Raw genomic sequence first — 55,913 nt, 5'->3', positions numbered from 1 at the left:
GGTCCGATGGTCTCGACACGCAGCGCGACGGGCTGCACGGGCTCGGCGAGGTCGCGCCGCAGCGGGGTCCACGCCTCGCCCCGGCGCCAGCCGCGCGCTCCCAAGACGTCGTGGAGCACGGCATCCTGCGGGGCCTCGACCGCGGCGGTTCCCTCCGGAAGGATGCCGTCGAGGTCGTCGGCCAGCCGGCCGGCGAGGCGCGCGTCGGTGCGCAGCTCGGGGGCGGTGGTCAGCCGAACCAGGTCGGCGCCGTCGAGGAGTCCGACCGCGAGGATGCCGGCATCCCCCGACCACACGCGCAGCGCGGCGGCCGTCTCGGCCTCGCCGAACCGCACGTTCCACCCCACGTCGCCGGGGTGGAGCTGAATGGGCGAGGCCTCGGTCTGCCACACGCGCAGCGCCCCGATCACGTCGGTGAGGGCACGGGCGTCGGGGGTGGTCATCCGGATCGTCATCCTCCGATCAAACACCCGTGCACCGACGTTCATCCCGGTCGCATACCGTTGATACTGCGCGCGCTGCACCACCCGAACGTGCCCGGCGCCGCGAAAGGACCCGACGTGAAGATCAGAGCCTCCGACGACTGGCGCGGGACTCTCCCGTTCGAGACGCCGATCATCGCCGCCGAGGTGGTTCCGGGTGACCCGGCCCGCTGCTCGGCGTGCCCGGTCGGCACCGACCCGTACCCGCGCACCGAACTGTGGGCCGTGAAGCACCGGCATCCGAAGAACCACGACGGAGACGTGCGCTTCTACTGCGCCGCGCACGTGCCCGTGTTCGAGCAGCCGGCACCGGTCGTCGCGGCTCCCGCGAAGGCTGCCCGCACCCGTGCGGCGGCGCCGCGCGCGTCGCGGCCGGCCGCCGAGCGCGCCGAGCGGCGGCCCCCGGTGGTGGAGCGTCCGCGCGCGGTGTGCCCGAACTGCTTCGTCGAGATCCCTCCGACCGGGGTCTGCGGCATCTGCGGCGAGGCCGTCGCCGGCTGACCCGCGTCGCCCTCCGCCCTCCGATTTCGGAGAATCGGGCCGAATTCGGACCCGATCCCGGCATCCCTCCGACATCGTGCGGATTCTCCGAAATGACGGGGCGGATGTCGGGGGCCCGGCGTAGGGTGCCGGGCATGGTTGATGCTGACGTGCGCGACTGGCTGCTCGACTCGGATCCGGCGATCCGGTGGCAGGTCGAGCGCGATCTGATGCACGCCGAGCCGGCGGTCTGGCAGGCCACCCGCGACCGGGTCGCGACCGAAGGGTTCGGTGCGCGGCTCCTGTCGCTGCAGGATGCCGACGGACAGTGGGCCGGGGGCGCATTCTTCCCGGCCGGGTTCTTCGACAGCCCCGAGCAGGAACTCCCCGGTCAGCCCTGGGTCGCCACCACGTGGGCCCTGAAGGACCTCCGGGAGTGGGGCGTGCGGGCATCCGCCCTCGGCGACACCGCCGACCGCCTCGGCCGCAACAGCCGCTGGGAGTACGACGACCTCCCCTACTGGGGCGGCGAGATCGACGTCTGCATCAACTCGTTCACGCTCGCCTCCGGCGCGTGGCTGGGAGTCGACGTCTCCGCCCTGGCGGACTGGTTCACGACGCACCGTCTCGCCGACGGCGGCTGGAACTGCGAGGCCGAAGAGGGGAATTCGACCCGATCCTCGTTCCATTCGACGCTGAACGCCGTGCGCGGGCTGCTCGCGTACGAGCGGTTCACCGGCGACACGCGGGCATCCGCCGCGCGCCAGGCCGGCGAGGACTACCTGCTGAGGCGCCACCTGATGTTTCGCGAGTCCACCGGTGAGCCGGTCGGGGCGTTCGTCACGCGGTTCGTCGCCCCGAACCGCTGGCGCTACAGCGTGCTCGCCGCGCTCGATCACTTCCGGGATGCCGGCGAGCGCGACCCGCGCGATCCGCGATTCGCCGAGGCGATCGCCGCGGTCCGCGACGCGCGGCAGCCCGACGGTCGCTGGCTGCAGGACGCGCCGTTGGCCGGCCGTACCTGGTTCGATGTGGATGCCGGCGAGGGCCGGCCGTCGCGGTGGCTGACCCTGTTCGGAACACGCGTTCTCGAGTGGGCGGAACCGGACCCCGAGCCCGGTCGCTGACCACCTAGCCCTGCGGTGCCGCTCGCCCGCGACAGAGGCGGGCAGCGAGCCGATCGCCTTGAGAGATCACGCAGACGCCGGTGATGACCACGGCCCCGCCGATGAGTTCCGCCGCGACGGGGACCTCGCCCAGCCACGCCCAGGCGATCACGACCGCCACCGGCGGCACGAGGTACAGCAACGACGTCGAGACGGCGACCGGCAGGCGCCCGACGGCGTACCCCCAGAGCACGAAACCGAGCGCCGACGGCAGGAGCGCGAGGTAGGCGCCGGCCATCCAGCCGCCGGGGGATGCCGCGGCCAGTTGCGCCCACCCGAACGGGACGACCGGGACAGTCATGACCGTTCCGGCGATCATCGTGTAGGTCGCCACCTCGAACCCGGAGTATCTCTTCAGCAGCGGACGCTGCAGGGGATGGTAAACGCCCTGCACGACGCTCGCCGCGCCGACGATCCACACCGCCGCGGACAGCGACAATCCGGCGCGGGCCAAGCACACGACCGCCACACCGGCGAACGCGATGGCGCTGCCGACGGCCGTGAACCGCGTCACCGGCTCGTGGAACAGCACTCGTGCGACCGCGACCGAGACCAGGGGCGCCGCCGCGACGATGATGCTGGCGGTCCCGGCCGGCACGTGCAGCTCCCCCGCGTTGAGCAGCAGCTGGTAGGCGGTCATGCCGAAGAATCCGGCGGCGGCGATCCAGCCCAGGTCTCCGAGGCGCGGCATCCTCACCCTCTTGACGAGCGCGACTCCGACGAGCGCCGCTGTCGCCACGGCGAGGCGGACGAACGACAGCCCGACGACTCCCAGTTCCGGCACCGCGACCTGGATGGCCGGGAACGCACTCGCCCACAGCACCACGACGGTGAGGCCGGAGAGGATGCCCCGATCGATTCTCATAATCCGACTCTCGCGCTGCGGAATCCAAAACACCAGTGACTTTTTATTACCTAATAGTTAAGGTGAATTTATGATTGATGTCCGTAAGCTCCGGATGCTCGCAGAGCTCGACCGCCTCGGCACGATCACCGCCGTCGCCGAGCAGCTGCACCTCACCGCCCCGGGGGTTTCGATGCAGTTGGCCGCGCTCGAACGGGAACTGGGCGTCCCGCTGACCGAGCGCCAGGGGCGCCGTCTCGCACTCACCCCGGCCGGAAGGCTCCTGGCCGGGCACGGCCGCGATGTGCTCGATCGTCTCTCGCTGGCCGAGACCGAGGTCGACGCGCTGCGGCGCGGCGGGTCCGGAACCTACCGGCTCGCCGCCTTCCCGTCAGCGGCGCGCACCTTCGTCGCCGATGCCTGGGCACGGCTGAACGAGGAGGAGGCCGGCATCCGGCTCACCGTCACGACGCCCGAACCCGAGGATGCTCTCGCGGCGCTCCTCAGTGGCGAGGCCGACCTCGCCGTCGTCCACTCGTACTCGAACATCCCACGCCTCGTGCCGGACGGCGTCGAGACGGAGCACCTCGTCACGGAGCCGATCTGGGTGGCCATGCGGGTCGACGATCCGCTCGCGGCGGAGGTCGTGGAGCTCGCCGACTTCGCGCATCACGACTGGATCACCCCGCAGCGCGGTCTGACGTGCTTCGAGATGACCGACCGGGCGTGCGGGCTCGCCGGGTTCCGGCCGCGGATCGTCGCCGAGAGCGTGGACTTCGCCGCCCACCTCGCCTTCGTCGCGGCCTGCGGCGGGGTCGCACTGGTTCCCGATCTGACGGCGACCGATCTGCCGGCCGGCGTGCATCTTGCGCGCCCGGCGACGCCGCTGAACCGCATGACGATCGCCGCCCGGCGGACATCCCTGCGCGGCGATCCCGGACTGGATCGGATCACGGGGATCCTTCGGGCGACCGCCGAGGAGCGCGTGCACGCATCCCCGGTCGAGGTGGCCCAGTAGTCTCGGCCCGTGACCGATTACGACCCCCGAATCGTCGACCTCTACGACCTCGACAACCCCGACGGGCCCGATCACGACTTCTACCGTGCCCTCGCAGACGAAGCCGCTGCGGCATCCGTGCTCGATGTGGGGTGCGGCACCGGCATCCTGACGGTCACCTTAGCGCGCGCGGGGCGCAGGACCGTCGGGATCGACCCGTCGCCGGCGATGCTTGACCACGCGCGGCGGCGTGCGGGCGCGGATGCCGTCGAGTGGGTGCTCGGCGACAGCCGCAGCATCCCCGCGGGGCGATTCGACGCGGCGTTCCTCGCCGGAAACGTCGCCCAGCACATCCCCGATCCGCGCTGGGGGCGCACGCTCGCCGACCTGCGGGGGAGCATCGCACCGAGCGCGGTGCTGGCGTTCGAGAGCCGCAATCCGGCGGCCCGCGCGTGGGAGACCTGGTCGGGCGGCGATCGCACCAGCCGCGCGACCCCGCACGGCGAGCTCGTGGAATGGATGGAAGCCGCCGAGGTCTCTCCGGGCGTGGTGGAACTCGTTGCGCACAACCTGTTCGTCGCCACCGGCGAAGAGGTGACCGAGACGCAACTGCTGACCTTCCGCGACCGGGCGATGCTGGAGTACCAGCTGGATGCCGCCGGCTTCGCGGTGGAGGCCGTGTTCGGCGATTGGAACCGCACGCCGTTCCGCGGGCACGAGGCACTCATGGTCTTCGTGGCCCGGGCCGCCTGACTCTCCGCGGTCCGCTCAGCCGCTGAACGCCGGCCTCACTCCACGAGGCCGGGGGCGTCGACGACGCAGAAGCGGTTGCCCTCGGGGTCCTGCATGATCACGTAGTCGGCGTCGGCGGGGCGCCGGTCCCAGTGCACCTCGGTGGCCCCGAGCGCCGCCAGTCGCTGCACCTCGGCATCCTGATCCTCGGTGTACAGGTCGAGATGGATGCGGGGCGGCAGCACCCGCTCCGACGGGGACAGGTCGAGCGAGACGTTCGGCCCGCGCCCGTCCTTCGAGCGCAGGACGGCCCAGTCGTCACCGACCGGTTCGCGCGGGACGTAGTCGAGGGCCGCGGTCCAGAAGGCAAGCTGACGCTCCAGGTCACGCACCCGGATGACGACCGATCCGACGACGAGCATGCCCCGACCCTAGGGGCCGCGCCGGTCGAGCACAATGCACCGACCACGCGGCTCACTCGTCACGAAACGCACCCGCGGCGGCGCAACGTGACGAGCAAGCATCCGTCCGCGGTCCTCCGGCTCACTCGTCACGAAACGCACCCGCGGCGGCACAACGTGACGAGCCAGCATCCGTCCGCGGTCCTCCGGCTCACTCGTCACGACTGGCAGGGCCGGCCGCACAACGTGACGAGTGAGCCCCCGGGCCCGAACCCGGCGCGACTCCCGCTCACTCGTCACGAAACGCACCGGCATCCACACAACGTGACGAGCGAGACCCGGCCGCATGGCTCACTCGTCACGATCGGCGCCCGCAGCCGCATGACGTGACGAGCGAGCCTGTCCGGGCCCCAAGCCTGCAGCGCTCCCGCTCACTCGCCACGAAACGCACCCGCGGCCTCACAACGTGACGAGCGGGCGTCGGCGGCGCTGCACGTCAGCCGGTGGTGGAGGCGCGCACCACGAGCTCGGGGCGGTAGACGATGTGCTCCCGCTCCGCTCCGGGGTCGGATTCGAGGGCGAGAAGCAGCTCGACCGCGGTCGAGCCGATCAGCTGCGCGGGCTGGCGGACCGAGCTGAGCGGCACCACGGCGGCGCCCGCGAAGTCGATGTCGTCGTAGCCGATCAGGGCGATGTCGTCGGGCACGCGGATCTCACGGGACTGCAGCAGCCCCTGCAGCACACCGAGCGCGATCAGGTCGTTGGCGGCGAAGACGGCATCCGGCCGGCCGGATGCGTCTCGCGAGACGATCCGCTCGGCGGCCCGGCGCCCGTCGTCGACGGTGAGCGCCTCGGTGCCGACGAACTCCAGAGTCGCACCGGGAACGGCCGCAACCGCGCGCTGGGCGCCCTCGAGGCGATCGGACACCTGGCGCAGCGAGATGGGGCCGCCCGCGAACATGAGGCGCCGGCGCCCGAGCTGGAGGAGATGCTCGGCGGCCAGCCGACCGCCTTCGAGGTCGTCGACCGCGACCGAGGCGAAGGCGGCATCCTGCGACTCGCGGTCCACGAGCACCGCGGGGATGCCGTGCTCGTGCATCCGGCGCAGGCGCCGCATGTCTTCCCCGACGGGCGTCACCAGAACACCGAGGACGCGCTGCTCCTCGAAGAGGTCGAGGTGGGCGCCTTCGCGCGGGGCCTTCTCGTCGCTGTTGGCGACGAGGATGCTGAGCCCTTCACGCTCAGCTCGTTCCTCGGCGCCGCGCGCGACGTCGCTGAAGAACGGGTTGCGCAGGTCGAGCACCACGAGCCCGATGGTGCGGCTGCGCCCGGCGCGCAGCTGGCGGGCCGCATCATTCCGCACGAATCCGAGCCGGTCGATGGCATCCTGCACTCGCGTCGCGGTGGCCGAAGACACCTTGTCGGGGCGGTTGAGCACGTTCGAGACGGTCCCCACCGAGACGCCGGCGGCCTCCGCGACGTCCCGCACACTGGCTGCCATCCCCACATCCTCCCTCACGCGAGCCTATGACACGGTGCCGCCGCATCCGTCGTGTGACGTGCTGCCGCTCGCCGATCCTATGAATCGATTCAGACTTGACGGGCGAAATGCTATCCCGAGCGGACGTTCAGGGTCAACGGTTCGGGCATCGTTTCGCATCCGTCATCACTTCGCGCTTGACACCCCGGGAATCCGTCCCTAGTGTGAACAGCGTCTGAAACGATTCATTACTCAACGAGGAGAGACGATGACGGGCAGAACCGTCCTGGAGCTTCGCGACGTGCAAAAGGCGTTCGGCGCCGTGATCGCACTCCGCTCGGGCACCATCGCTGTCGACTCCGGCTCGATCCACGCCCTGGTCGGTGAGAACGGCGCCGGCAAATCCACCCTCGTGAAGATCGTCGCCGGGCTGTATCAGCGCGACGGCGGCACCTTCCGGTTCGAGGGCGAGGATGTCGACTTCAGCTCGACGGCGCAGTCGAAGAACGCGGGCATCGCGGTCATCTACCAGGAGCCGACACTGTTCCCGGATCTGTCGGTCACGGAGAACATCTTCATGGGCCGCCAGCCGACCTCGCGCTTCGGCCGCATCGATCGCAAAGCCATGCGCCACGAGGTCGAGCGCCTGTTCACGCGCCTCGGCGTCACGATCGACCCCGACCGTCCCGCGGAAGGTCTGTCCATCGCCGACCAGCAGGTCATCGAGATCGCCAAGGCGGTGTCGCTGGATGCCCGCCTCCTCATCATGGACGAGCCGACGGCCGCGCTGTCCGGCGTCGAGGTCGAACGGCTCTTCACCATCGCGCGGAGCCTGCGCGACGAGGGGCGGGCCCTGATCTTCATCTCGCACCGATTCGACGAGGTGTTCTCGCTGTGCGACACCGTCACCGTGATGCGAGACGGCGCGTACATCGCCACGAACAGCATCGCCGACACGAGCGTCGACGAGATCGTGCGACAGATGGTCGGTCGCGAGGTCACGGAGCTCTTCCCCAAGCAGGAGACGAAGATCGGCGGACCGCTGCTGGAGGTCGAGAGCCTCACCAGCCCCGGGGTCTTCCACGACATCTCGTTCACGGTCCACGCGGGCGAGATCGTGGGCCTTGCCGGTCTCGTGGGAGCGGGCCGAAGCGAGGTGGTGCGCGCGATCTTCGGCGTCGACCCCTACACCGAGGGCACCGTGCGGCTGCAGGGCAAGCGGATCCGCGCCGGGCGTCCCACCGAGGCGATGCGCGCGGGGCTCGCCCTCGTCCCCGAGGACCGCCGCAAGCAGGGTCTCGTGATCGAGTCGGGCGTCGGGCACAACATCACGCTCGCCATCCGCCGCGAGCTCGCCCGATTCGGGCTGCTCACGAATGCGATGGAGAACCGCGCCGCCAAGGAATGGGCCGGCCGCCTCGAGGTGAAGACCCACGCCCTGGACACCGTCGCCGCCACCCTCTCCGGCGGAAACCAGCAGAAGGTCGTCCTGGCCAAGTGGCTGGCCACCCAGCCCAAGGTGCTCATCATCGACGAGCCCACCCGCGGCATCGACGTCGGCACGAAGTCCGAGGTGCACCGCCTGCTCTCCGAACTCGCCGGCCAGGGCATGGGCGTGCTCATGATCTCGTCCGAGCTGCCCGAGGTGCTGGGCATGGCCGACCGCGTCCTCGTGATGCGCGAAGGCCGCATCACCGCAGAGATCCCCCGCGCCGAGGCCACCTCGGAGAACGTCATGTTCGCCGCGACGCACGCATCGGAGCAGCTCTCGTGACCCAGACCGTGAACATCAGCACCTCGAGCGTCACCAAGACGCTCGGAGCGATCGGGAAGGCCCGCGAGTTCGGCATCCTCATCGCCCTCGCCGTCGTGATCATCGTCACGACGATCATCAACCCGAGCTTCCTGTTCTCGACCGACGGGTGGCGCGACCTGCTGCTGACCCCGTCGATGCTCGTGCTCATCGCGGTCGGACAGGCCATCGTCATCATCACCCGCAACGTCGACCTGTCGGTCGGCTCGGTGGTCGGGCTCACGGCGTACCTCACCGGGCGCCTCTTCAGTGACGTGCAGGGCATCCCCATCGTCGTCGTCGTGGTCGCCGCCGTCGCGCTGGGCGCGGTCCTCGGCCTCATCAACGGAGCCCTGGTCGCGTTCGCCAAGGTGCCGGCCATGGTGATCACCCTCGGCACGCTGTACGCGTTCCGCGGCATCAACGTCGTCTGGGCCGGCAGCAACCGGGTCAACGCCTCCAACCTGCCGCCGCAGTTCCTCGCCCTCGGCACCGGCCAGTTCCTCACGATCCCGATCCTCGCGATCGTCGCGTTCGTCGTCCTGGCCATCGCGGCGTGGTACATGCGCAACACCCGCGGCGGCCGGGAGTACTACGCGATCGGGTCCGACCCGGCCGCCGCCGAGCTCTACGGCCTGCGCGTCACCCGTCGCATCCTCACCGCGTTCATCCTGTCCGGAGCGCTCGCGGGACTCGCCGGCGTCTTCTACGCCGCCCGCTACGGCACCGTGGACTCGCAGGCGGGCAGCGGCTGGGAGCTGCAGGCGGTCGGGGCGGCCGTCATCGGCGGCGTCGCGATCACCGGCGGCGTGGGATCCGTCTGGGGCGCGGCGATCGGCGCCGTGCTGCTGATGACGATCAACCGGGCCCTGCCCGTGGTCGGCATCCCGGACTTCTGGCAGAACGCCGTCGTCGGCGTGCTCATCATCGGCGCGATCGTGCTCGACCGCGTCCTGGCCGTCCGGCAGAAACGGCGGCTCATCGAGGCGAGGGACGCATCATGACCGACACCACCGCGACCACGGCCACCACGGCGAAGCGGAGCATCCGCGAGTACGGACGCCCGCTCTGGCAGCGCATCGTCGTCTCGCGCGAGTCCGCGATCGTGGGCCTGCTGATCATCGTCGCCGTCGTGGCGAGCGTGTCGGTGCACGGCTTCAGCCAGCCGATCACCCTCACGTTCCTGCTGATGGATGTCGCCCCGACGCTGCTCATCGCGCTGCCGATGACGCTCATCATGATCACCGGCGAGATCGACCTGTCGGTCGGCAGCATGGTCGGCCTGTCGAGCGTCACCGTCGGCGCCCTGGTGCAGGCGCACTGGCCCTTCGGTGCCGCGGCGATCGCCGCCCTGCTGGTCGGCGTCATCGGCGGCGCGGTCAACGGGTTCCTCGTCACCGTGGTCGGACTGCCGTCGCTCGCGGTCACCATCGGCACGCTCGCCCTCTTCCGGGGCATCGCGGTCGGCATCCTCGGCACCACCGCCGTGACGAGCTTCCCGAGCGAGTGGACCGCTCTGGCCCAGGCGACGATCCACGGCACGACGCTGCCGTACATCATGGTGCCGTTCGTCATCCTGCTGGTGATCTTCGTCGTGCTGCTGCACTTCACCCCGTTCGGCCGCGGGATCTACGCGGTCGGCCTCTCGAAGGATGCCGCGGCCTTCTCCGGCGTGCACGTGGCCCGCACCAAGCTGATCCTGTTCGTGCTGTCCGGGTTCATCGCCTCGTTCGCCGGCATCTTCTACACGCTGCGCTTCGGCACCGCCCGCGGCGACAACGCGACCGGCCTGGAACTGCAGGTCATCGCCGCCGTCGTGCTCGGCGGGGTGTCGGTGTTCGGCGGCCGGGGCAAGATCTACGGCGTCGTCGCGGCCGTGCTGCTGATCGGATCGCTCTCCAGCGCACTGCGCCTCGCGTACATCACGTCCGACGTCATCAACATCATCACCGGCGTGCTGCTCATCATCTCGGTGGTCGGCGCCAGCGTCCTCAACTGGGCGCAGAAGGCAAGGCGCCGCCCCTCCCAGCCCGTCAAGGCCCCACCCGTGGCGACTTCCACAGCAGCCTGACGAAGTCGCACCCCTGCCGTCGACGCAGTCCGCGGCGCCACCCTGAAAGGAAGAACAATGAAGTTTGCACGCACTCGCGTGACCGTGATCGCCGCTGCGGCGGTGGCCGCGGCGCTGACCCTCGCCGGATGCGCCGACACCGGCGGATCCACCGGCGGATCCACCGGCGGGTCGACCGGCGACTCGAAGAACCTCGCGATCACGTTCCTGCCCAAGAACCTCGGCAACCCGTACTTCGACACGTCCGACAAGGGCGGCGAGACGGCGATCAAGGAGTTCGGCGGCACCTACAACCAGGTCGGCCCCACCACGGCATCCCCCGACGGTCAGGTCAGCTACATCAACACCGCCACCCAGCAGGGCGTCGGCGCGATCGTGCTGTCCGCCAACGACCCGAAGGCGCTGTGCGACTCGCTCAACCAGGCCCGCAAGGCGAAGGTGAAGATCGTCACGTTCGACTCCGACACCGACCCGAGCTGCCGCGACCTGTTCATCAACCAGGCCACCGCGGACGGCATCGCCCAGGTGCAGGTCGACATGATCGCCAAGCAGATCGGCTCCGCCGGCGAGGTCGCGATCCTCTCCGCCGCCGCCAACGCGACCAACCAGAACGCCTGGATCGCGAAGATGAAGACCTACGCTGCGTCGAAGTACCCGAACATCAAGTTCGTCGCCACCGTCTACGGCAACGACGACGACCAGACCTCTTTCGACAAGACCGCGGCCCTGCTGCAGTCGCACCCGAACCTGAAGGGCATCATCTCGCCCACGACGGTCGGCATCGCCGCCGCGGCCCGGTATCTGTCCACCTCGACCTCCAAGGGCAAGGTGGCCCTGACCGGCCTCGGCACGCCGAACCAGATGCGCTCGTACGTCAAGGACGGCACCGTCAAGGAGTTCGCCCTGTGGAACCCCGAGGACCTCGGCTACCTCGCCGCCTACGCCGCGAAGGCCCTGATCACCGGTGAGATCACCGGCAAGGAGGGCGACTCGTTCAAGGCCGGCAAGCTGGGCGACTACAAGGTCGGCGCGGACGCCACCGTCCTGCTCGGCGACCCGTACGTGTTCAACAGCTCCAACATCGACAAGTTCAACTTCTGAGCTCGTCCCCACCGCGGAGCGCCTGGCCGACAGCCCCTGTCGGCCGGGCGCTCCCCGTTCCGGAGGTTCCGATCATGACCCGCATCTGCTTCGAACTCCAGGTGGCGCCCGAGCACCTGGAGGAGTACGTCGCCCGGCACCGGGCCGTGTGGCCGGAGATGCTGGCCGAGATCGAAGCGGCCGGCCGCCGCAACTACTCGCTCTTCCTCGCCGGTGAGGGCCGGCTCGTCGGCTACTACGAGACCGACGACGATGCCGCCGCCCGGGCGTACCTGGCGGCATCCCCCGTCGCCGCGCGCTGGGAGGCCGAGATGAGCCGGTTCTTCGTGGGCCTCGCCGGACGCGCCGACCAGGCCACCACCCCGCTGACCGAGGTCTTCAACCTCGAAGACCAGCTGCGAGAATCTCGCATATGACCGGATCGTTCCGCGGCGTGAGCGCCTTCCCCCTGACCCCGCTGCGCGACGACGCCCTCGATGAGGATGCCTACGGCGCCCTGATCCGGCGGCTCGCGGCATCCGGGGTGGACTCCATCACGGCGCTCGGCTCGACCGGCTCGTACGCGTACCTGTCCCGCGAGGAGCGCCGGGCGGCGGCGCGGATCGCCGTGGAGAACGCCGGCGGCGTGCCGGTGTTCGTCGGCATCGGCGCGCTGCGGACGAGTCAAGTGCGCACCCTCGCGGACGACGCGCAGGATGCCGGGGCCGCGGCAGTGCTGCTCGCGCCTCTGACCTACCAGGAGCACACGCCGGACGACGTCTTCGGACTCTACGCCGACGTCGCGGCGGGGCTGTCGGTGCCTCTCATCGTCTACGACAACCCGCGCACCACGCACTTCACGTTCACCGACGAGCTGTACGGACGCCTCGCGGAACTGCCCGCGGTGGCATCCATCAAGATCCCCGGCATCCCGGGCGGTGCCGCCGAGACCGCCGCACGCCTGGCCGCGATCCGCACGCATGTGCCGGAACGGGTGGCGATCGGAGTCTCCGGCGACGCCACCGCCGCGGCGGGACTCATCGGCGGGTGCGACGTCTGGTACTCGGTGATCGCCGGGCTTCTCCCGGCGCCCGCGCTGACGATCGCGCGCAGCGCGGAGCGCGGCGATGCGGATGCGGCCCTCGCCGAATCCGCGCGCCTCTCCCCGCTCTGGGCGCTGTTCGCGCGCTACGGCAGCATCCGTGTCGTCGCGGCGATCGCCGAGCACTGGGGTGTCGCGACGCGCTCGTCGCTGCCGCTGCCGATGCGCGGGCTCGACGACGACGCCCGCGCCGAGGCGGTGCGGGTCGTCGAGGAACTCGGGCTTCACCCGGCATCCTGACCCGCCGGCATCCTGACCCGCGAGACAGGGCGCACGCGACGACGCAGGAGGATGCCGACCCGCTCTCGACGGCGGGACCCTGTCTCGGCGACGCCAAGCCCCCCACCAGCGCGTGTTGAATCGATTCATAGCGTCGCTTGACAGGTGCAGTTCAGCGGCGTACGGTGATAGAGCGCTTGAATGAATCGATTCATTTTAGCTCCGCAGACCACGGCCCGCGACAGAGGAGTCCCGACATGACCGCCACCCTGACCCCCGACATCCTGTCGGCTCTCGAAGCGCAGGCGATCGAGCTGCCCTCCTGGGCATTCGGCAATTCGGGAACCCGCTTCAAGGTGTTCGGCACGCCGGGCACCCCGCGCGACCCGTACGAGAAGATCGCGGATGCCGCGCAGGTGCACGAGCACACGGCCCTCGCCCCGACCGTCGCGCTGCACATCCCGTGGGACAAGGTCGCGTCGTACGACGACCTCCGCGCACACGCGGAAGGCCTCGGCGTCGCGCTCGGCACGGTGAACTCCAACACGTTCCAGGACGACGACTACAAGTTCGGCGCCCTCACCCACGAAGACGATCGCATCCGTCGCAAGGCCATCGACCACCACCTCGAGTGCATCGACATCATGGATGCCACGGGCTCCCGCGACCTGAAGATCTGGCTCGCCGAGGGCTCCAACTACCCCGGGCAGAACGACCTGCGCGCCCGGCAGGACCGCCTGCAGGACTCGCTCCAGCAGATCTACGCCCGCATCGGCGAGAACCAGCGCCTGGTGCTGGAGTACAAGTTCTTCGAGCCGGCGTTCTACCACACCGACGTTCCCGACTGGGGAACCTCCTACGTGCAGGTGGCGGCCCTCGGCGAGCGCGCCATGGTGTGCCTCGACACCGGCCACCACGCCCCCGGCACGAACATCGAGTTCATCGTGATGCAGCTGCTGCGGCTCGGAAAGCTCGGCTCGTTCGACTTCAACTCGCGCTTCTACGCCGACGACGACCTGATCGTCGGGGCGGCGGATCCGTTCCAGCTCTTCCGGATCCTCGACCAGGTGATCCGCGGCGGCGGACTGAACAACCCCGACGTCGCGTTCATGCTCGACCAGTGCCACAACCTCGAGGCGAAGATCCCGGGGCAGATCCGGTCGGTGCTGAACGTGCAGGAGATGACCGCGCGCGCCCTGCTCATCGACCGCGAGGCGCTGGCGGCCGCGCAGTCCGCGAACGACGTGCTCGGCGCCAACGCGATCTACATGGACGCCTTCCAGACCGACGTGCGCCCGGCGCTTGCGGAGTGGCGCGAATCGCGGGGCCTTCCCGCCGATCCGATGGCGGCCTTCGCGGCATCCGGATACCTCGAGCGGATCGAAGCCGACCGCGTCGGCGGCGTCCAGGCCGGCTGGGGCGCCTGACCGGCATCCCCGGTCCCGGGCCTCCCCGCCCCGGCATCCCCGCCCCTTCCGTTCCGCTGTCCTGGATGGCGCGGCCGAATGCAATCCAGGACAGTCGAACACCGCGACCGAAGGAACCCACACCATGACGAACGACACCGTGCGCGAACTCATCGCGCGAAGCAACCGCCTGGGTGCCGACCCGCGCAACACCAACTACGCCGGCGGCAACACGTCCGGCAAGGGCACCGAGACCGACCCGGTCACGGGCGATCCGGTCGAGCTGCTCTGGGTGAAGGGCTCCGGCGGCGACCTCGGCACCCTGACGCCCGACGGGCTCGCGGTGCTGCGCCTGGACCGCGTGCGCGCCCTGCAGGATGTCTACCCCGGCGTCGACCGCGAAGACGAGATGGTCGCGGCGTTCGACTACTGCCTGCACGGCAAGGGGGGCGCGGCTCCGTCGATCGACACCGCGATGCACGCCCTGGTGGATGCCGCAGACGTCGATCACCTGCATCCCGACTCGGGCATCGCGATCGCGACCGCGGCCGACGGCGAAGCACTCACCGCCCGGATCTTCGGCGGCCGGGTCGCGTGGGTGCCGTGGCGGCGTCCCGGCTTCCAGCTGGGCCTCGACATCGCCGCCATCAAGGCGGACAACCCCGGGGTGATCGGCGCGATCCTCGGCGGACACGGCATCACCGCGTGGGGCGACACGTCCGACGAGGCCGAGGCGAACTCGCGCTGGATCATCACGACGGCGGCCGACCACATCGCCGCGCACGGCGCCGCCGAGCCGTTCGGCGCCGTACGCTCCGGCTTCGAGGCGCTGGCCGACGACGAACGCCGCGCCCGCGCCGCCGCCCTCGCCCCCACGATCCGCGGGATCGCGTCCACCGACAAGCCGATGATCGGGCACTTCACAGACTCCCCCGCCGTGCTGGAGTTCCTGGCATCCGCCAAGGCACCCGCCCTCGCCGCGCTCGGCACGAGCTGCCCGGACCACTTCCTGCGCACCAAGGTCAAGCCCATGCTGCTCGACCTGCCGGCATCCGCCACCGCCGAGCAGCAGATCACCCGCCTGCAGGAGTTGCACGCCGAGTACCGCGCCGACTACACCGCCTACTACGACGCGCACGCGACACCCGAGAGCCCCGCCATGCGCGGCGCGGACCCGCTCATCGTGCTCGTCCCCGGCGTCGGCATGTTCAGCTTCGGGGCGAACAAGCAGACCGCCCGCGTCGCCGGCGAGTTCTACGTGAACGCGATCAACGTGATGCGCGGCGCCGAGGCACTGTCGACCTACAGCCCCATCTCGGATGCGGAGAAGTTCCGGATCGAGTACTGGGCGCTCGAGGAGGCCAAGCTCCAGCGGATGCCGAAGCCGAAGACGCACCAGGGACGCATCGCGTTCGTCACCGGCGCGGCATCCGGAATCGGCAAGGCCATCGCGACGCGCCTCGCGAAGGAGGGCGCGTGCGTGGTCGTCGCCGACCTCGACCTCGAAAAGGCCCAGGCCGTCGCCGCCGAGCTCGGCAGCACCGACATCGCGATCGGCGTCGCCGCGAACGTGGCGGATGCCGCGGGGGTCCAGGCCGCGATCGACGCCACCGTGCTCGCCTTCGGCGGCATCGACCTCGTGGTCAACAACGCCGGGCTGTCCCTCTCGAAGCCGCTGCTGGAGACCACCGAGAAGGACTGGGACCTGCAGCACGACGTCATGGCGAAGGGCTCGTTCCTGGTGTCGAAGGCCGCGGCATCCGCCCTCATCGCGCAGAAGCTGGGCGGCGACATCATCTACATCTCGTCGAAGAACAGCGTGTTCGCCGGCCCGAACAACATCGCCTACTCGGCCACGAAGGCCGACCAGGCCCACCAGGTGCGACTGCTCGCCGTCGAGCTCGGCGAGCACGGCGTGCGGGTCAACGGCATCAACCCCGACGGGGTGGTGCGCGGGTCGGGCATCTTCGCGTCCGGCTGGGGCGCCAACCGGGCCGCCACCTACGGGGTGAACGAGGAGGACCTCGGCCAGTTCTACGCCAACCGCACGATCCTCAAGCGCGAGGTCGTGCCGGAGAACGTGGCGGATGCCGTGTTCGTGCTCACCGGCCCCGAGCTGAGCCGCACGACGGGTCTGCACATTCCGGTCGATTCCGGCGTCGCCGCCGCGTTCCTGCGATGAGCGGGCACACGATGCGTTTCGTCCCGGGCGCGCTCCGCGCGTCCTCGCGGGGCGACCGGGGGGCCGCGGACCCCTCGGACGCCCCGCGAGCGAAGCGAGACGAAACGCACGGAGCCCGGCAATGAGTGCCGGCGCCGTCGCGGCGATCGACCTCGGTGCGACGAGCGGCCGCGTCATCGTCGGACGCGTCGGCCCGGACACCCTCGCCGCCGAACAGGTCGCACGGTTCCCGAACACGCCCGTTCAGGTCGGGTCGGGGCTGCACTGGGACATCCTGTCGCTCTACGGCGCCGCGACCGCCGGACTTCGCGAGGCGTTCCGCACGCAACCGGCGATCGCGAGCATCGGTGTCGACTCGTGGGCCGTGGACTACGCGCTGCTGCGCGACGGCCGCCTGCTCGGAGACCCGTTCCACTACCGCGACGAGCGAACCGCCCGCGGCGTCGCCCGCGTGCACGAGCGGATGCCGCACGCGGAGCTGTTCGCACGCAACGGCCTGCAGTTCCTGCCGTTCAACACGCTGTACCAGTACGCGGCCGAGCCGGCCGATCTGCTCGCGTTCGCCGACACCTCGCTGCTGGTGCCGGACCTGATCGGGTTCTGGCTCACCGGCCGGGCCCGGGCCGAGGCCACCAACGCGTCGACGACCGGACTCCTCCGGGGCGGAGACTGGGACGACGAGCTCGTCGCCGCCCTCGGCATCCCCCGTGGCATCCTCCCCGAACTGATCCACCCCGGCGAGCAGCTCGGCGAGCTCACCGCCGGTGTGGCCGACCTCCTCGGCGCATCCCGCGTCCCGGTGATCGCGGTGGGGTCGCACGACACGGCCTCCGCGGTCGTCGCCGTGCCGATGCACCCCGAGTCCGCGGCGTACGTCTCGTGCGGCACGTGGGGCCTCGTCGGCGTCGAGGTGGAGCATCCCGTGCTCACCCCCGACGCGCTGGCTGCGAACTTCACCAACGAGGGCGGCGTCGACGGCCGCACCCGGCTGTTGCGCAACGTCATGGGGCTCTGGATCCTCAGCGAAACGGTGCGGTGGTGGGAGCGCGACGGCACCCGGATCGATCTTCCGGCGCTGCTGGATGCCGCCGAAGACGTCACCGGCGACGTGGTCGTGTTCGATGTCAACGACCCGCGGTTCCTGCCGCCGGGCGACATGCCCGCGCGGATCGCCGCCTGGTGCGACGAGCACGGGATGCCGGCCCCGCGCACCCGGGCGGAGTTCGCCCGCAGCATCGTCGAGTCCCTCGCGCAGGCGTTCGCGGATGCCGCCGCCACGGCCGGGCACCTCGGCGGTGTCGACGTGCGCAGCATCCACATCGTCGGCGGCGGCTCCCTCAACGAACTGCTCTGTCAGCGCACCGCGGATCGGTCGGGACTGCCCGTGCTCGCCGGTCCTGTCGAGGCCACCGCCCTCGGCAATATCCTCGTTCAAGGCCGTACCGAAGGGCTCGTCTCGGGTTCGCTCGAGGCGCTGCGCGACCTCGTCGCGCGCACCCATCGCCCCCGGCTCCACCGGCCCCGCACCTAGAAGGTCCTCCGCCATGGTCAAGCGTCAGATCCCCAACCCCGTCGAGCTGCTGGAGTACATGCAGTTCCAGAAGCCCGACCTGCACTTCAAGCGCCGCCGTCTCGAGAAGGCCCTCACGATCGAGGACCTGCGCCGGATCGCGAAGCGCCGCACCCCGACGGCGGCGTTCGACTACACCGACGGCGCGGCCGAGCAGGAGCTGTCGATCGCCCGGGCCCGGCAAGCGTTCGAGGACGTCGAGTTCCACCCCGACATCCTGCGTCCGGCGGCGTCGGTGGACACGTCGTGCGAGATCCTCGGCGGGCCGTCCGCGCTGCCGTTCGGGATCGCGCCGACCGGATTCACGCGGCTGATGCAGACCGAGGGTGAGATCGCGGGCGCGGGAGCCGCCGCGGCGGCCGGCATCCCGTTCTCGCTGTCCACGCTCGGAACGACCTCGATCGAGGACGTGAAGGCGACGAACCCGCACGGGCGGAACTGGTTTCAGCTGTACGTCATGCGCGACCGGGACATCTCGTACGGGCTCGTGGAGCGCGCCGCCAAGGCGGGATTCGACACGCTGCTGTTCACCGTGGACACCCCCGTCGCCGGGGCGCGGCTGCGCGACAAGCGCAACGGGTTCTCCATCCCGCCGCAGCTGACGCTCGGCACGGTGATCGACGCGCTACCACGGCCATGGTGGTGGTACGACTTCCTCACCACCCCGAAGCTGGAGTTCGCGTCGCTGGCGACCACCGGCGGCACCGTCGGCGAGCTGCTGGATGCCGCGATGGACCCCACCATCAGCTACGACGACCTGGCGATCATCCGGGAGATGTGGCCGGGCAAGATCGTGGTCAAGGGCGTGCAGAACGTGCCCGACTCGGTCAAGCTGGCCGGGCTGGGGGTGGACGGCATCGTGCTGTCCAACCACGGCGGCCGCCAGCTCGACCGCGCCCCCGTCCCGTTCCGGCTGCTGCCGGACGTCGTCCGCGAAGTCGGCGACGACACCGCGGTGATGGTCGACACCGGCATCATGCACGGGGCCGACATCGTGGCATCCGTCGCCCTCGGCGCGAGGTTCACGCTGATCGGCCGCGCCTACCTGTACGGGCTCATGGCCGGCGGACGGGAGGGCGTGGACCGCACCATCCAGATCCTGCGCACCGAGATCGAACGCACCATGAAACTCCTCGGCGTGTCGTCTCTCGCCGAACTCGAACCCCGCCACGTCACCCAGCTCACCCGCCTCACCCCGGTGCCGCGCACGGACGGCGCCGACCTCCCCGCCTGACCCGCTCGGCCGTGCGGCCCCGCCCGACCCGGCCGGACGCCGCACCGCCTGTGTTCCGCTGTCCTGTTTTGCGCGTCGCCGTGCGATTCAGGACGGCGGAACAAAGTCGACGTGAGCTCGGCTGTCCTGAATTGCACGATGGGCTGCGATTCAGGACAGCGGAACGCGGCGCGGCGAGGCAAGGAGCGCGGAACGGGCGCCGGCGGTCTCGGACTGTGCTGAACTGAGAGCATGAGCAGCCACGGCGATTGGAACCAGGGGGTCATCGACGAGTTCCGCAGCAACAACGGAACCGTCTCGCACGGATTCGGGAGGGCTCTGGTGCTCCTGCACCACGTCGGCGCGAAGTCCGGCGTCGAACGGGTGTCGCCGGTCATGGGCATCCGCGACGACGAGGACACCTGGTTCATCGCCGCGTCCAAGGGCGGCGCGCCGGACAACCCCGGCTGGTACCACAACCTCCTCGCCCATCCCGAGACGACGATCGAGACGCCTGACGACGGCGTCGTGCGGGTGCGTGCGGTCGAGCTCAAGGGCGCCGAGCGGGATGCCGCGTGGGCACGCTTCAAGGCGCGCAGCGACGGCTTCCGCCAGTACGAGGAGCGCACCGCCCGCGTCATCCCGGTGCTCGCCCTGCACCGGTCCTGATCGGCGCGGGCGGTTTCAGACCGGCAGCGTCTCGCGCTCCGGAGACACCTCGGGCGTGCCCGTGTCGCGCCCGGGCTGCGGCTTCTGGGTGAGGACCGAGACCGCGGAGGCCGCCGTCACCACGAGCATCGCGGCGACGTGGGGCCAGGTGAGGCCCTGGCCGAGGAGCAGGAATCCGGCGACCCCGGCGATCACCGGTTCGAGGCTGAGCAGCACCCCGAAGACCCGCGGGGTGAGGCGCTGCATGGCGGCGAACTCCAGCGAGTAGGGCACCAGCGACGACAGCACGGCCATGCCGAGCAGCGGCAGCAGCTTCACCGGGTCGGCCGCCAATGCGGGCAGCTGGCCGACGCCGAACGGCAGCACGATGAACGAGCCCACCAGCATCCCGATCGGCAGCGCGCCCTGCCCGGGAACCCGCTCGCCGACGTGCTTGCCGGCGAGGATGTAGGCGGCCCAGAATGCGGCCGCGATGAGGGCGAAGAGGATGCCGAGGGGGTCGAGTCCGGCTCCGGTGCTGACGCCGTCGAGGCCGAGGTACGCGATCGCGATCCCGGCGGCACCGACGCACACGAAATCGAGCGGCCGGCGCGACAGGACCGCGGCGAGCACGAGGGGGCCGGCGAACTCGATGGTCACGGCGATCCCCAGCGGGATGCGGGCGATCGACGCGTAGAAGAAGCCGTTCATCCCCGCCAGCGTCAGCCCGAAGACGACGACCGCGAACCACTGCCGGCGGGTCCAGGCGCGCACCCGCGGACGGTGGACGGCCAGCAGCAGGAGCCCTGCGAACAGGAGCCGCAGCCAGGTCACCAGGCCCGGACCGAAGTGGGCCATGAGGGGGGTCGCGATCGCCGCGCCGAACTGCAGCGACGTGCAGGATCCGATCACCATGAGAACGGCGATCGGAGAGCGGGACGACGAGGACATGGTTCTATGCTCGCGGATGAAGATCGGCCAGTCCAGCGAAGCCTTTCGATCTATATTGGTAAGCGGGGTTGATGGGTTGGGCTTCGACAGGCTCAGCCCGCACGAACACGCGCAACACGCGCCCTGAGCCTGTCGAAGGGCAGGACCCCCGCACGAACACGCGCCCTGAGCCTGTGGAAGGGCAGGACCACCGCACGAACACGCGCCCTGAGCCTGTCGAAGGGCAAGACCCCCGCACGAACACGCGCCCTGAGCCTGTCGAAGGGCAAGACCACCGCAGCTCAGCCCGCACGAACGGAAGGACGGCGATGCTGAACCTGCACCGCCTGGCCGTGCTGCTCGAGGTGGAGCAGCACGGAACCCTCGCCGCGGCCGCCCGCGCCCTCTCGTACAGCCCGTCCGCGGTGTCTCAGCAGCTCACCCAGCTCGAACGCGAGGTCGGCGTGGCCCTCACCGAGCCGGTGGGTCGGGGCATCCAGCTCACCGACGCGGCACGCGTGCTGATCGCCCACGCTCGCGGCGCGATCGCCCAGCTCGAACAGGCCGAGGCGGAACTCGCCGCGATGCGCGGCGAGCTCGCCGGACGCCTCCGCGTGGCGGCGTTCCAGACCGGCCTGCTGTCGCTGCTGCCGGGGGCCCTGGCCACGCTCGAGCGGGAACATCCGCAGCTGCGGATCGACGTGGCCCAGCGTGAAGCGGCGGATGCCACCTCGGGGCTGCTCGCCGGAGCGTTCGACATCGTGCTCGGCGAGGAGTACCCCGGAGGCGCACTGCGCCCCAACGACCGGCTCGACCGCGTCGATCTCGGCGACGACGACCTGTTCCTGGCGCTGCCGCGCACTGGTCCGTGGAGTTCCGCCCGCCGCGTCGAAGACCTCGCCGACGCGCTCTGGGCTCTCGATCCGGCGCTGACGCCCCCGGGACGCTGGGTGCGCGAGGTATGCCGCACCAAGGGTTTCGAACCCGACGTCAGCTTCGACGGCATCGACCTCCTGATGCAGGTGCACATGGTGCGCACCGGCCAGGCGGTCGCAGCGCTGCCGGGTCTGCTCGGCACCGAGCGGATGCAGGATGTCCGGCTCGTGCAGTTTCCCGGGTCGCCGCAGCGCACCCTGTTCACCCTCGCCCGCAGTGCCGCGGCGGGGCATCCCGCCGTCGTCGCCTTTCGCGCCGCGCTGGCCGACGCCTTCGCCGCGCACGACCGGCCGCAGCCGGAGTGAGACGCAGCCGCCTCTGAGCGTCAGCCGCCGGCGAGCAGCCGCTTCATCTCGGCGATCTCGGCCTTCTGCGCAGCGACGATCTGCCCGGCGAGGGCGAGTGCGGCCTTGTTGCGTCCGTTCTTCTGCTCGGCCTCGGCCATGGTGATGGCCCCCTGGTGGTGGGCGATCATCTGCGTCAGGTACAGGCGGGATGCCGCCTGGCCGTCGGCCTTGGCGAGCGCGGCCATGTCGGCGTCCGACATCGTGGCCTTCTTCGAGCCGTGATCCATGCCGGACATGCTCGAGGACGCGTCGACGCCCCACTCCTTCAACCAGCCGTTCATGCGCTGGATCTCCGGGGTCTGCGAGGCCTTCACGCGCTTGGCGAGGGCCGAGACCTCCGGGTCGACGCCGGACTTCGCGAGCAGGGTGTCGCTCATCTCGATCGCCTGCTCGTGGTGCGGAATCATCATCGTCGCGAACATCTCGTCGGCGGCGGTCACCGGCGCCGAGGCGGAGACGGTCACGGACGGCGTGGCGGCATCGGTCGTCGTGCATCCGGTGAGCAGCGCGACGGCGACGATCGGGGCTGCGACGAGCGTGAGCGTGCGGGTCTTGAGCATGGCGTCCTCCGGCTTGTCGGCGGCTCCGCGTCCCGTCGCTGGTCCCTTGCACCTCGTCCGGACGCGGAGCCGCTCGGACCAACGTGCCAGCTCGGTGGACCGCTCGAGGCGCATTTTCGCCTCTTTGAGTGCTCAGAAGCCCGTTTTGAGTGGTGTTCCGGGTTTTCTGTGCAACGGGGTTGCGGTGCCCCGTCACGCGGGGGCGATCACGCGGTGGAGTGCCGAACGGTTTCGCTGCCCATCTTCTTGGCGTCCTGCACGACGCGCGCGCCGGTCTCGGTGAGACGCTTCTGCGCGGTCTCGGGCGCCCAGATCACCGAGATGAGCCCGCCGAAGAACGAGACCGCGGCCAGGGCCAGCAGGACGGGTGCGAGGCCGAAGGCCGCGAAGCCGACCGGCACGAGGAACGTCGCGATCGCGGCGCCGATCCGGGAGACCCCGGACGCGAGGCCGAGACCCGACGTGCGCACCGAGGTGGGGAACACCTCGAGCGGGTACACGCCGCACAGGATGCTCATGATCCCGTAGAAGAACAGGTACCCGAAGAAGCAGATCACGTTCACGAACACGGGGAGGCCCAGCAGGTCGCCGAACGCGACCACGGTGAGCGCGATGCCGCACACGAACATGGGAACGATCAGCAGCGGCCGACGGCCGACCTTGTCGATGAGGTACCAGCCGAGGCCGGCACCGAGCAACGCGATCATGGTGCCCAGCAGCGCGCCGACCACGGCGTTCTCGATGCCGAGCGTGCTCAGCACCTCCGACTGGAAGAACGTCAGGGCGAAGTAGGGCATCACGATGCACACCCAGAACAGCGACGCGAAGGCGGTGCGCCCGATGTAGGCGCGGCTGAACAGCAGTCGCCACTGGGTCTTGGTCTCGGGTTCCTGGAGGTACCCCTCAGCCGCCGGGTCGACGCCGACCTCGGCGAACACCTTCCGGGCGTCCTCCACGCGTCCCTTGCCGAGCAGCCACCGCGGCGACTCCGGAAGCCCGTGACGCAGCAGCAGGATGACGCCGGCGGGGATCGCCGAGCTCGCCAGCACGAAGCGCCAGGCATCCGGAACGAGGCTCAGCACGACGAAGCCGACGAAGAACGCGACGACGTACCCGACGTTCCAGAGGATCTCCAGCACCGCCAGGTACCGCCCGCGGTTGTGCGCCGGCGCGAATTCGCCCAGGAGCGGCGACCCGATCGCGTAGTCGCCGCCGATCACGACGCCCAGCACCACCCCGAGCCCGATCATCTGCCACGCCTCGGTGACGAAGAGCATCGAGAGGGATGCCACGAGGAAGATGCACAGGTCGATGATGAACATCGGCTTGCGGCCCACCCGGTCGGTCAGATAGCCCAGCAGCGGCCCGCCGACCATGGTTCCGACGAGGGTGGATGCCGAGATGAGACCCAGCGTCTGCGGCGACAGTCCCAGCTCGCGGCTGAATGCGGTCCCCGCGATGACCGCGGCGATGGTGGCGAACACGAACCCGTCCAGGAACATCCCGCCGCCGGTGGCGACGGTCAGCCGCCTCAGGAAGGAGGGATTGGGCTCATTGTGAAGCCGCTCTCGGGGTTCGTTCTGCGTCATGTTCACACTCGTCTCGATGTCGTCCTCATGGTCCGCCGGGGTGTGGTCCGGGCGCGCCGTGACGGGCGCGCCGACACCGGCGGACCTTTCTACCCAACCCTGTGACCGGGCATTTTTCATCTTTGACGGGATGCAAGTCGAGGTGTATTCGTGCGCGCGCGTTGCTCCGCGGACTGAGAAGCAGGTGACCGGGCGCTACAGGCAGAGCTCAGGCGCCGCCAGCACGCGGTCGATCGTGGAGCGACCGAGGGCGCTCATTCCGGGGTTGCTGTCGGCGTAGTACCAGACCAGACCGAGCGCCTGCAGCAGTGCCCAGGCCGCTCCGCGCCGCCACTGCACATCACCGGCGCCGACGTGCGCGCGGAGGATGCCGCGCGGCCCGGCGTCCAGGGTGTGCCAGGCGACGACCAGATCGAGCGCCGGGTCGGCCGGCCCGAATCCGCCGGTGTCGAGGATGCCGGCGAGCCGGTCGCCGTGCAGCAGCAGGTTGCCCGGGATGAGGTCCCCGTGCGACATGACGTCAGGCTCGTCGCGGGCGGTGGTGCGCAGCTCCGCCCAGGCGCTGCGCAGCCGCTCGACGGGCAGCATCCCCGCGCTCTGCGCGAGGCAGTGCTCCATCCAGTCGTCATGGGCCGTCAGCTCGCCGCCGCGTCCCGTTCCGGAGAAGCGCCGGCCGCGCACGTCGGCCGCCCGCAGCCGCACGAGCAGCTCCGCGACATCCGCCGCGAAAGGCCAGGATCCCGCCACAGACGTGGGCCCGGCCACCTCGCCCTCGACCCAGGTCTGCACCGACCACGGCAGCGGGAAGCCGGGCCCGGGTTCGCCGACACCGGCCAGGAGCGGTGCCGGGACGGTGCTCAACGCGGCGAACTCCGCCATCGCAGCTCGCTCGGCGCGCAGGCGGCGTCGCACGGCTCCGGCATCCTCCTCGCGCATCGGAAAACGCGCGGTGTGGTGCGTGCCGATCCGGTAGACGTAGCTGGTGGTCGCCGCCGTCGCGAGCGGAACGACCGGCTCACCGGCCCACTTGGGGAACTGCTCGTGCACCAGCCGGCGCGCCACCGCGGGGTCGAGCGGGATCTGATCGGCGTGCATCCCTCCAGCAAACCAGCACGGGCATCCGTCGCGCGCCCTTGCTCGCCGAGACATGGTCGCGCCGCCGAGACGAGCCCCGCGCAGCCCTGTCTCGTCGGCGGGGCCATGGCTCGTGAAGATCCGGGTCGCATGGCACACCCGCCCTGCACGAAAAGCACCGAGGTACTACTCAAAAATCGCGATCGGCTACTCAAAACCGCCGAATCGGCCTCCGCCCAGGCCCGCCCCCGACGAGCCTGGGCTCGGACGGACGAGGCATCCTGCCTCGGCTCGTTGCCCCTCGAATGGAGTTCATCTTGAACGAAGCAACTCAGGCGCCGCAGGATGTCGCCGCAACCCTCGAAGCCTCGACGTGAGAAACCTCATGACCCGAGGGCGACATGCGCTGGTTACCACAGGCTCGTTGGCGGTCGCTGCGCTGGTGGTTTCGTTTGCTTCGCCCGCCATGGCGGCCGATACAAGCACGGACCTGCCGACGACTCCTGACCAGGTGGCAACACAGTCAGTGCAGGCTGCGCACGTGGCGGGAGCCGCTATCGATGCAGTAACCGTGACCAAGACCGCCAAGGGATTGACGGCTGAAACTGGTGAGGCAACAGCACCAACTTCGGTGAGTGGTGACATCTCGGTGCCCGGGCCAGGGGCAGCGACAAAGCCGTACACGTTCTCGCTGCCGGACGAGGTGACCGCAGGAAGCGCAGCGCAGGCGACGGATGACACGATCGTTTACGGGGCGTCGAAAGCAACGGACACGTCTCTTGCAGTTCGCCTGGGCAATGGAGTGCTTCAGCAGGTCATCACGATCAAGGACGCGGCGGCATCTCACGCCTACACGTTCCATGTGGATAGCCGGTTGACGCCTAGCCCGAGCACCGACGGCGACGTCATGCTGACCTCGAAGGGCGAGGCTGGAGCAGCTTCGGCTCTAAACGCTTCAGTCGCGAAGGCATGGGCTCTGGACGCGAATGCCAAGCCGGTGCCGACGCACTACGAAGTTCGGCAGGGCTCAATCGTTCAGGTGATCGACTTCACCGCCGATACCGCGTTTCCCGTCACTGCCGACCCAACATACTGGTACTGGTGGGGGGAACGGATCGTCTCCACGTGGTCTCAGACGAAGCAGATCAAAGCCTTCGCAGACGCCGGTAACTACGGCTACGCGCCTTGGTTCTGCGGCATTTTTGGGATTGCAGCTGGAGCTGCGTGCGGGCTTGTGATGACGGCTGGTATCAACGCGATATCGAACCAGGCAAGATATGGCGTAGCTCACGGCAAGTGTCTCTATGAGGACGTTCCGTTCGTCGGTGCACCGAGGGTGTACACCGGGACTTGCCCGGGCACCAGCGGAGGTGGGGGAGTCTGATGGAGAGAAGTAGGTGGGTGACCAGCGCTTTCCTGTGGGTTGTTGCCGGTGCGGTGCTGTACGGATTTCAGATCCTGCTAGAGGTACCACTGGCAACTGCCCTATTCGCGGCGTCCGGCTTCGCTGCCGTTGGGTTCCTCGTTGATGGTTGGCGCCGTTGGCGTCGGGAGCGCCATTCACATCACACTCGGTAGCGTCCTTCGCTTGGGGCTGCATGTTCGACGGGCTCAGCCCGCGCGACCGGGCACCTGGGCTTCGACAGGCTCAGCCCGCACGAACGCCCCGCACTCGCGACGCAATCCGGACGACCGGACGATTCACGGCTGAGCGGTGCGCAGTCATGAGGAAGCAGTCGAAGCGCGGGCCGTGGCTCGGCCCTTGGGATGGCCCACAGCATCACCGGCCGCCGGTCATGAGCACGAACGCGCCGCCGGTCACCTTCTGGATCGCGGTCGCGGTCATCGGGCTCAGTTCATCACTCGCCGTCACATACCTGCCGCGCCCCGCGAGCTGGATCGTGGCGCTAGCGGTCAGTGTCGCGATCGGATACGCGACCTCCTGCGTCATCCGCTTCCTTGAGAAGCGACGCGAAAGCAGAGCGCCCGCACCGCCTGGAGACGATTCGCGGGAATAGGCGATGTCGCTCGAACCTCGGATGCGGCCGGCGGCTGCGGCGGGCGCGGGCGACGTCCTGGGCTTCGACAGGCTCAGCCCGCGCGAACGTCGCGACGCAATCCGGACAACCGGACGTTTCTCGGCATCCCACTCTGTTCAAACTTGTTGACGTGGGTTTAGCATCGTCGTCGCGGCCGTCGGCGCCCGCCGAGACCGAAATCGAAGTCTGGAGATCCCGGATGCGCAAACCTGTCCTCGGTGTGTCGATCGCGGTCATCGCGACCGTCGCCGCCGCCCTCGGAGGGGCCGGCGCGGCCAACGCCGCCGCCCCCACGAAGTCGCCGATTCCCAACTCCTCCCCCGGATGGCTCGCCCACGGCGCGGGCGTCACGAAGGGCGCCGCCGCTGCCACCACCGGTGCAGTGAACGCCCGCGTGTACCTCGCCCCCAGCGGCGGACTCGCCGCGCTGCAGGCGTACGCCACCGCCGTGTCGACACCGGGCAGCGCCCAGTACCGGCACTTCCTGACCCCGGCCCAGTACCACGCGAAGTTCGACGCGACCGCCTCGACGGTCGGCGCCGTGACCAGCTGGCTGAAGGCCGCCGGGCTCAAGACGGCGGTCGAGGCAAACCACCGCTACGTGGACGTCACGGGCGGCGTGGGAGCGGCGAACAAGGCGTTCGGCGTCACCCTGACCAAGTACACGCACGACGGCATCAGCGTGCAGGCCCCCAGCGGACCCGCCTACACGCCGGCATCCCTCGCGGGCTCCGTGATCGCCATCACCGGCCTCGACACCACCCCGTCGACCGTGTCGCCGAAGACGCAGAAGCCGGCACCGCCGAGCGCGGGCTACCGCAACGCGCCCGTGTGCGGCCTGACCTACGGCGCGGCGACTCCGCAGAACCTGCCCGCTCCGGACGGCACGAACCTGCCGAAGTTCATGGGCAACGACCTCCCCTACACGCCGTGCGGCTACACCGGACCCCAGCTGCGCAACGCCTACGAGTCCGGAGTCACGGGAGGCCTCGACGGCAGCGGCGTGACCGTCGCGATCACCGACGCCTACGCGTCGCCGACGGTGCTGGCGGATGCCAACGCCTACGCGAAGCAGACCGGCGACCCGCAGTTCGCGAACGGCCAGTATTCGGAGAGCCTGCCGAACGCGTACGTGCACGTGAACGCCTCCAACGGCAAGCCGCAGTGCGACATGGCCGGCTGGTACGGCGAGGAGACGCTCGACGTCGAGGCCGTGCACGCCATGGCTCCGGGTGCGAACATCCGCTACTACGCGGGCAAGAGCTGCAACGACAAGGACCTGCTCGACACGTTCGCCCGCATCAACGACGAGAACCGTGCACAGATCGTCACGAACTCGTGGGGCGGGGCCGGCGACGTCGTCAAGCCCGCGCTGCTGCTCGAATACCAGACCCTGTTCCTGCAGGGCGCCACGCAGGGCATCAGCTACCTGTTCTCCAGCGGCGACGACGGGGACGAGAACGCGCGTCTCGGCTCCCCGCAGACCGACTACCCGGCATCCGACCCGTTCGTGACCGCCGTGGGCGGCACGTCCACCGCGATCACGGCGGACGGGATCATCGGCGAGACCGGCTGGCAGACCTCGAAGTACCTGCTCAAGGACGGCGCCTGGACGCTCAACACGAGCTTCCTGTACGGCGGCGGCGGCGGCTACTCGTCGAACATTCCCGAGCCGCAGTACCAGAAGGATGCCGGCATCCAGAGCCCGAACGGCGGACGCGCGGTGCCCGACGTCTCGATGGATGCCGACCCGACGACGGGCATGCTGATCGGGCAGACGCAGACGTTCAACGGCGTGGCCTCGTACGGCACGTTCCGCATCGGCGGCACGAGCCTCGCCTCACCGCTGTTCGCCGGCGTCACGGCCGTCAAGATCCAGGCCGGCGGCGGCCATGGGCTGGGCCTCCTCAACCCGGGCATCTACTCGACGAAGGGCGCCGGATTCCACGACGTGACCGGCGACATGCCCGACGCCGGCGCGATCCGCGTCGACTTCACCAATGGCCTGGACGCCTCGGGCGGGTACACCTACTCGGTGCGCACGTTCAACGGCGCCGAGACCACCCTCAAGGTGGGAACCGGCTGGGACCCCTCCACCGGCTGGGGCAGCGCCCGCGCCGGCTGGATCCAGTAACGAGCACTCCAGCGACGAGGGGGCCCGGCGCACGCCGGGCCCCCTCTGTCGTGTCCGGTCAGGGGGTTTCGATCTGCGCGAACGCCCCGTCGCGGGCGGCCTCGAGGAACACCGCGTAGTCGGTCTCGGCCTGGTTCGCGTACTGGTGGGCCCACTCGGTCACGGCACGGAGGAACGAGTCGCCGTTGCCCATGTAGCCGGCCGCGAAGCCCGCCTTGGGCGAGCGCGCGTGCGCCCGGGCGAGCACCGTCGCGCACGAGGCGACGTAGTCTTCGAACTGCGGCAGGTTCATGTCCGAGATCTCGAACGACGCGTTGCGGTTGCGGAACAGGCGCATGTAGAAGCTGAAGCCCTCGACGGCGAGGTAGCCGAGCATCTGGTCGGACACCGCCTGCAGGATTCGCTGGCATCCGACGACGCGGTACCCGTGCTGGCCGTCCGCGAGCGCCTGGTCGAGATAGCCCTGGGTGCCGCGGCGCCCGCCGAACTCCTGCAGGACGGATGCCGTGGCCTCCTTGAGCTGAAGGATGAGGATGTCGCCGCTGGCGTCGCCGAGCGCGATGATGAAGCAGCGCGTGCCGACGCTGCCGACGCCGACCACGCGGCGCGCGGCATCCAGAACCGTGTACTGCGACAGCCAGAGCGCGACGTGCGGGGGGAGGCTCGCCCGGTAGTCCTCGAACACCTGGCCGACGAACTGGCGCGCCTCCGGCTCGAGGCGGCTCAGCACAGGGGACCTCTCGATGAACTGCAGGGTGCCGTCGGGTCCGCGTTCGAGGGTGCGCTTGGCGACGCGTTCGCTGGTGCGCTTGGCGGACTCCTTGAGCACCGTCTTGATCATCAGCTCGGTGTCGGGGCTGAGCTTGCGTCGGTCGGTCACGCTCGTCACGGTCGTGAAACGGGCGTACAGCGAGCGCTGCAGCGCCTCGTCGAGGGCCTCCCGGTAGTGGGATGCCGCGAGCTGCGTCGCCCCGCGCACCTTGTCTGCCGGCATCCCGAGCGCACGGCCGGCCAGCACGGCGCTGGCGAGGAGGCGCTTGAGGTCCCACTCCCAGGGGCCGACGAACCCCTCGTCGAAGTCGTTGACGTCGAACACCATCGAGCCTTCGGGCGAGCGGTACATGCCGAAGTTCGCGATGTGCGCGTCACCGCAGAGCACGACGTCCGCGCCCGAGCTGACGCTCGCGGCGAGGTCTCCGGCTTGGATCGCCGCGGTTCCACGGTAGAACGCGAACGGGTCGGCGCTCATCCGCTCGACGCGCAGCGGAACCAGCCACGCGAGGCGCTGTTCGTGCTGGCGGCGCAGCACGCCGACCGGGTCGCGGTGTGCCGGGGCGGTGTACTCCGCCTGAGCCGAACGCGGCACCACGGACCGCGCGGCGCGGCCCTGTTCGTACAGCTCCCCCGCGATGCGGGCCGCGTCCCCGCCGAACGTCGTCTTCTTCGCCATGCCGGTCCTCCCCAGTGTGTCTGAGCCGATCTCACCAGAAGATCCACCCTGTGACAATCCTCTGTCGCCGCGAGTCGGGCCCGCGGCGCGGCCGCGGCCTACGCTCGAGGCATGAGCGGCTGGAGCATCCTGAAGCAGATCGACGATATTCCACCGGTGCCGTGGGCGAACGGCGCCGGCACCACCCGGGAGCTCATCGGGTACGCCGAGTCGGCGACCCTCGGCCTCGACGTGGCGCCGTGGCGGCTCAGCGTCGCACTGCTCGAACGACCGGGCGGGTTCTCACCGCTCCCGGGGATCGACCGGACGTTCCTCCTTGTCGGCGGGGATGCCGCCCTCTCGGTCGACGGCGCGCTGCACAGGCTCACGCACGGCGACGTGCTGCAGTTCACCGGCGACCAGGAGGTCGTCCTCGAGTCGGTGACTCGCGGCTGCCACGCGGTGAACCTGATGGTGGAGCGGGAGGGGGAGCCCCCGCGCCTGGTTCACGGCCCGGATCCGGATGCCCGATTCGCGGTGGCGCTGGCATCCACCCGGGAGATGGCGGTGTTCGATCTGCTCGTTCCGGCATCCGGACCCGGGATGCCCCTGCCACCGGATCTCGCCTCGATCGTTCCGTAGGGGAATACCCCAGGGGGGTATACGGTTGGGCACATCATGACCGATCCGCACGCACACCACCACGGGTCCGCCGGCGTCGACGAGCACACCGGAACGGACCACGCCGACCACACGATGCACGCCGAACACGGAGGGCACGGAGGGCACGGCGATCACGTCGCGCAGTTCCGGCGCCTGTTCTGGATCAACCTCGTCATCGCGATCCCGGTGGTCGTGCTGTCGCCGATGTTCGCGATGCTCCTCGGCTACCCGGTGCCGTCGTGGGCGACGTGGATCGCCCCCGTCCTCGGAACCGTCATGTACGTCTGGGGCGGCCGGCCGTTCCTGAGCGGCGCAGTCGGTGAACTGCGGGCGCGGCGACCCGGCATGATGCTGCTGATCGGACTGGCCATCACCGTCGCGTTCGTCGCGTCCTGGGGTGCGACGCTCGGCATCCTGCACCACGAACTCGAGTTCTGGTGGGAGCTGGCCCTGCTGATCGTGATCATGCTGCTCGGCCACTGGATCGAGATGCGCTCGCTCGCGCAGACCACGTCCGCGCTGGACTCGCTGGCCGCGCTGCTGCCGGACGAGGCGGAGCGGGTCGAGGGCGACCGGATCGTGTCCGTCTCTCCGGCCGACCTCCGCGTCGGCGACGTCGTCGTGGTGCGGCCCGGCGGCAGCGTGCCCGCCGACGGCCGGATCGTCGACGGGCGAGCGGACCTCGACGAGTCGATGGTCACGGGCGAATCCCGGCCGGTCTCGCGCGGGGTCGGCGACACCGTGACGGCCGGCACGGTCGCCACGGATTCCGGCCTGCGGATCGAAGTCACCGCCGCCGGCGACGACACCTCGCTCGCCGGCATCCAGCGGCTGGTCGCCGACGCGCAGAACTCCACGTCGCGCGCCCAGCGCATCGCCGACCGCGCCGCCGGGCTGCTGTTCTGGTTCGCGCTCGGTGCCGCCGTGATCACCGCCGTCGTGTGGACCGCGTTCGGGATGCCGGACGACGCCGTCGTGCGCACGATCACCGTTCTGGTGATCGCGTGCCCGCATGCGCTGGGCCTGGCGATCCCGCTGGTCGTCTCGATCGCGACCGAGCGCGCCGCGCGCGGCGGGGTCCTGGTCAAGGACCGCCTGGCGCTGGAGAGCATGCGCACCGTCGACGTCGTCGTCTTCGACAAGACAGGCACGCTCACCAAGGGTGAGCCCACCGTCATCGCGATCGAACCGGTCGGCGGCCGCACCGCCGACGAGGTGCTGGTCCTCGCCGCCGCCGCGGAGGGCGCCAGCGAGCACCCGCTCGCCGCCGCCATCGTGCGCGCCGCCGAGGCTCGCGGGCTCGCCGTGCCCGCCGCATCCGGATTCTCGTCCTCGCCCGCCGTGGGCGTGACCGCGACGGTCCGCGGGCACGAGGTCCGCGTGGGCGGGCCGCGCCTGCTCGAGGAGCTGGCAGCATCCGAGATTCCGGATGCCGACTCCTGGCGCGCCGAGGGCGCGATCATCCTCCACGTCGCGATCGACGGCCGCATCGCGGGCGGGCTGAAGCTCGCCGATGAGATCCGGCCGGAGTCGCGGGACGCCGTGGACGCCTTGCACCGGCTCGGCATCGAAGTCGTGATGATCACCGGGGATGCCCCGGCGGTCGCGAACGCGGTCGGCGCCGAGCTCGGCATCGACCGGGTCATCGCGGGCGTCCGGCCGGAGGACAAGTCGGCCCGCGTGGCCGCGCTGCAGCAGGAGGGCCGCAAGGTCGCGATGGTCGGCGACGGCGTCAACGACGCCCCCGCCCTCGCCCAGGCCGACGTGGGGATCGCCATCGGCGCCGGAACGGATGTCGCGATCGCGTCGGCGGGGGTCATCCTGGCCGGCTCCGACCCGCGCTCGGTGCTGTCGGTCATCCAGCTGTCGCGCGCCGCGTATCGCAAGATGAAGCAGAACCTGTGGTGGGCCGCCGGCTACAACCTGATCTCCGTTCCGCTGGCCGCCGGCATCCTGGCACCCATCGGGTTCGTCATGCCGATGTCGGTCGGAGCGATCCTGATGTCGCTGTCGACGGTGGTCGTCGCCCTGAACGCGCAGCTGCTGCGCCGTCTCGACCTTCGTCCGGAGGCGAGCATCCGGCAGGTGCTCGGCCGCTAGGTGTACTGCGCCGGCCGGCGTCGGCCCGCCCCTCGTTCAGGTGCCAACTTCTCGGGCTCCACCCCGCAGAAGTTGGCACCCGAACACGAAGCGGGGTCAGGCGACGACGGCGAAGCCGCCGGTCCAGGCGACCTGCTCGCGCACCGCGAGCACCATCTGCAGGAAGCCCATCGCCTCGAGTTCGCGCGCGCGCTTGAGCGCGCCGGCGTCGGCGACCGACAGCCCGCCCGCCTCGACGACCGCGCGCAGCTGCGCCTTGGCGTCGTCGTCGTCTCCGGCGATCACGACGCGCGTGGGGACGTCCCCGAGCTCACCGCTGGCGAGCGTCGCGGCGAAGTTCGTGTTGAAGGCCTTGACCAAGCGCGATGCCGGCAGCAGCGCGGCGAGCTCGGCCGAGGCGGAGCTGTCCGCGGGCACGACCAGTCCGTCGAAGGTCGCGAAGTCGACCGGGTTGCTGATGTCGACGACCACCTTGCCGGCGAGCTGCGCGGCGTGCGTGCGCGCGATCTCGGCGAGTGCCGGATACGGCACGGCGAGAACGACGATGTCGCCCGTGATCGGGCTGTTCTCGGTGGCGAAGACGCCGCCGACCTGCGCCGCGACCTGCTCGGCGTGCTCGCTGCGGCCGACGATCTGCACCTCGGCGCCGCCGCGCGCGGCGATTGCGGCGATCGCCGCGCCCATGTTTCCGGCTCCGATGACGGTGACCTTGCTCATGTCGTCTCACTCTCCTCGAATGTTGTTGTAGAGGCAACTATCTGATCCAACAAGTTGTCGCGGAAACTATTCCCCTCCTGCGAGAATGTGTCGCATGTCGTTCCAGGTACCCCGGATGGACCCCCTCGAATCGCGGGCCTGGCTCGCCATCGTCGACACCGCCGAGCTGCTGCCGGCAGCCCTGGACGCCCAGCTTCAGGCCGACGCGGGGCTGACCCACTTCGAGTACATGACCCTCACCGCCCTCCGGCTGAGCGGACCGATGCGGATGACGCAGCTCGCCGAGACGACCAACTCGACGCGCGCCCGGCTGTCGAAGGTGGTCTCCCGGCTCGCGGATCGCGGCCTGGTCGAGCGACGCACCGGCGCAGCGGACGGGCGCGCGGTGTCGGTGGCGCTCACCGCCGACGGACGCCGGGCCGTGGTGCGGGCGACCCCCGCGCACATCGAACGCGTGCGCGAACTCGTCATCGACCGCCTCTCGCGCGAGCAGCTCGACGCCGTCGCGACCGCCCTCGAGCCCGTCGTCGCCGCCCTCGACCCACACCACCGGTTCGGGCCTGCCAGGACGGATGCCCCATGACCGCCCAACCCGCTCGCAATCGCCTCCCGGCGATGGACCTCGCGGTGGACATCGGGTTCGGCATCCTGCTGCTGGTCTCCGCCGGGCGCTACTTCACCCGGCATCCGCTCGACGGCGAGGGCGTCGCCGTGCTCGTGCTCGCGATCGGGTCCGGGGTGAGCTACGCGATCGCCGTCCTGGGCCTCGATGCCGAGCGCCCGCGCTCCGACCGCGTGGTGACCCGGCAGGGCGTCGGGGTGCTCGTCGCCACGGCGTTCTGGGTGCCGCTGACGATCATCGCGCCCTCGTTCGCGTGGTGCGCGTTCGCACTGTTCTTCGCCGTGCACCGGGTGCTGCGCGGCCCGATCGCCTACGTGGTCTCCAGCATCGTGGTGGTCGCCGTCAGCGTGGGGCTGCTGCTCGTGTCCTCGGGAACCGACCCCGGCCTCGTGCTCGGCCCGTTCTTCGGCGGTCTCGTCCTGTCGGCCGCCTACGCGGCGCTGGACCGGGCGATCTCGTCGCAGCACGGCCTCATCGCGGAGCTGCTCACGACCCGCGAGCAGCTCGCGCGGTCCGAACGGGACGCCGGCGCCCTCGCCGAACGCAACCGGGTCGCCGGCGAGCTGCACGACACCGTCGTGCAGCGGACTGCGAGCGCGCTGCTGCTGCTCGAAGCCGACGACCAGCGTCCGGGCGGGTCGTCCGCGACTGTCGCCGAGGCCCGCGAGGGACTGCGTGATGCACTGGTCGAGACCCGTCGGCTGCTGCACGGAATGGTCGACGCGGGCCCTGCGGCCGAATCGCTGGCAGCGGTGCTCGCCTCGCAGGCGGCCGCCTCGGGGGCCGGTTTCACGACCGACGGCGTGGCACGCCCGGTGGATCCGGCGGTGGCGCAGGCGCTGCAACGCGTCACCCAGGAGGCGCTGATCAACGCGCGCAAGCACGCCGCAGCCGAGAACGTCCGCGTCACGCTGACGTACTTTCCGGATGCCGTGGGCGTCGACATCGCCGACGACGGACGCGGCATCCCCGGGCCCGGCGACGGCACGGAGGATGCCGCACCCGACGGCTTCGGCATCCGTGCGATGACCTGGCGCGTGCAGAGCCTGGGCGGCGACCTGACGATCGAGTCGCGGCCCGACGGAGGCACCGTCGTGGCAGCCCGGGTGCCGGCATCCCCCGGGGAGGCGCCCGGATGATCCGCATCCTGCTGGTGGACGACCACCCGGTGCTGCGGCACGGGGTGGTCGCGCTCCTCGGCACCCAGCCCGACCTCGTGGTCGTCGCCGAAGCGGGGACCGCAGCCGAGGCGGCATCCCGGGCCGCGGCCGTCCGGCCCGACATCGCCCTGGTCGACCTCGACCTCGGAGCGGACGCACCGGGCGGATTCGACGCGACGCGGGGCATCCTGCGCGCGCATCCGGCTGCCCGGGTGCTGATCTTCACGGCGTACGACTCGGATGCCGACATCGTGCGCGCGCTGGATGCCGGGGCGGTCGGATACCTGGTGAAGGACAGCCGTCCCGCCGAGCTGTTCGCCGCGATCCGCTCCGCCGCAGCCGGCGACTCGGCGCTGGGCGGACGCATCGGCGAGCGGCTCCTGGACCGCCGCGACAACCCGGACGACACGCTCACCGCGCGGGAGCTCGAGGTGCTCACCCTCGCGGCATCCGGCCTGTCGAACCGCGACCTGGCGGCGCGCCTCCTGGTCAGCGAGGCGACGGTGAAGACCCACCTGCATCACGCGTTCCTGAAGCTCGGCGCCGACAATCGGCAGGCTGCGATCGCGGTCGCGGTCAAGCGCGGACTCATCCGGCTCTGAGGCAGGTTCAATCGATCGGTTGAGGTCCGGCGGGACACGGGTTCCTAGCGTGGAAGACATGAACTTCACCAGCTCCGTCTCCCGCCGTGCGGTCATCGCCGCGTCGTCCCTCGCCCTCGCCGCCGTCGGCGTGCTGCCCGCCACCGCGGCCTTCGCCGCACCGGCATCCGCCTCGGCATCCGCCTCGGTGAAGGCGCAGACCCCGTCGGACGTGCTCGCATCCACCCCGTGGAAGACGACCTCCGCCGTCGACCAGAACGGCGATCGCGTCGCCCTCGACGACCCGGCCGTGGCGAGCTTCGTCGGCTGGGCGTACTTCAGCGCCGATGGCACGTTCACGATGTACAACCTGAACGACACCCCGAAGATGCACGGCGACTGGACGGTCGCACCCGACGGCTCGTCGCGGTGGATCGCCGCGAAGGATGCCGCCGGCACCGTCCTGTTCACCCGCGTGGTGCCGATCGTCGAGCTCGACAAGCACACGTTCACGTACCGCGTGTTCCCGAACGCGGCCGACACCGGGGTGTTCTACGACATCGTGCACACGCCGACGAACCACGTCGAGCCGGGCACCGGCGGCAACGGCCCCGGCGCGCACGGAACCCCGGGAGGTCAGGGCAACGGCGGGTACCACTTCAACAACGGCAACCAGCACTGACGACACGGAGCCCGGTTGCCGCCGCACCGCGCGGGAGCCGGGCTTCGTCGCGCCGGCGAAGCTAGTCTGCAGGGATGCTGACGATCACGCAGTCGCGCCAGCTCTCGGTGCTGGTGGCGCTGCGCGATGCCACCGGCGACAAGACCCGCACCCCCGTTCCGGAGTCGGCGGTCGCGGCGCTGTTGGATCACGAGATCGACTTCGACGGGTCGGTCTCCGATGAAGTCGACGACCTCCAGGCGCAGGGCTTCGCGCTGATCGCGGGTCGCTCGCCGGGCGACCGCGAGGTCGAGATGACCGCCCACGGCAAGATCAAGGCCGAGGAGTTCGACCGGATGCGCGCCCGTGGAACGACCCGGCCCTCCCCGCCCGCGAGGCCCGAGCCGGCATCCCGCTCGCTCGCCCCGGCAGACCCCGCGACCCCCGCTCAGGACGCCCCGGAGCCGCCTCCCCTCCACGCCGCGTTGCGCCGAGCCGCGGAGCCGGATGCGGGCACTCCGGAGAATCGGAGTGCGCCGGCATCCGCGGGCTGGCGGGCGCAGGCCCATGCGGTGCTGGATGCCGCGGCGCAGGCGATCTCGCAGCTTCCGCCCGACGCTGAGTCCGTCGTGCGCTGTCTCGTGGAGGATGCAAGGACCGCCGTGTCGGCCGGCTCGGCGCCGCGCACCCGCCGGGCGCTCACGGCCCTCGGCGGCTACCTGGCCGATCCGGCATCCGGCGCGCTCGGCAACGTGCTCGCCGCCCAGATGCTCGCCCTGGCCCCGACCCTCCCGGCCTGACCGGGGACGGATGGCGCGTACGGATGGCCGCCTGGCGGCCGGATGCCGCCGGCATCGACCGGCATCCGCACAGATCGCCGCCATCCATCCGTACCCGGGTCTCTAGCCCAGGGACGCCAGGACCTCAGCAGTCTGCGCGAACAGGAGGCTGTGGCCGCCGGGGACGAAGTGCGGCGTGGCATCCGGAAGGCGCGCCACCATCGCGCGGCCGGCGGCGGGCTTGACGTTGGCATCCTCCTCGCCGTGCCACCAGTCGACCGGTGCCTGGACGTCTTCGACGGCGAATCCCCACGGCGAGCAGATCATGCGCGCCTCTGCCGTCGTCCCCGCCGGTCCGCGCCGGAATCCGTCCGCGGTGGCCTCGAGGGCCGCGCGCATCCGCTCCGGATTCGTCCGGGCGAATTCCGCGTCGGGCGAATCGCCGCGCGAGACGAGCGCGAGCGTGCGGTCGATGCCCGCCGCGCTGCGCGGCGTCCCCGACTGCATGATCGTCCCGAACATCCGCGGGGCGCGCAGTGCCAGGCCGTAGTAGAAGCGGGAAGTGCGCGACATGTCGGCGGCATCCCGGAACCACCCCTCGCTGTACGGACCCGACCCCGCACAGACGACCGTCGCCGACACGCGCTGCGGCACGCCGTGCGCCACGGCGAGCGCGAACGCGCCTCCGGCCGAGTGGCCGAGCAGCGCCACGCGGTCCAGCTGCAGTCCGTCGAGCAGCTGGGCGACATCGGCCGGCCAGTCGGCGAGCCGCCGCGCCGGTGCGAGATCGGAGCGGCCCAGCCCGGGGCGATCCAGCGCGATCAGGCGGATGCCGGCGTCCCGCACCGCGTCGTCGAGCGGCCGGCCCGCCAGCCCGGACGACGACGAGCCCGGCAGGAACAGCACGGGACGCCCGGCGGGGTCGCCGAACTCGTACCAGGCCAGCGTGCGGCCGTCGGTCAGCGTCGTCTGCTGCTCGCTCATCGTGTCGCCTGCTCGGCCCGCCAGTCGTCGAGCAGGGCCGGAAGCCGTGCGGCGAGATAGGCGTTGAGGGATGCCGTCTGCTCCAGCAGCATCCGCTGCTCGGTGTTCTGCTCGGCCACCAGGGCGAGTCCGGACTGTGCGATCTCGGCCGCCTCGAGGTAGGCGGTGGGATCGAACCCGCGGGCCTCGTCGAACACGATGCTCACGCGGTCGGCCCGCTCCCCCGCCGTGCGGGTGCGGCGGACCAGTCCGCGCGCTTCGAGCACCTTGATCCCGCCGACGATCGCGCTGCGGCTGGCGCGCAGGGCGGCGGCGAGCTCGTCGATGGCCTGCGCCGGCGGGTCGCAGACGTACAGATAGCCCGCGATGCGGCCGGTGATCGGGGCCACGCGGTAGCGGGATGCCCACACCCCGGCCACCCGGTCGGCGTACGCCACGCGGTCTTCGAACGTCGTCATGCCGCCGAGCATACGCTCGAAATGACTGAGTTGACAGTTTTTTCTGTCATTTCATTCATCTCAAGCTCTGCAGCGTCGCGCTGATCTCCCGGGCGGTCTCGTGGACGTGTCGACCGTAGTCGTCGTAGTGGTCTCTCGTGACCCGAACGGACGGCCCCGACACCGAGACGGCGGCGGCGACGCGTCCCCCGGCGTCGAGGATCGCGGCGCCGAGCGAGGTGATCCCGTCGCTCAGCCCCTCTTCGTTGATCGAGTAGCCTCGCGCGCGAATGACCCCGCGCACGCTCCGCAGTTCGACCGGGTCCACGATCGTCGCGGCGGTCGTCGCCTCGAGCCCGGCGGCAAGGTACTCCTCGAAGCATGCGTCGTCGACGGCCGCGAGGTACGCGAGGCCCGCCGACGACGCATGCATCGGGGCGAGCGCACCCAGCGGCCGGAAGGCGCGCAGGGCATGCGCGGTGTCGAGCCGTTCGATCAGCACCATGTGCCGGTCATCCGGGACCGTCAGGTGGATCGTCTCGCCTGTCGCCAGCTGCAATGCACTGAGCGGACCGATCGCGGCGTCACGGATCCGAGACCCTCGGCTCCCGCGGCTCGCGACGGCGTACGCGTGGATGGTCAGGCTCCACTTCTCGTCGGCCTGCGCCAGCCAGCCGAATTCCTCGAGGGTCACCAGCGATCGATACACCGTCGCTTTCGGCACGTCGACGAACCGGGTGAGCTCCGACAGACCCACCGGCTGATGGTCGGCGACGGCCTCGAGCACCTGGATGGCTGTCCCGACGCTCCGGGTACTCATCGTTCCGCCTCCCCTTGACGCCACAAGCGAACGCCCTTTAGCGTAGCCATGTCAGAAATGAACCGTCGGTTCAAGCAGTGAACCGCCTGACTCGCTCAAGGAGGAGCCCTATGACACCGCCGGTCGTCGCACTCGTCATCTTCATCGCCACATTCGCCGTCGCGACGCTACGCAAGGTCCACACCGGCATCCTGATGTTCGCGGTCGCCGCGGGCGTGGGCCTGTTCCTCGCCGGGATGCCCCTGGACGACGTGGTCGCCGGGTTCCCCCTCAACCTGCTCGTCCTGCTGGTCGGCGTCACCTACTTCTTCGCGATCGCCCAGGTGAACGGCACGATCGACCGCCTCGTCGAGTTCACCGTGGCGCGCGTCGGCACCAACGCGTTCCTGCTGCCGATCCTCTTCTTCGTCCTCACCGCCGGGATCGCCGCCATGGGCTCGCCCCTCGCCGGCCTCGTCATGGCGCCGGTCGGGATGCCGATCGCGCGCAAGCATCGGGTCGACCCCATGCTGATGGGCCTCGCGATCGGAGGAGGGATCAGCAGCGGTGCGTTCGCGCCGACCAGCCTGTTCGGGATCGTGACGGTCTCGACCGCCGAGTCGGCCGGCGTGGACCTCAATCCGCTGGTCCTGTTCGCAATCGCAGCGGGCACCAATATCGTGCTCCTCGCGGTCGCGTACGTGCTCTTCGGCGGCCGCGCGCTGTCCCGGCGGCGTTTCGTCCCGGCGGACTTCACCCGTGAGTTCTCCGAGGAGAGCTCCGAGCACCGACCCGCGGGTGCGGGCGATGACGGCGCCATCCCGGTGAACGCATCCGGCTCCGCAGCCGACGGCGTCCGCGTCCTGGCCGAGTCGCGCCCGGTCGCCTCACCGCAGCGGATGCAGGTCGTCCACCTCGTGACCCTGGGACTCATGGTCGCTCTGATCGGGACGGTCATCCTCCTCGCCCTGCTGGGACTCGACCCTGACATCGGCGTCCTCGCGTTCGTGTTCGCATCCGTCCTGATGCTCATCGATCCGCCGTCGGGACGCGCCGCGGTCTCGAAGATCGACTGGTCCACCGTCCTGCTGGTCGGCGGGATCATCACGTTCGTCTCCGTGATGCAGGAGATGGGCGCCGTCGACCTGCTCGGCGACGCCGCCGCGGAGATCGGCGCCCCGCTCGTCTCGGCCTTCGTCCTGTGCGTCCTGGCCGGCTTGATCTCGGCGTTCGCATCGACGACGGGGATGCTGGCCGCGCTTGTGCCGATCGCCATTCCCCTGGTCGCGAACGGCGGCGTCGCGGGATGGGCGATCATCGCCGCGCTCGCGGTCTGCGCCTCGATCGTCGACGTCTCGCCCTTCTCCACCGTCGGCGCCGCCGTCGTGGCGACGGCCGACGAATCGGATCGCGCGCGCGTGACCAGGCTCCTCGCCAGATGGGGCCTGTCCATGGTCATCATCGGCCCCGTGCTGCTGGTGGGCCTGCTGGTCCTGCCGACCTCGCTCTGACACCCGACCACCCACGAAAGGAGCGCTTGTGAACGCTTCCCCCCTGTCTGGCATCACCGTCCTGGATCTCGGCCGAGCTCTCGCCGGCCCGTTCTGCACGGCACTGCTCGCCGACCTCGGCGCCACGATCATCAAAGTCGAGGGGCTGGGTGGCGACACCGCGCGCACCTGGCCCCCGTTCGAGGACGCGCACAGTCTCTACTTCGACTCCGTCAACCGCGGCAAGCGGTCGGTGTGCGTCGACTTCTACAGCACCGAAGGGCGCGACATCCTCCACCGGCTCGTGGCCGGATCCGATGTCCTCATCGAGAACTTCCGCGCCGGCACGCTGGCGAAGATGGGCCTCGACACCGACACGCTGCACAGGCTCAACCCCGATCTCGTCGTCGCCTCCGTCACGGCGTTCGGCGACCGAGGACCGCTGCGCGACGCCCCCGGCCTCGACCAGGTCGTGCAAGGCATGAGCGGCCTGACATCCGTCACGGGCCCCGATGCGCAGCACACTTACCGCTTCGGCGTCTCGATCGTGGACATCACCTCGGGCCTCACGTGCGCGATCGGTGTCCTGGCCGGTCTCCTCGGCCGCAGTCGCGGCGTCGATGTTCGTCATGTCTCCACGTCGCTGCTCGAGACGGCGATGGCACTGGGCACCTTCCAGGGGCAGCAAGCGCTCAGCCTCGGTATCGAGCCGGTCCCGCAGGGCAATGCCCACCCGTCGATCGCCCCCTGCGGGGTGTTCCGCACCGGATCCTCCGACCTGACGATCGCCGTGGCCAGCGACCGCCACTGGCGGGCATTCTGCCGCATCATCGACGCGGAACATCTCCTCGCCGACGAGCGATTCCTCGACGAGCCCGCGCGGCTGGCGAACCGTCGTGAGCTCACCGAACAGATCGAGTCCCGGCTCGCCTCTGCCGGCGCCGAACACTGGGTCGAGCTGTTCCACGGGGCCGGCATCCCGTGCGGACCGATCAACGGGTACCTCGCCGCCTTCGATTCGGAGCAGGTTCGGGCGCTCGAGCTCGTGCAGAGCGTCCGTCGGAACGACGACACGCTCCTGCGTCTGGTGCGCGGCCCGATCAGCGTGAACGAGCAGCCCCCTCGAGTCGGTTCCGCACCGCCCCAGCTGGGCGAGCACACGCACGAGGTGCTCCGGGAACTCGGCTACGACGATGGTGAGATCGGCGATCTCACCGTGCGGGGAATCGTCCGGGCAGGAGTGAGCGATGACTGACGGGACGCCGGAGGCATCCATCTCGTGGCGGGTCGACTCAGGCGTCGCGACCATCGAGCTGCGCAACCTCGCGCAACGCAATGCGCTGACGCCGTCGATGTGTCGCGAGCTCATCGCGGCCTTTGCCGAGCTCGATGCGCGAGAGGACGTCCTGCTGATCTTCCTCCGCGGCGCCGGCGGGACCTTCTGCTCGGGCGTCGCCGTCGCCCACCTTCGCGAAGTCCTCCTCGAGCATGCCGAGGCCGGAGACGCCGGAGACCTTCTCTCCCTCGTCGACGCGGCGATCGGAGGATGCCAGACCTTCGTGATCGCGCTCGTGGAGGGCTTCTGCTTCGGCGGCGGCTGGCAACTCGCGTCCGCGTGCGACGCGATCGTCGCCGACGAACACGCACAGTTCGCCATCACCCCTGCCAAGCTCGGCGTCATCTATCCCCGGGTGGGGCTGGAACGGCTGGCGCGTCTGGCAGGTCCATCGGTCGCGAAACTCCTCCTCGCAACGGGGATGCGCTTCGATGCCACGCAAGCGCTGGGCTACGGACTGGTCGCCGACGTCGTGGCCGAGAACGGGCTGGACGAACGCGCGGCCGAGCTCAGTCGTGCTTTCCTGTCCAACTCCCAATTCACCATCTGGGCGACGAAGCGGCTGATCGACGCCGAGACCACCGCGGCACCGGAACTCGACGACCTGTGGCGGCGCCTGCGCCGCGAAATGGCAACCGGCCCGGACGCCGATCTCGGCATCCGGGCGTTCACCGCGCACCACCGACCCGTCTTCCCCTGGCGCCGCACGACTGCGACCGCACCCCTCTCCGAAGGAGACCCGCATGCCTGAACTGACCGTCGCCGCCGCCCAGTACGCCCCGGTGTACCTTGACACGGCGGCCACCATCGAGAAGTGCGCGACCATCGCCGACGAGGCATCCCGACGCGGCGTCGACCTCCTGGTCTTCCCGGAATGCTTCGTCTCCGGCTACCCCGAGTGGGTGTGGCGGACACGACCCTGGAGCAAGACGGCGCGCGCCAGCTACCGCCTCCTGTTCGAACAGGCGATCGAGGTCCCCGGACCCGACGCCGACGCGCTCGCGACGATCGCCCGGTCACATCGCCTGCACCTCGCCGTCGGCGTCACCGAACGGTACGGCTCCACGCTCTACAACACGCTCCTCGTGTTCGGTCCCGACGGTGCGCTCCTCCTCCATCACCGCAAGCTCATGCCGACCGGTGGCGAACGACTCGTCTGGGGCAGCGGGGACGGGTCATCCGTCCGCGCGGTCGAGACGCCCATCGGACGCATCGGGGGCTTGATCTGCTGGGAGAACTACATGCCGCTCGCGCGCACTGCTCTCTACGCGGACGACGTGCAGATCCACCTCGCTCCCACGTGGGACTCCGGCGACGTCTGGGTACCGACCCTGCAGCACATTGCGAAGGAGGGGCGAACCTACGTCATCGGGGCCTGCCAGGCGTTCCACACCGACGACGTCCCCGCCGGCATCCCGGGCAGGGAGGAGATGTACCCGGAGCCCGCCTGGATCGCACGCGGACTGTCCACGATCGTGCACCCGAACGGCAAGATCCTCGCCGGACCGCTCGCCGACGAAGAGGGGCTCGTCGTGGCCGACATCGACGTCGACAACTGCGCGGACGGCCGAGGGCTCTTCGACGCCACCGGCCACTACGCCCGCCCGGATGTCTTCCAGCTCATCGTCGACCGGACGCCCCGCCGACCCGTCGGCGAGCGCGACACCGCGAATCACGTGCCCGGTCTCGAGGACGCCGAATCGGGATGACCGATCCGGATCGGCAGGTACGGATGGCGGTGCCGCGTACGCCTGGCGGCCGGATGCGGCCCCAACAGACCGGCATCCGGACGGATCGCCGCCATCCGTACCTGCGTCGACAGCGTCAGGGGCGCAGCAGAACCTTGCCCACCCGGCCCGGCGTGACGCTGGCATCCACCGCGGCGCGCACATCGTCGAATGAATGGATGCTGTCCACCGGCAGCGAGAGCCGACCGGCCCCGACGAGCTGGAACAGCTCGCCGAACAGGGCGCGCCGGGTCGCGGCATCCATCGCGGCCGAGACCTTGCTGCCCCAGAAGCCCTTGACGGTCAGCTGCTTGAAGATGATCTCGCCCGACGACAGCTCCATCCGGTCGGAAGCCATCGCGCCGAACGACACGAGCGTGCCGCCCTCGCCGAGAAGGTGCACCAGATCGCCGGATGCCGATCCGCCCACCGAGTCCACCGCGGCGACGATCGGCTTGGCACCGGCCAGCTCGAGCACCCGTGCGCGCCAGCCGTCACCGACGGTCGCGACGACGTCGGGGATGCCGGATGCCGCAAGCTCCTCGACATCCGACTCGCGTCGCACGAGCCCGATCACGCGGATGCCGCGGCTCGCCGCGATCTGGGCGACCAGGCGCCCGACGGTGCCGTTCGCGGTGTTCTGCACGATCACGTCACCGCTTCCGACACCGAGGTAGTCGACCAGCGCGATCGCGCTGAACGGCATGGAGATGAGCTGCGCGGCGACCTCGTCCGGGATGCCGTCCGGCACCGGCACCACGGCACCGGCCTTGGCGATCGCGAACTCGCTCCACACGCCGAAGGTGCCGCCGGTCGCGACGCGCTGCCCGACCTGGATGCCCTCGACCTCGTCGCCGATCGCGTCGACGATGCCGACCGCCTCGGTGCCGGACCGGGCGGGCAGGTCGGGCTTGTAGCCGTACGAGCCGCGGATCGTCCACAGGTCGTGGTTGTGGATCGGGGCGAGGAGCACCCGCAGGCGCACCTCGCGGGGGCCCGGCTCGGGCAGGGGAACGTCTTCGACGCCGAGAACCTCGGCCGGGTCACCGAATTCGTGATGGATGATCGCACGCATGGTCCGAGGCTACGCGCGCGGGCAGGATGCCGGGCCGGAGGGACGACGTCCGCACATCTGTGCACGACGGCGAAGATGCGGGATGCCGCGACCCACGGCATCCCGCATCTTCGCGCTACCGGGCGCCCGCGCCGGAACCGGTGCGGTGGGGCGCGCCCGTGGTGGCGAGATCCTGCTGCAGCGCGAAGTACTGCGCCTTGGGCGTGTAGCCGGCGTCGTAGAGGTTCGCAGCTCCTTCACCCGCGAAGACCCCCGGCACCCACGAGTGTCCGTCGTCGAAGCCCCACACCGTGTACGAGATGCACGAGCGCACCGCGAGGCACGCCTGCAGGGTCTGCGAGTAGGCCGCGACCTGTGCGGACTGCTCGACCGCGGTCACGGGCAGGGTGGTGCGCACGTCGACCTCGGTCTCGGCGACGTTCAGGCCGAGGTCGGCGAAGCGCTGCAGGTTCGCGCGCAGGTCGGGCAGCGGGTACTGCGTGTCGAGGTGGGTCTGGAAGCCGACGCCGTCGATCGGCACTCCCTCGGCCTTCAGCTGCGTGACGAGCGCGTAGACCGCATTGCTCTTGGGGCCGGTGTACTCGATGTTGTAGTCGTTGTAGAAGAGCTGCGCCTTCGGGTCGGCCGCGTGCGCCCAGCGGAACGCATCGGCGATGTATCCGGGCCCGAGCTTCTGCAGGAAGATCGAGTCGCGCAGCGTGCCGTCGTCGTTGAAGGCCTCGTTGACGACATCCCACTGCCAGATCTTGCCCTTGAAGTGCGTCACCTCATCGGTGACGTGCTTCTTGAGCACGGCGCGCAGCTCGTCGGCGCTCATGGCGGGCGCAGCCTGGACGAGCCAGTCCGGCAGCTGACTGTGCCACACGAGAGTGTGACCGCGAACGAGCTGGCCGTTGGCGCGGGCGGACGCGACCAGCCGATCGGCGGCCGCCCAGTCGTACGTGCCACGCGTGGGCTCGACGAGCTGCCACTTCATGACGTTCTCGGGCGTCACGGTCGAGAACTGCTGGTCGGTGATCGCCGTGTAGGTGGCATCCGTCCCCAGCAGATCGGTGTTGACGGCCGTGCCGATGCGCAGGCCGGACCTCGCGGCGAGGGCACGCAGCGAGTCCGACGGCACCGAGCCCGTCGCGGACGGGGCGCCGTTGGTGCCGTCCTTGGGCGCGGCGTGGGCGGCGGCCGGGCCGAGCGTGAGCACGGCGGCGAGTCCGGCGATGCCGGCGCCGATCAGAGGGTTGCGAAATCGCATGGAGTACTCCCTTGTACGGATGTCGATGAGCCCCCGCCGCAGCCTTGCCGGCGGGTCGCGACCCAAGCTATTTAGCGCCCACAGCGGTGTCAAACGTTTTCGAGAACGTTTTCAACGATGGTTCAACCGACAACAAATGCGCGCCCCAGCGGCGAATTCTGTCGGTGGAGCGTGTCTAGGGCGCGGCGATCCCGTGCAGCAGCGTGTCGACGACGGCCTCGGCCTGGGCGGTGTCGAACGCGCGGCCGAGCAGCGCCGCGTACGACGTCAAGGCCACGAACTGGTCGGCGATGACGGACGGGTCGATGTCGGGGCGCACCTGACCGGCATCCTTCGCGGCGGCGATGCGCTCCGTGACCCACGCCACCGTCTGGCCGGCGAAGCGCCGGTTGAGGGCAGCGCCCAGTTCGGGGTCGGTCGCGGACACCGCGATGAGGGCGCGAGCCAGCGCGACGTTCTCGGGCCGGGCGAGGTGCGCGCCGACATCCGCGAACCACATCCGCAGGTCGGCGGCCAGGTCGTCGGTGGGCTGTCGCGCGGGCGATTCGCCGGGGATCTCGCCCTCGAGGAGCGCTTCACCGAGGATCGCCGCCTTCGACGGCCACCACCGGTAGATGGTCTGCTTCGAGACGTCCGCCTCGGCCGCGAGCCCCTCGATCGTCACGGCGGCGTAGCCCTCGTCGGCGATCGCTCGGCGCATGGCCGCGAGCACGGCTTTCCGGGCTTTCTCACTGCGAGGACGAGGCATGTTCCGAGGGTACCGAGGGGTAGCCTGATCAATACGTGGACGCACCGTTGCGTAACTCGAGAAGGAGAAGAAAGAATGGCCCTCACCGCGAACTCCTCGATCGGCGACTGGCTGAACGACCCGGTCGGCAAAGAGCTGATCCAGGGCCTGCTGGCCCAGTCCGGTGCGAGCGCCGACGCCCTCACGCCCGTGCTCGGCCTGCCGCTGCAGCAGCTGGTCACCATGAGCCAGGGCGCCATGCCGCAGTCGGTCGTCGACGACCTGGTCCGCGCCGCGAACGACGGGGAGATCCCCGCCGACGACGCCCCCGCCGGCTGGACCGAGCAGATCACCCCCGGCCGCTTCGCCGGCAAGACGGTGATCGTCACCGGCGCGGCATCCGGAATCGGCAGGGCGACGGCATCCCGCATCGCTCGCGAAGGCGGCCGCGTCATCGCGTGCGACATCGCGGCCGAGAAGCTGGATGCCTTCCGCGCCGAGCTGCCGGATGCCGACATCGTGACCCTCGCCGGCGACCTGACCCGGCAGGAGAACATCGACCGTGTCGTCGCGGCGGCCGGCGACCGCATCGACGGCCTCGCCAACGTCGCCGGGATCAACGACGACTTCTCCCCCGCCGGTGAGACCCCGGATGCCGTGTGGGACCGCGTCATCGCGATCAACCTCACCGCCCCGTTCAAGCTGATGCGTGCCGTGCTCCCCGCGATGCAGGCGGCCGGACGCGGCGCGATCCTCAACGTGTCGAGCGAGGCCGGCCTGCGCGGCAACGCGTCGGGCAACGCCTACACGGCCAGCAAGCACGGCATCGTCGGCGTGACGAAGTCCGCGGCGTTCATGTACGGACCCCAGGGAATCCGGGTGAACTCGGTCGCACCGGGCGGCGTGGCCACCGGCATCCCCTTCCCGCCGAACGTGTCGCAGGCCGGATCCGCCCGCCTCGCCCCGTTCCAGCAGGCGATCCCGACGGTCGCGACGGCAGAGCACCTGGCGGCATCCATCACGTTCCTGCTGTCGGACGACGCGGTGAACATCAACGGCGCGATCCTCGCCTCCGACGGGGGCTGGTCGGTGCAGTGAGGATCCGCACGGCGTGCATCGGTACGCTTGCGGGCACTCAGTCCGCGAGCCCCGGAGCACCATGCGAATCCTCGACACCATCGACGACGAACTCATCGCGCAGCTGCGCCGCGACCATGAGTTCTTCTGGCTGGATGCCACCGGCCTGACGCCCGCGGACATCCAGCGCCTGGGCATCCTCCTGGGTCTGCACCCGCTCGCCGTCGAAGACAGCGTCAAGTTCGGCCAGCGACCCAAGCTGGATGCCTACGGCGACACCGCCCTCCTCGTGCTGGAGGGCGGTGTCGCCGCGCAGCCCGAGGACGAGAACGAGCATCCGCTGGAGGAGATCCACTGCCACCTCAGCGGGGACTTCGTCGTCACGCTGCACCGCAATCCGTCGCCGGACCTCGCGGCCCTGAAGACCGTGTTCGCCCGGCACACGTCGACGCGCAGCGAGCAGTACCACGTCTACAAGATCATCGACGTGGTCGTGGACAGCTTCTTCCCGATCCTCGCCGACCTGGACGAGGAGATCAACGACCTCGAAGACGCCATCGTGTCCGGCGCCGGAAAGCGCGAACTCGCCGAGACGTTCCGCCTCAAGCGGCTGCTGCTGCGCCTGCGCAAGGCCGTCGTTCCGATGCGGGACGTCTTCGCCCGGGAGATCGAGGTCATCGCCGATCTCGCCGGGCTCGAGGCCGACAGCCACGACTACTTCCGGGATGTCTACGACCACCTGATCCGCATCACCGACGAGCTGGATTCGTACCACGAGATGGTCGCGGGATGCACCGACCTCTACCTGTCGACGGTCGCGAACAAGCAGGGCGAGACGTCGAAGCAGCTGACGATCATCGCGTCGATCTTCCTCCCGCTGAGCTTTCTCACCGGGTTCTTCGGCATGAACTTCAGCTGGGAGGTCGGGCACGTGCTCGTCGGCCCGTGGGCGTTCTTCGTGCTCGGGCTCGGCACGATGGCGGCCTCCGCCGGGCTCATGTGGGCCTGGTTCCGCCGCAAGGGCTGGACCCGCTCCGACGGCTAGGCCGGGCGTCCCCCCTCCATCTCGGATCCGTTCCGCTGTCCTGGATTGCGTCCCCGGGTGCATTTCAGGACAGCGGAACACATCGGCGGGCGGGACCGGCGGGCTCAGGAATCCGCGGGTGCGATCCAGACCGTGCTCTCCCCCGGCATCATCCCGCCCTCGACCGGCGCGGTCGCGAGCACGACCTCCCCGCTGCCGGCCTCGAGCCGATACGGCTCGGAGCCGAACACCGTGACGACCTCCCACCCGCCCGGGCGACGGAATCGCAGCACGTCGTCGCGCCCCGTGTCGACCCAGTCCAGCTGCTCGGCGGACTGCAGCCGCTCCCGCAGCGCCAGCGCGCGCCGGTACAGGGTGAGGCTGGATGCCGGATCGGCGGCCTCGGCATCCACCGCGAACCGGGCGAACCAGTCCGGCTGCGGCAGATGCGCGCCGCTCGTGCCGAACCCGAACGCGGGGGCGGATGCCTCCCACGGCAGCGGCACGCGGCATCCGTCCCGGCCGATCTCTTCGCCGTGCGTGCGGAAGAACGTCGGATCCTGCCGCTCGTCGGCGGGGATCGCGGCGACCTCGTGCAGGCCGAGCTCCTCGCCCTGGTACAGGTACGTCGAACCCGGCAGGCCGAGGATGAACATCGTCGCCGCCGCGGCGCGCCGGCCCCCGCGCTCCCGGTCGAGCACGGACTCGTCGCCCCCGCCGAGCAGCCACTCGCCGCCGTGGCGGGTGGGCGCCGTGGCACCCGGCCGCGCCGCGGGCAGGCCGTACCGGGTCGCGTGACGCACCACGTCGTGGTTCGACAGCACCCACGTGCTCGACGAACCCGACCGGGCCGCGAGCGCCAGGTTGTCGGTCACGATACGCCGGAACTGCGCGGCGTCGAAGTCGGCTTCGAGCAGGTCGAAGTTGAACGACTGGCCGAGGCTCTCCGGGCTCGCGTACCGCGGCACCCGGTCCGAGGCCACCCAGGCCTCGGCGACGGCGGTGCGGGGCGGGTCGTACGAGTCGAACACCTCCCGCCATTCGGCGTAGATCTCGTGCACGTCGTCGCGGTCGATCAGCGGGTGGTTGCCGTCGATCGGGATCAGCGCCAGCTCGGCCGCCGACGGCAGCGGCTCGGTGAGGTCCTTGGTGAGCATGTGGGCGACGTCGATCCGGAACCCGTCGACGCCGCGATCCGACCAGAACCGCAGCGTCTTGATGAAGTCCGCGTGCACGTCGGGGTGGTCCCAGTTGAGGTCGGGCTGCTCTTTGGCGAAGTGGTGGAAGTACCACTGGCCGTCGGCGACGCGCTCCCACGCCGGACCCCCGAACACCGACACCCAGTCGGTGGGGGGCTCGGCGCCGTCGGGCCCGGTGCCGTCGCGGAAGATGTACCGCTCGCGCTCGGCCGAGCCGCGTCCGGCGGCGAGCGCCGCCTGGAACCACTCGTGCTGGTCGGAGGTGTGGTTCGGCACGATGTCCACGACCACCTTGATGCCGCGCTCGTGCAGCGCGTTCAGCATCGCGTCGAAGTCGTCGAGGGTGCCCAGGCGCGGGTCGACGTTGCGGTAGTCGGCGACGTCGTAGCCCCCGTCGGCGAGCGCGGACGGGTAGAAGGGGCTCAGCCAGACCGCCCCGACGCCGAGCTCGGCCAGGTAGTCGACGCGGCTCAGGATGCCGGGGATGTCGCCCAGGCCGTCGCCGTTCGCATCCGCGAAGCTGCGCGGATAGATCTGGTAGACGACCGCCTGGCGCCACCAGGGCGCGAGGGCGGGGTCGGCGATGTCGCGAGCGAGGTCGAGGGAGGTTGTCACGGCGGTGGGTCCTTTCGAGGTGGTGGCGTGACGGACGGATGGACGGGGTTCGGGATGCCGCGGCATCCCGATGGCGCGGGTCACCCCTTGACGGCACCCTGCGTGACGCCCTCCATCACCCAGCGCTGGGTGAACAGGTAGGCGACGATCGCGGGCGCCATGGCCAGGAGGTAGGACGCGAACGAGACGTTGTAGTTGTTGCTGAACTGGGTCTGGAACAGCTGCTGGCGCACCGGCAGGGTCTGCAGCGCCGGGTCGGAGATGATGAGCGAGGGCATCATGAAGTCGTTCCACGCGTACAGGAACGCGAAGATTCCGATCGTCGCGCTCATGGGCGCCAGCAACGGGAAGATCATGTGCCGGAAAGTCTGCCAGGTGGTCGCGCCGTCGATGCGGGCGCTCTCCTCGAGCTCCAGCGGGATCGACCGCAGGAAGGCAGTGAACAGCAGCACGCTGAAACTCAGCTGGAACATCGTGGCGAGGATGATGACTCCGCCCGGGTTGTCGAGGTGCAGGATGCCGGTCAGCTGCACCTGCGGCAGGGCCACGACGGGGAACGGGATGAACATCGCCGCGAGCAGGTAGAAGAACGAGAAGCGAAACAGCCGCTTGTCCCAGTTGCGCACGATCGCGTACGAGGCGAACGCGCTGAGCAGGATCGTCGCGATGACCGTTCCGGCGGTGACGAGGAACGACATGAGGGCGCCGACGGGGAAGTCGGTGAGGTTCCACGCCTGCACGAATCCGTCGAGGCTGAACGGGGCGGGCAGCGAGAACGCGTTGCCGTCGACGGCCTGGGCGGTGGTCTTGAACGCCATCGTGACGGTGACGTACAGCGGCACGAGCACGGTCACGGCGCACAGGATCAGGATGATCGTGCCCGACCAGTTCACGCGCTCCATCCGGGTGCGGATGCGGCGGCTGCTGCGGTCGGCGCCGAGCGTGAGCGCGGCGGTGGTCGTCTCGGCGACGAGGGCGGGTTGGGTGGACATCAGAGGGCGCTCCTTCCGCGCGTCGCTGCGAGCTGGACGAGGGCGATGAGGATGGTGATGACGAAGAAGATCGTGGCGTTGGCCATCTGGTAGGCGTAGTCGCCGCTGGTGAGGCCGCCGACGATCGTCATCGCGATGCTGCTGGTCGAGGTCCCGGGCCCGCCGTTGGTGAGGCCCTTGATGATGTCGTAGGCGTTCAGGAAGCCCTTGAATCCGAGGATGACATTGATCACGACGTAGCCGAAGATGAGCGGCACCGTGATGCGGACGAGCTGCTGCCGCTTGGTCGCCCCGTCGATGGAGGCCGCCTCGTACACGTCGCCGGGGATGGCGAGGATGCCGGCCATGTAGATCAGCAGCGATCCGGGGATCGCCTGCCAGGCGGTGACGATGACGATCCCGACCCACGCCCAGTCGGGGTTGGCGAGGATGCTCTGCTGCAGGAAGGGGATGCCGGTCAGGTTCCCGAATGCGGGCAGCGAGTTGGAGAAGAGGAAGTTGAAGACGAACGCGATGATGATGCCGGAGATCACCATCGGGATCACGAAGATGGTGCGCAGCCCGGTCTTGATGCGGATGCGCGAGGTGAGCCCGACCGCGAGCAGCAGCGCGATGATGTTCACGGCGATCACCGTGACGATCGAGAACCCGATCGTGAACAGGTAGCTCTGCAGGATGAGCGGGTCGCTGAACAGGGCGATGTAGTTGGTGAAGCCGGTGAACTTCCACGTGCCGATGCCGATGGAGTTCGTGAAGCTGAAGAAGATGCCGATCACGGCCGGCACCGTGATCGCGAGCGTGAACAGCACGACGGTGGGGATGAGGAACCAGTAGTAGATGGGCTCGACCCGGCGCCGGCTTCGCTGTGCGGGGGTTCGTCGTGCCCCGCGGGTCACGATGGCCTGTGTGGTGGTCATGGGAGGACTCCCTTGCTTCCCGGGCTACTGCCGGAACGCCAGGCGGGCGAAGTCGGCGTCGATGGTGCGCAGCACCTGGTCGGGCGCAGACCCGAGGATCATGGCCTGCGTGTAGTTGAAGATCGGGATCGCCTGCGGCACGAGCACCGATGACCCCTGGTAGACCTTGTCGTCGTCGACGTAGGGCTTCAGGCCGAGGATGCGCGGGTCCGTCGGCGGGGCGGCGCCGATCGTGGGATCGAATCCGAGCTGTGACGCGTTGTAGGCGTTGATCACCTTCGGCTGGTAGAGGTACGCGAGGAAGGCGCGGGCGGCATCCTTGTGCGGGGATGCCTCGGGGATCCACGCGGCCAGGTCCATGTTGATGCGCACCTTGAGGTCGGCGGGGTCGTTCGTGACCGGCAGCGGGAAGGTGCCGAGCGCCAGCTTCGGCGCCGCCTTGGCGATCTCGCCGAACGCCCACGGGCCCTGTAGGTACATGGCGGCCTTACCTTCGGCCATGGCGGTGTTGCCATCGCCGTACGCCCGGCTCGCGGCATCCTTGTTGACGTAGGCGGCCAGCCGGATCATCTTGTCGACCGGGGCGGCCTGGTCCTTCTGGAACGAGACGGCCGAGGTGGGGCCGACGTCCACGCCCTCGGCGTTCAGGGCTTTGAAGAAGGCGACCGTGTCGAGCATCCCGCCGACGGAGTAGTCGTACCAGCCCTGCCCCACCGTCCACGGGTCGGCGAAGGTGGCGTAGATCGGCGTGACCCCGGCTGCCTGGAACGTCTTGCACGCGGCGAGGAGCTGATCCCAGGTCCGCGGCACGGTCACGCCGTACTTCTGGAAAAGCTGCTTGTTGTAGATCACGCCGGATGCCATCACCGAGTACGGCAGCGCGCTGGTGCGCCCGGCGCAGCGCCCGTACTGGTCCATGAACGGGGTCAGGCTGGGCTTGACCTCTTTCGCGGCCGCCGTGCCGGACAGATCGCTGAGCGCGCAGCGCTGCACGAAGCGCGCCGTCTCCATGTTGTAGTTGTTCAGCGCGATGTCCGGCGGATTGCCGCGCACGAAGCCTGCCGCGAACGTGTTGGACGTGTCGAGCACGACCGTCACCTTGTTCTGCGACGCGTTGTACTTGTGCACGAGGTCGGTCATGAAGCCGATCGCCTCGCGCTTGCTGAAAGCGAACCGGATGGTCTCGCGGCCGTCCGGGGAGCATCCGGCCAGCAGTGCTCCCCCGAGCGTCAGCACCGCTCCGACCGCGATCGCCCGCAGGGCTGTGGTTCGTCGTCCCGTCACTGTGGATTCTCGCTTCCTTGCGACCCGAGTAATCTCGATTATTAGATTTACTCGTCAAATCAATGTCTGTACGGCAGTATTGCAGGGCGAGACAGGAAAGGTCAAGAGTCGTGTCGACATCCCTCCAGACCCCGGCGCCGCGTCCGGCGAGCCTGGATGCCGTGCTCTCCCACGCCTGGTCGGCCGACGAATTCACGGCCACCGAGGTCATGGACGGCACCGGCCTGACCCGGTCCACCGCGATCGACGCGATGGACACCCTGACGCAGCTCGGCCTGCTGCAGGAACTGCCCAACGCACGGCAGGCGGGCGAGTACCGCAAGGGGCGGCCCGCCCGGCGCTTCGCGCTGCGGGACGACGCCGCGGTGCTCGTCGGGCTGGATGCCGGACACGAGCACATCACGGTGAGTGTCGCCGACCTGCGCTCGCGGATCCTCGCCACGCACCGCACCCGGCTGGAGCTCGACCGCGATGACGCCGCGACGCGGCGCACCCGGATCGTCGCCGCGGTGGATGCCGCGCTGGCCGAAGCGGGCCGCTCCCGCGACGAGGTGCTGGCGGTCTGCGCGGGGGTCGCCGCGCCGGTGAACTCGGCCGGGCGATCGCCGCGGCATCCCACCGGATTCTGGGAGCGCATGAATCCCGGACTCGTGGACGCCCTCGACTGGGCGCCGGTCGTGCGGATCGACAACGACGCGTCGCTGGCCGCGTTCGCCGAGGGGACGGTCGGCGCGGCGGTCGGATGCCGCGACTACATCGCCCTCCTCGCCGGCGCCCGGCTCGGCGCCGGCGTCG

53 protein-coding genes (1 of these 53 running past the window's edge) are annotated in these 55,913 nt (G+C 70.0%); 32 read left to right on the top strand and 21 right to left on the bottom strand.

The window, feature by feature from the left end; all coding sequences use genetic code 11:
- A protein-coding gene (locus tag LK09_RS12660) for a GNAT family N-acetyltransferase (protein WP_231563030.1) crosses the window boundary here: on the bottom strand, nt 1-443 show its 5' portion. The gene continues 409 nt to the left of window position 1, outside the view; 443 of the gene's 852 nt are visible here — the first part of the coding sequence; it begins with the start codon at nt 441-443; the stop codon falls past the left edge of the window.
- 117 nt (nt 444-560) lie between these two features.
- Here LK09_RS12660 and LK09_RS12655 point away from each other — a divergent pair, with 117 nt between their 5' ends.
- Both LK09_RS12655 and LK09_RS12650 read left to right on the top strand, forming a co-directional pair.
- A complete protein-coding gene (locus LK09_RS12655; protein WP_039400232.1) occupies nt 561-983 on the top strand; it encodes a hypothetical protein in 423 nt (140 codons plus the stop codon).
- 134 nt (nt 984-1,117) lie between these two features.
- A complete protein-coding gene (locus tag LK09_RS12650; protein WP_039399939.1) occupies nt 1,118-2,089 on the top strand; it encodes a hypothetical protein in 972 nt (323 codons plus the stop codon).
- Nucleotides 2,090-2,093: 4 nt separating this feature from the next.
- Here the strand turns inward: LK09_RS12650 and LK09_RS12645 are convergent, their stop codons facing one another.
- Nucleotides 2,094-2,993 carry a DMT family transporter gene (locus tag LK09_RS12645; RefSeq protein ID WP_039399938.1) on the bottom strand — a complete coding sequence of 300 codons (900 nt, stop codon included), beginning with the start codon at nt 2,991-2,993 and terminating at the stop codon, nt 2,094-2,096.
- Nucleotides 2,994-3,063: 70 nt separating this feature from the next.
- Here LK09_RS12645 and LK09_RS12640 point away from each other — a divergent pair, with 70 nt between their 5' ends.
- Together LK09_RS12640 and LK09_RS12635 are read left to right on the top strand one after the other, a co-directional pair.
- Nucleotides 3,064-3,990, top strand: a complete 927-nt coding sequence (locus tag LK09_RS12640) for a LysR family transcriptional regulator (protein WP_039399935.1) — start codon at nt 3,064-3,066, stop codon at nt 3,988-3,990.
- Between the two features lie 9 nt (nt 3,991-3,999).
- The gene (locus LK09_RS12635) at nt 4,000-4,722 is read left to right on the top strand and encodes a class I SAM-dependent methyltransferase (RefSeq protein WP_039399934.1); all 723 of its coding nucleotides are present in this window, start codon (nt 4,000-4,002) and stop codon (nt 4,720-4,722) included.
- 35 nt (nt 4,723-4,757) lie between these two features.
- Here LK09_RS12635 and LK09_RS12630 read toward each other — a convergent pair whose 3' ends face one another.
- Both LK09_RS12630 and LK09_RS12625 read right to left on the bottom strand, forming a co-directional pair.
- Nucleotides 4,758-5,123, bottom strand: a complete 366-nt coding sequence (locus tag LK09_RS12630) for a VOC family protein (RefSeq protein WP_039399932.1) — start codon at nt 5,121-5,123, stop codon at nt 4,758-4,760.
- Between the two features lie 475 nt (nt 5,124-5,598).
- The gene (locus LK09_RS12625) at nt 5,599-6,603 is read right to left on the bottom strand and encodes a LacI family DNA-binding transcriptional regulator (protein ID WP_039399929.1); all 1,005 of its coding nucleotides are present in this window, start codon (nt 6,601-6,603) and stop codon (nt 5,599-5,601) included.
- 247 nt (nt 6,604-6,850) lie between these two features.
- Between LK09_RS12625 and LK09_RS12620 the strand changes: the two genes are divergently transcribed.
- The 11 genes from LK09_RS12620 (at nt 6,851) to LK09_RS12570 (ending at nt 19,886) form a co-directional block, all read left to right on the top strand.
- Nucleotides 6,851-8,356, top strand: a complete 1,506-nt coding sequence (locus LK09_RS12620) for a sugar ABC transporter ATP-binding protein (protein ID WP_039399926.1) — start codon at nt 6,851-6,853, stop codon at nt 8,354-8,356.
- Complete coding sequence (locus tag LK09_RS12615) at nt 8,353-9,378, top strand: ABC transporter permease (protein ID WP_039399923.1); 1,026 nt, start codon at nt 8,353-8,355, stop codon at nt 9,376-9,378. The genes LK09_RS12620 and LK09_RS12615 overlap by 4 nt, the downstream gene beginning before the upstream one ends.
- The gene (locus tag LK09_RS12610) at nt 9,375-10,445 is read left to right on the top strand and encodes an ABC transporter permease (RefSeq protein WP_039399920.1); all 1,071 of its coding nucleotides are present in this window, start codon (nt 9,375-9,377) and stop codon (nt 10,443-10,445) included. The genes LK09_RS12615 and LK09_RS12610 overlap by 4 nt, the downstream gene beginning before the upstream one ends.
- A gap of 57 nt (nt 10,446-10,502) precedes the next feature.
- Nucleotides 10,503-11,546: a rhamnose ABC transporter substrate-binding protein gene (gene rhaS, locus LK09_RS12605; RefSeq protein ID WP_039399917.1), complete on the top strand. Its 1,044-nt coding sequence runs from the start codon at nt 10,503-10,505 to the stop codon at nt 11,544-11,546.
- A gap of 74 nt (nt 11,547-11,620) precedes the next feature.
- Nucleotides 11,621-11,962 carry an L-rhamnose mutarotase gene (locus LK09_RS12600; RefSeq protein WP_039399914.1) on the top strand — a complete coding sequence of 114 codons (342 nt, stop codon included), beginning with the start codon at nt 11,621-11,623 and terminating at the stop codon, nt 11,960-11,962.
- Nucleotides 11,959-12,867, top strand: coding sequence for a dihydrodipicolinate synthase family protein (locus LK09_RS12595; protein WP_039399911.1), 909 nt, complete (start codon nt 11,959-11,961; stop codon nt 12,865-12,867). Before LK09_RS12600 ends, LK09_RS12595 begins: the two co-directional genes overlap by 4 nt.
- 236 nt (nt 12,868-13,103) lie before the next feature.
- Nucleotides 13,104-14,273 (top strand): L-rhamnose isomerase, encoded by a 1,170-nt coding sequence (gene rhaI, locus LK09_RS12590; RefSeq protein ID WP_039399909.1) that lies wholly within the window; start codon nt 13,104-13,106, stop codon nt 14,271-14,273.
- Between the two features lie 124 nt (nt 14,274-14,397).
- Nucleotides 14,398-16,434 (top strand): bifunctional rhamnulose-1-phosphate aldolase/short-chain dehydrogenase, encoded by a 2,037-nt coding sequence (locus LK09_RS12585; RefSeq protein ID WP_039399907.1) that lies wholly within the window; start codon nt 14,398-14,400, stop codon nt 16,432-16,434.
- Between the two features lie 121 nt (nt 16,435-16,555).
- Nucleotides 16,556-17,965: a rhamnulokinase gene (locus LK09_RS12580; RefSeq protein ID WP_039399904.1), complete on the top strand. Its 1,410-nt coding sequence runs from the start codon at nt 16,556-16,558 to the stop codon at nt 17,963-17,965.
- Nucleotides 17,966-17,978: 13 nt separating this feature from the next.
- Complete coding sequence (locus LK09_RS12575) at nt 17,979-19,238, top strand: alpha-hydroxy acid oxidase (RefSeq protein WP_039399900.1); 1,260 nt, start codon at nt 17,979-17,981, stop codon at nt 19,236-19,238.
- 231 nt (nt 19,239-19,469) lie between these two features.
- Nucleotides 19,470-19,886, top strand: a complete 417-nt coding sequence (locus LK09_RS12570) for a nitroreductase/quinone reductase family protein (protein ID WP_039399898.1) — start codon at nt 19,470-19,472, stop codon at nt 19,884-19,886.
- Nucleotides 19,887-19,901: 15 nt separating this feature from the next.
- Here LK09_RS12570 and LK09_RS12565 read toward each other — a convergent pair whose 3' ends face one another.
- Entirely contained in the window at nt 19,902-20,816 is a 915-nt protein-coding gene (locus LK09_RS12565; protein ID WP_052226730.1) for an EamA family transporter, read from the bottom strand.
- 308 nt (nt 20,817-21,124) lie between these two features.
- Here LK09_RS12565 and LK09_RS12560 point away from each other — a divergent pair, with 308 nt between their 5' ends.
- A complete protein-coding gene (locus LK09_RS12560; protein ID WP_039399894.1) occupies nt 21,125-22,036 on the top strand; it encodes a LysR family transcriptional regulator in 912 nt (303 codons plus the stop codon).
- A 20-nt stretch (nt 22,037-22,056) separates the two neighbouring features.
- On the opposite strand, the gene LK09_RS12555 is transcribed toward LK09_RS12560, so the two are convergent.
- The 3 genes from LK09_RS12555 to LK09_RS12545 all read right to left on the bottom strand — a co-directional run bounded on the left by LK09_RS12555 (nt 22,057) and on the right by LK09_RS12545 (nt 25,322).
- Nucleotides 22,057-22,638 (bottom strand): DUF305 domain-containing protein, encoded by a 582-nt coding sequence (locus LK09_RS12555; protein WP_039399892.1) that lies wholly within the window; start codon nt 22,636-22,638, stop codon nt 22,057-22,059.
- A gap of 206 nt (nt 22,639-22,844) precedes the next feature.
- Nucleotides 22,845-24,227, bottom strand: a complete 1,383-nt coding sequence (locus LK09_RS12550; protein WP_052226729.1) for an MFS transporter — start codon at nt 24,225-24,227, stop codon at nt 22,845-22,847.
- A 195-nt stretch (nt 24,228-24,422) separates the two neighbouring features.
- Nucleotides 24,423-25,322, bottom strand: a complete 900-nt coding sequence (locus tag LK09_RS12545) for a phosphotransferase (RefSeq protein WP_039399891.1) — start codon at nt 25,320-25,322, stop codon at nt 24,423-24,425.
- 550 nt (nt 25,323-25,872) lie between these two features.
- Here LK09_RS12545 and LK09_RS21500 point away from each other — a divergent pair.
- Complete coding sequence (locus LK09_RS21500) at nt 25,873-26,685, top strand: hypothetical protein (protein WP_156138781.1); 813 nt, start codon at nt 25,873-25,875, stop codon at nt 26,683-26,685.
- Between the two features lie 396 nt (nt 26,686-27,081).
- Here the strand turns inward: LK09_RS21500 and LK09_RS21495 are convergent, their stop codons facing one another.
- Nucleotides 27,082-27,252, bottom strand: coding sequence for a hypothetical protein (locus LK09_RS21495; protein ID WP_156138779.1), 171 nt, complete (start codon nt 27,250-27,252; stop codon nt 27,082-27,084).
- A gap of 287 nt (nt 27,253-27,539) precedes the next feature.
- Here LK09_RS21495 and LK09_RS12540 point away from each other — a divergent pair, with 287 nt between their 5' ends.
- Nucleotides 27,540-29,474 carry a S53 family peptidase gene (locus LK09_RS12540; RefSeq protein WP_039399889.1) on the top strand — a complete coding sequence of 645 codons (1,935 nt, stop codon included), beginning with the start codon at nt 27,540-27,542 and terminating at the stop codon, nt 29,472-29,474.
- Nucleotides 29,475-29,532: 58 nt separating this feature from the next.
- Here the strand turns inward: LK09_RS12540 and LK09_RS12535 are convergent, their stop codons facing one another.
- On the bottom strand, nt 29,533-30,924 hold the full coding sequence (locus LK09_RS12535; protein WP_052226728.1) for a DUF2252 domain-containing protein: 1,392 nt from the start codon (nt 30,922-30,924) through the stop codon (nt 29,533-29,535).
- 111 nt (nt 30,925-31,035) lie between these two features.
- Between LK09_RS12535 and LK09_RS12530 the strand changes: the two genes are divergently transcribed.
- Together LK09_RS12530 and LK09_RS12525 are read left to right on the top strand one after the other, a co-directional pair.
- Nucleotides 31,036-31,545 carry a HutD family protein gene (locus tag LK09_RS12530; protein WP_052226727.1) on the top strand — a complete coding sequence of 170 codons (510 nt, stop codon included), beginning with the start codon at nt 31,036-31,038 and terminating at the stop codon, nt 31,543-31,545.
- A gap of 36 nt (nt 31,546-31,581) precedes the next feature.
- Entirely contained in the window at nt 31,582-33,666 is a 2,085-nt protein-coding gene (locus LK09_RS12525; RefSeq protein ID WP_039399887.1) for a heavy metal translocating P-type ATPase, read from the top strand.
- Between the two features lie 96 nt (nt 33,667-33,762).
- On the opposite strand, the gene LK09_RS12520 is transcribed toward LK09_RS12525, so the two are convergent.
- Entirely contained in the window at nt 33,763-34,383 is a 621-nt protein-coding gene (locus LK09_RS12520; protein WP_039399886.1) for an NADPH-dependent F420 reductase, read from the bottom strand.
- Between the two features lie 94 nt (nt 34,384-34,477).
- On the opposite strand from LK09_RS12520, the gene LK09_RS12515 reads away from it, so the two are divergent.
- The 5 genes from LK09_RS12515 to LK09_RS12495 all read left to right on the top strand — a co-directional run bounded on the left by LK09_RS12515 (nt 34,478) and on the right by LK09_RS12495 (nt 38,207).
- Nucleotides 34,478-34,966 (top strand): MarR family winged helix-turn-helix transcriptional regulator, encoded by a 489-nt coding sequence (locus LK09_RS12515; RefSeq protein WP_052226726.1) that lies wholly within the window; start codon nt 34,478-34,480, stop codon nt 34,964-34,966.
- Nucleotides 34,963-36,144 (top strand): sensor histidine kinase, encoded by a 1,182-nt coding sequence (locus LK09_RS12510; protein ID WP_039399885.1) that lies wholly within the window; start codon nt 34,963-34,965, stop codon nt 36,142-36,144. The genes LK09_RS12515 and LK09_RS12510 overlap by 4 nt, the downstream gene beginning before the upstream one ends.
- Nucleotides 36,141-36,767: a response regulator gene (locus LK09_RS12505; protein WP_039399882.1), complete on the top strand. Its 627-nt coding sequence runs from the start codon at nt 36,141-36,143 to the stop codon at nt 36,765-36,767. Before LK09_RS12510 ends, LK09_RS12505 begins: the two co-directional genes overlap by 4 nt.
- A 58-nt stretch (nt 36,768-36,825) precedes the next feature.
- Nucleotides 36,826-37,428, top strand: a complete 603-nt coding sequence (locus tag LK09_RS12500; protein WP_082008244.1) for a DUF4822 domain-containing protein — start codon at nt 36,826-36,828, stop codon at nt 37,426-37,428.
- Between the two features lie 74 nt (nt 37,429-37,502).
- On the top strand, nt 37,503-38,207 hold the full coding sequence (locus LK09_RS12495; protein ID WP_039399879.1) for a hypothetical protein: 705 nt from the start codon (nt 37,503-37,505) through the stop codon (nt 38,205-38,207).
- 102 nt (nt 38,208-38,309) lie between these two features.
- Here the strand turns inward: LK09_RS12495 and LK09_RS12490 are convergent, their stop codons facing one another.
- Genes LK09_RS12490 through LK09_RS12480 form a run of 3 tightly spaced genes read right to left on the bottom strand, consistent with a single transcriptional unit; the run spans nt 38,310 to nt 40,427 of the window.
- Nucleotides 38,310-39,170 (bottom strand): alpha/beta fold hydrolase, encoded by an 861-nt coding sequence (locus tag LK09_RS12490; RefSeq protein WP_039399876.1) that lies wholly within the window; start codon nt 39,168-39,170, stop codon nt 38,310-38,312.
- Complete coding sequence (locus LK09_RS12485; protein ID WP_156138777.1) at nt 39,167-39,628, bottom strand: MarR family transcriptional regulator; 462 nt, start codon at nt 39,626-39,628, stop codon at nt 39,167-39,169. Before LK09_RS12485 ends, LK09_RS12490 begins: the two co-directional genes overlap by 4 nt.
- A 55-nt stretch (nt 39,629-39,683) precedes the next feature.
- Nucleotides 39,684-40,427 carry an IclR family transcriptional regulator gene (locus LK09_RS12480; RefSeq protein WP_039399871.1) on the bottom strand — a complete coding sequence of 248 codons (744 nt, stop codon included), beginning with the start codon at nt 40,425-40,427 and terminating at the stop codon, nt 39,684-39,686.
- 110 nt (nt 40,428-40,537) lie between these two features.
- Between LK09_RS12480 and LK09_RS12475 the strand changes: the two genes are divergently transcribed.
- From LK09_RS12475 to LK09_RS12460, 4 genes are read left to right on the top strand one after another with little or no spacing between them, the layout of a single operon-like run.
- On the top strand, nt 40,538-41,917 hold the full coding sequence (locus LK09_RS12475; protein WP_039399869.1) for an SLC13 family permease: 1,380 nt from the start codon (nt 40,538-40,540) through the stop codon (nt 41,915-41,917).
- A gap of 28 nt (nt 41,918-41,945) precedes the next feature.
- Complete coding sequence (locus LK09_RS12470) at nt 41,946-43,151, top strand: CaiB/BaiF CoA transferase family protein (RefSeq protein WP_082008234.1); 1,206 nt, start codon at nt 41,946-41,948, stop codon at nt 43,149-43,151.
- Nucleotides 43,144-43,983, top strand: a complete 840-nt coding sequence (locus LK09_RS12465) for an enoyl-CoA hydratase/isomerase family protein (RefSeq protein ID WP_052226723.1) — start codon at nt 43,144-43,146, stop codon at nt 43,981-43,983. The genes LK09_RS12470 and LK09_RS12465 overlap by 8 nt, the downstream gene beginning before the upstream one ends.
- Entirely contained in the window at nt 43,976-44,941 is a 966-nt protein-coding gene (locus tag LK09_RS12460; RefSeq protein ID WP_082008233.1) for a carbon-nitrogen hydrolase family protein, read from the top strand. Before LK09_RS12465 ends, LK09_RS12460 begins: the two co-directional genes overlap by 8 nt.
- 115 nt (nt 44,942-45,056) lie before the next feature.
- Here the strand turns inward: LK09_RS12460 and LK09_RS12455 are convergent, their stop codons facing one another.
- The 3 genes from LK09_RS12455 to LK09_RS12445 all read right to left on the bottom strand — a co-directional run bounded on the left by LK09_RS12455 (nt 45,057) and on the right by LK09_RS12445 (nt 48,031).
- Nucleotides 45,057-46,034: a zinc-binding dehydrogenase gene (locus tag LK09_RS12455; RefSeq protein WP_039399866.1), complete on the bottom strand. Its 978-nt coding sequence runs from the start codon at nt 46,032-46,034 to the stop codon at nt 45,057-45,059.
- Between the two features lie 115 nt (nt 46,035-46,149).
- Nucleotides 46,150-47,283, bottom strand: a complete 1,134-nt coding sequence (locus LK09_RS12450) for an endo-1,4-beta-xylanase (protein WP_039399863.1) — start codon at nt 47,281-47,283, stop codon at nt 46,150-46,152.
- Nucleotides 47,284-47,458: 175 nt separating this feature from the next.
- Nucleotides 47,459-48,031, bottom strand: coding sequence for a TetR/AcrR family transcriptional regulator (locus LK09_RS12445; protein WP_231563029.1), 573 nt, complete (start codon nt 48,029-48,031; stop codon nt 47,459-47,461).
- Between the two features lie 75 nt (nt 48,032-48,106).
- Here LK09_RS12445 and LK09_RS12440 point away from each other — a divergent pair, with 75 nt between their 5' ends.
- Together LK09_RS12440 and LK09_RS12435 are read left to right on the top strand one after the other, a co-directional pair.
- A complete protein-coding gene (locus LK09_RS12440; RefSeq protein WP_039399861.1) occupies nt 48,107-49,108 on the top strand; it encodes an SDR family NAD(P)-dependent oxidoreductase in 1,002 nt (333 codons plus the stop codon).
- A gap of 61 nt (nt 49,109-49,169) precedes the next feature.
- Nucleotides 49,170-50,132 (top strand): magnesium transporter CorA family protein, encoded by a 963-nt coding sequence (locus tag LK09_RS12435; RefSeq protein WP_039399858.1) that lies wholly within the window; start codon nt 49,170-49,172, stop codon nt 50,130-50,132.
- 104 nt (nt 50,133-50,236) lie between these two features.
- Here the strand turns inward: LK09_RS12435 and LK09_RS12430 are convergent, their stop codons facing one another.
- From LK09_RS12430 to LK09_RS12415, 4 genes are read right to left on the bottom strand one after another with little or no spacing between them, the layout of a single operon-like run.
- Nucleotides 50,237-51,991, bottom strand: coding sequence for a glycoside hydrolase family 13 protein (locus LK09_RS12430; protein WP_082008243.1), 1,755 nt, complete (start codon nt 51,989-51,991; stop codon nt 50,237-50,239).
- A 14-nt stretch (nt 51,992-52,005) separates the two neighbouring features.
- Nucleotides 52,006-52,917 carry a carbohydrate ABC transporter permease gene (locus LK09_RS12425; RefSeq protein WP_039399855.1) on the bottom strand — a complete coding sequence of 304 codons (912 nt, stop codon included), beginning with the start codon at nt 52,915-52,917 and terminating at the stop codon, nt 52,006-52,008.
- Complete coding sequence (locus tag LK09_RS12420; RefSeq protein WP_052226722.1) at nt 52,917-53,834, bottom strand: carbohydrate ABC transporter permease; 918 nt, start codon at nt 53,832-53,834, stop codon at nt 52,917-52,919. Before LK09_RS12420 ends, LK09_RS12425 begins: the two co-directional genes overlap by 1 nt.
- 24 nt (nt 53,835-53,858) lie before the next feature.
- A complete protein-coding gene (locus tag LK09_RS12415; protein WP_039399852.1) occupies nt 53,859-55,118 on the bottom strand; it encodes an ABC transporter substrate-binding protein in 1,260 nt (419 codons plus the stop codon).
- A gap of 110 nt (nt 55,119-55,228) precedes the next feature.
- Between LK09_RS12415 and LK09_RS12410 the strand changes: the two genes are divergently transcribed.
- The coding region (locus LK09_RS12410; protein ID WP_039399849.1) for an ROK family protein at nt 55,229-55,913 on the top strand (685 nt) is incomplete at its 3' end.

The organism is Microbacterium mangrovi, from assembly GCF_000802305.1.
Classification (GTDB): domain Bacteria; phylum Actinomycetota; class Actinomycetes; order Actinomycetales; family Microbacteriaceae; genus Microbacterium; species Microbacterium mangrovi.
This window is presented reverse-complemented; position numbering and strand designations above follow the sequence as displayed.

Excerpts from the sequence above, each read along its gene's own strand:
- LK09_RS12650 (WP_039399939.1), top strand. The coding sequence starts at position 1,118 with ATGGTTGATGCTGACGTGCGCGACTGGCTGCTCGACTCGGATCCGGCG.
- LK09_RS12645 (WP_039399938.1), bottom strand. The coding sequence starts at position 2,993 with ATGAGAATCGATCGGGGCATCCTCTCCGGCCTCACCGTCGTGGTGCTG.
- LK09_RS12640 (WP_039399935.1), top strand. The coding sequence starts at position 3,064 with ATGATTGATGTCCGTAAGCTCCGGATGCTCGCAGAGCTCGACCGCCTC.
- LK09_RS12630 (WP_039399932.1), bottom strand. The coding sequence starts at position 5,123 with ATGCTCGTCGTCGGATCGGTCGTCATCCGGGTGCGTGACCTGGAGCGT.
- LK09_RS12625 (WP_039399929.1), bottom strand. The coding sequence starts at position 6,603 with ATGGCAGCCAGTGTGCGGGACGTCGCGGAGGCCGCCGGCGTCTCGGTG.
- LK09_RS12620 (WP_039399926.1), top strand. The coding sequence starts at position 6,851 with ATGACGGGCAGAACCGTCCTGGAGCTTCGCGACGTGCAAAAGGCGTTC.
- LK09_RS12610 (WP_039399920.1), top strand. The coding sequence starts at position 9,375 with ATGACCGACACCACCGCGACCACGGCCACCACGGCGAAGCGGAGCATC.
- rhaS (WP_039399917.1), top strand. The coding sequence starts at position 10,503 with ATGAAGTTTGCACGCACTCGCGTGACCGTGATCGCCGCTGCGGCGGTG.
- LK09_RS12600 (WP_039399914.1), top strand. The coding sequence starts at position 11,621 with ATGACCCGCATCTGCTTCGAACTCCAGGTGGCGCCCGAGCACCTGGAG.
- LK09_RS12595 (WP_039399911.1), top strand. The coding sequence starts at position 11,959 with ATGACCGGATCGTTCCGCGGCGTGAGCGCCTTCCCCCTGACCCCGCTG.
- rhaI (WP_039399909.1), top strand. The coding sequence starts at position 13,104 with ATGACCGCCACCCTGACCCCCGACATCCTGTCGGCTCTCGAAGCGCAG.
- LK09_RS12585 (WP_039399907.1), top strand. The coding sequence starts at position 14,398 with ATGACGAACGACACCGTGCGCGAACTCATCGCGCGAAGCAACCGCCTG.
- LK09_RS12580 (WP_039399904.1), top strand. The coding sequence starts at position 16,556 with ATGAGTGCCGGCGCCGTCGCGGCGATCGACCTCGGTGCGACGAGCGGC.
- LK09_RS12575 (WP_039399900.1), top strand. The coding sequence starts at position 17,979 with ATGGTCAAGCGTCAGATCCCCAACCCCGTCGAGCTGCTGGAGTACATG.
- LK09_RS12570 (WP_039399898.1), top strand. The coding sequence starts at position 19,470 with ATGAGCAGCCACGGCGATTGGAACCAGGGGGTCATCGACGAGTTCCGC.
- LK09_RS12565 (WP_052226730.1), bottom strand. The coding sequence starts at position 20,816 with ATGTCCTCGTCGTCCCGCTCTCCGATCGCCGTTCTCATGGTGATCGGA.
- LK09_RS12560 (WP_039399894.1), top strand. The coding sequence starts at position 21,125 with ATGCTGAACCTGCACCGCCTGGCCGTGCTGCTCGAGGTGGAGCAGCAC.
- LK09_RS12555 (WP_039399892.1), bottom strand. The coding sequence starts at position 22,638 with ATGCTCAAGACCCGCACGCTCACGCTCGTCGCAGCCCCGATCGTCGCC.
- LK09_RS12550 (WP_052226729.1), bottom strand. The coding sequence starts at position 24,227 with ATGACGCAGAACGAACCCCGAGAGCGGCTTCACAATGAGCCCAATCCC.
- LK09_RS12545 (WP_039399891.1), bottom strand. The coding sequence starts at position 25,322 with ATGCACGCCGATCAGATCCCGCTCGACCCCGCGGTGGCGCGCCGGCTG.
- LK09_RS21495 (WP_156138779.1), bottom strand. The coding sequence starts at position 27,252 with ATGACGCAGGAGGTCGCGTATCCGATCGCGACACTGACCGCTAGCGCC.
- LK09_RS12540 (WP_039399889.1), top strand. The coding sequence starts at position 27,540 with ATGCGCAAACCTGTCCTCGGTGTGTCGATCGCGGTCATCGCGACCGTC.
- LK09_RS12535 (WP_052226728.1), bottom strand. The coding sequence starts at position 30,924 with ATGGCGAAGAAGACGACGTTCGGCGGGGACGCGGCCCGCATCGCGGGG.
- LK09_RS12530 (WP_052226727.1), top strand. The coding sequence starts at position 31,036 with ATGAGCGGCTGGAGCATCCTGAAGCAGATCGACGATATTCCACCGGTG.
- LK09_RS12525 (WP_039399887.1), top strand. The coding sequence starts at position 31,582 with ATGACCGATCCGCACGCACACCACCACGGGTCCGCCGGCGTCGACGAG.
- LK09_RS12520 (WP_039399886.1), bottom strand. The coding sequence starts at position 34,383 with ATGAGCAAGGTCACCGTCATCGGAGCCGGAAACATGGGCGCGGCGATC.
- LK09_RS12515 (WP_052226726.1), top strand. The coding sequence starts at position 34,478 with ATGTCGTTCCAGGTACCCCGGATGGACCCCCTCGAATCGCGGGCCTGG.
- LK09_RS12510 (WP_039399885.1), top strand. The coding sequence starts at position 34,963 with ATGACCGCCCAACCCGCTCGCAATCGCCTCCCGGCGATGGACCTCGCG.
- LK09_RS12505 (WP_039399882.1), top strand. The coding sequence starts at position 36,141 with ATGATCCGCATCCTGCTGGTGGACGACCACCCGGTGCTGCGGCACGGG.
- LK09_RS12500 (WP_082008244.1), top strand. The coding sequence starts at position 36,826 with ATGAACTTCACCAGCTCCGTCTCCCGCCGTGCGGTCATCGCCGCGTCG.
- LK09_RS12495 (WP_039399879.1), top strand. The coding sequence starts at position 37,503 with ATGCTGACGATCACGCAGTCGCGCCAGCTCTCGGTGCTGGTGGCGCTG.
- LK09_RS12490 (WP_039399876.1), bottom strand. The coding sequence starts at position 39,170 with ATGAGCGAGCAGCAGACGACGCTGACCGACGGCCGCACGCTGGCCTGG.
- LK09_RS12485 (WP_156138777.1), bottom strand. The coding sequence starts at position 39,628 with ATGACGACGTTCGAAGACCGCGTGGCGTACGCCGACCGGGTGGCCGGG.
- LK09_RS12480 (WP_039399871.1), bottom strand. The coding sequence starts at position 40,427 with ATGAGTACCCGGAGCGTCGGGACAGCCATCCAGGTGCTCGAGGCCGTC.
- LK09_RS12475 (WP_039399869.1), top strand. The coding sequence starts at position 40,538 with ATGACACCGCCGGTCGTCGCACTCGTCATCTTCATCGCCACATTCGCC.
- LK09_RS12465 (WP_052226723.1), top strand. The coding sequence starts at position 43,144 with ATGACTGACGGGACGCCGGAGGCATCCATCTCGTGGCGGGTCGACTCA.
- LK09_RS12460 (WP_082008233.1), top strand. The coding sequence starts at position 43,976 with ATGCCTGAACTGACCGTCGCCGCCGCCCAGTACGCCCCGGTGTACCTT.
- LK09_RS12455 (WP_039399866.1), bottom strand. The coding sequence starts at position 46,034 with ATGCGTGCGATCATCCATCACGAATTCGGTGACCCGGCCGAGGTTCTC.
- LK09_RS12450 (WP_039399863.1), bottom strand. The coding sequence starts at position 47,283 with ATGCGATTTCGCAACCCTCTGATCGGCGCCGGCATCGCCGGACTCGCC.
- LK09_RS12445 (WP_231563029.1), bottom strand. The coding sequence starts at position 48,031 with ATGCCTCGTCCTCGCAGTGAGAAAGCCCGGAAAGCCGTGCTCGCGGCC.
- LK09_RS12440 (WP_039399861.1), top strand. The coding sequence starts at position 48,107 with ATGGCCCTCACCGCGAACTCCTCGATCGGCGACTGGCTGAACGACCCG.
- LK09_RS12435 (WP_039399858.1), top strand. The coding sequence starts at position 49,170 with ATGCGAATCCTCGACACCATCGACGACGAACTCATCGCGCAGCTGCGC.
- LK09_RS12430 (WP_082008243.1), bottom strand. The coding sequence starts at position 51,991 with ATGCCGCGGCATCCCGAACCCCGTCCATCCGTCCGTCACGCCACCACC.
- LK09_RS12425 (WP_039399855.1), bottom strand. The coding sequence starts at position 52,917 with ATGTCCACCCAACCCGCCCTCGTCGCCGAGACGACCACCGCCGCGCTC.
- LK09_RS12420 (WP_052226722.1), bottom strand. The coding sequence starts at position 53,834 with ATGACCACCACACAGGCCATCGTGACCCGCGGGGCACGACGAACCCCC.